This window comes from Bacillus cereus group sp. BceL220 (assembly GCF_051776965.1).
Lineage (GTDB): Bacteria > Bacillota > Bacilli > Bacillales > Bacillaceae_G > Bacillus_A > Bacillus_A cereus.
Genome location: NZ_JBPWBC010000002.1, coordinates 576,716 through 632,251 on the forward strand (window position 1 = coordinate 576,716; position 55,536 = coordinate 632,251).

Here is a 55,536-nt window from a genome sequence, read left to right on the forward strand (position 1 = left end):
GTATATTTTTGAATAACGCCTTCACTTTCAAGTTTACGAACACGTTCTGCAGTAGACGGAGCAGATAAGTTTACTCGTTTCGCCAATTCACGCATAGAAAGGCGACTATCATTATATAATTCATTTAAAATTTTTCGATCAACACGGTCTAGTTGCATTTGTAAATATACCTCCAGTAAAATAATGATTTTTGTAAAGGAAAAATATAAATTAAGATTCATATGAAATGTAAAGTGAACGTTATTTATTTTACAATAAAACAGAAGGAAATAGGAGGGAAAATGATGGAGAGAATTTCATTATCAAATGTAGGAGATACAAAGTTTCAAAAGTTATTAGGGCATAATTCGGATATATTACACTCGTGGAGTAAGTTAGAAGATACACTGTACAATAAAGGAACTCTTTCAGCAGAGTTGAAGGAGCAAGTGAGAAGAACATTAGCGTATGGGAATGAATGTCCGTACTGTATGGCAAAGGGAAGACCTGATGATGTGCAAAAGGCAGAGGAGATTGGTGTAGCCGTTACTTTTGCGCATACATTTGTTCATAACCGAAAAGCAATAGATGATACTATGTTTCACGTATTAAAACAATATTGGACAGAAAAAGAAATTGTAGAGCTTTGCGCCTATGTTTGCTTTATTACTGCGTCACAACAACTTGGTTTTCTATTTCAATTACAGCCAAATTAAGGGGGAAATGATGACAAATCAAATAGCACTTATCATAATCGATGTACAAAAGGCATTTCAATTACCAGATTGGGGCGAGAGAAATAATATTTTTGCTGAAGAAAACATGAGAATTTTGTTAGAAGAATGGAGAAAAAGGGAACGACCAGTTTTTCATATTCAACATGTAAATAAAGAAAATGCTCAGTCAATGTTTTATGAGAGAGCGGAAATGGTAAACTTTAAAGAAGAAGTGCAACCACTACTTGGTGAAGTGGTTATTCAGAAATTCGTTAACAGCGCGTTCATTGGGACAAATTTAGAAGAGCAATTAAGAAAGAACAAATGTAATGCAGTAGTGGTTGTAGGATTAACGACAAATCATTGCGTGGAAACTACGACACGAATGGCAGGGAATTTAGGATTTACAACATATTTAGTGAGTGATGCAACGGCTACTTTTAACCGTATAGGTTTAGATGGTAAAGAGTATAGTGCAGAAGATATTCACAATATGACACTTGTAAATTTACATGAAGAGTTTGCTACGATTGTGACGACAAAAGAAGTGTTAAAATTATTTTAAGAAAATAATTGCGAATTATGTAGAAAAAAATAAGAATATTTCGTATAATCTAAGTACAATCATTTTGAAAATAGGGGTGGCATCATATGGAGCAAATTTCAGTAAAGAAATTAGAAGAGGTACTTGTTGTAGCAGGGGATGATAAACAGAAGCAAAAGGAATTTTATGAATTGCTCTTATCTACTGAGTTTTATGTTGCTGGTTCACTAGAAGCAGAGGACGGGGCAACAGAAGGAATACTTCGTTTGCGTCATTTCCAAGGAGAAGGTAGATGGATCGTTCCGTTCTTTACACAAATGGAATTTGTAAAAGATGTGTTGCCAGAAGGAACGCCCCTTATTACGATACGTGGGAAAGAGTTATTTGGTAGCATTGAGAAAGATGCTACAGCTGTATTAAATGTTGGCACTGATATAGGTAAAACATTTATTCCAGAAGAAATTGCAGATATCGCATCTGGACGAATTTTTAATTATTATAAGTAAAAGTAAAAGGAAAAGCGTAATCGCTTTTCCTTTTACTTTTTAATTTGAATATGAAGTGGCTATACCAGAAGAAATAGAGACTGTTTTATTATTCGTGTTTATTGTCGCTGTAGCTCCAAGTGGAATACCGATGTTTGGACTTATATGTCCAATTGGTAAATCGAATAGGACAGGTATATGATATGGCGCGAAATATTCATATAATATTGTTTGCAATGATTGAGATGGCTTTGAAGGAGTGCAGTCGTGACAACTTGTGAAAATAACGCCCCTGCATTCATTAAACTTTCCAGATAAAAGTAGCTGATTTAACATACGGTCAATGCGGTACGGTTCTTCACCAATGTCTTCAAGTAATAAAAGTGTATTGTCCGTATTTATCTCGTAGGGCGAGCCAATTATACTTGCTAACACAGCTAAATTTCCTCCAACTAACGTACTTGTAACTGTACTGTGGGAGCTAGGTACGATACATTCTGATGCAGATAAAATGGTTGAATACGGATGGAATAGCTGATTAAAAGAGGATAAAGATAGGGAATCAATACCTTTTCCTAGTTCTTCAATCATCGGACCATGAAATGTTATAAGCTTTGCATAACGTGAAACAGCAGTATGTAAAGCTGTAATATCGCTATATCCCCAAAAGATTTTTGGATTCTGCCTAATAACTTCATATTGAATGTGAGGAAGAAGACGAGCACTTCCATAACCACCTCGTGCACAAAAAATTGCCTTCACTTCATTATTTGTAAATGCTTCATGTATATCGTCAAGCCGAACTTGATCACTTCCGGCTAAAAATCCATATTTCTCGTAAACACTCTTCCCGATTATTACGGATAACCCCATCTCTTGTAATACATTCACACCTTTTAATACATTTTCGATTGTAGGTGGACCAGATGGTGCAATAATCATTACTGTATCACCTTGTTTTAATACATTTGGATAAATCATTAAGCTCAGCCTCCTTCTCTTTCAATATATTCGCTTCATATGAAGTTCAACCCTTGCAAAAGCAGGGGAAAGCTTATCAAATAAAGAAGATATAAGGGAAATAGGAGGGAAAATGATGTTTACAAGTCGAGTAACAGACATATTAAAAATTGAGTATCCTGTTGTTCAAGCCGGTATGGCAGGCGCGATTACGACGCCAGAACTCGTTGCAGCAGTAAGTAATAGCGGAGGATTAGGGACGCTTGGGGCGGGCTATATGAGCCCAGAACAAATTGGTGAAGCGATTTATAGAATAAGAGAACTAACAGATAAGCCTTTCGGTGTTAATTTACTTGTAACGAAAGAGATACAAATAGAAGAAGAGAAGGTAAATGAGGCGAAAATATTACTAAGCGGAGTGAATAGAGAATTAGGTATAGAAGTAGAAGGAACGTTAAAGCTTCCAAAAAGCTATAAGGAACAATTACAAGTGTTATTAGAAGAAAAAGTACCGGTCGTTAGCTTTGCATTTCAAACGTTAGAAAAAGAAGAAATAGATGACTTAAAAAGAAGTGGAATAAAGGTTATCGGAACAGCTACCCATGTGACAGAAGCAAAAGTACTTGCAGAATTAGGGGTAGATATAATTGTCGGTCAAGGCAGCGAGGCAGGGGGGCATAGAGGAACATTTGTCGGGAAAGAACAAGATGCTATGATTGGTACTTTTGCGTTAATACCTCAGTTAGTAGGGGCTGTTCCGCATATCCCAATTGTCGCAGCAGGTGGTGTAATGAACGGACAAGGGCTTGTTGCGGCATTGGCACTAGGAGCAGAAGGTGTTCAAATGGGATCGGCCTTTTTAACAAGTGAAGAGAGTATTACGCACGATGTGTATAAAGAAGCGGTTTTACATAGTACAGATACGAGCACAACGGTAACTCGTGCGTTTTCCGGGAAATATGCACGGGGTATCCGGAATGAATTTATAGAGAGACATGAAGGAAAAGAAGAAGGGCTTCCGATGTATCCAGTGCAAAACGTATTAACTTCTAAAATACGCCAAGAGGCAGCGAAGCAAAATAAGGAAGAATATATGTCACTTTGGGCAGGACAGGCAGCATCGTTGGCACGAATCGAATCAGCTCAGCATGTAGTGGAGCGAGTTATGAAAGAAGCGGAGAATGCAATCGAGCAATTACAAAATATATACAAAAAGACCACTTGAGTAATTCAAGCGGTCTTTTCATTAGTTTGCTTTATAAAATTGTTGGATGGCTTCGTCGATGTAAACCCAGCCTTTCCAACCTAAGTGCATATGATCTTTTAAGAAGTATTTATCGTATTCATGATTTGAGAAGTCGGCAATTGGATAACCAGCTTTTTCGATTTGCTCATGAACTTTCTTATAGTATGCTTCGCGGCGTTCTTTCGGGAATCCAGCGTAGTCGTACCAAGGACCTTTGACAGGAACAGAAATGAAGAGTGGTTTTGCACCAGATTGTTTTAATAAATCAAGTACAATTTGTAAATCTTCATATTCTGGCGATTGGTCATAAGCATCATTTTTTAAGTAACCTTCACGTTGCTTTAATTTTTTCTTAATTTTGCTATTGAAATAATCATCTTCAATACCGTATTCATTAGATCCAGATTCTACTGCACCTGTTTGATCCGCATGTTTACGAGCCTCTTCCCAGTTCATTTGTTTTAATGAAGGATCAAGCTTTTCTTTGTGCGGTTTAATATTAAACATAGCTGTAAATAAATCTTTACGATCTAAAATGTTACGATAAATATAAGCGAAAGGTTTAGCAGCAAGTGCTTTTACTTTATACTTCGTATCATCATAAGCAATGCCTTCAAGCGAAATTTTTAATAAAGTTTCTTTTTTTACAATCTCAAAGTTTAATAAACGCTTTGCAATTTGTTTTTTCATTTCAGGTTTTAAATCATTGTTGAAAATGAAATGGTAACCTTGTTGCTTTGAAAAGTTAGGTGCAAAGTGCGTTTCATCAATACCTTGTGGTACAAACCATTGCGGAGAAAGAACGAATACCATTTTCTTATCTTTCAATTGATCCATTGTAGATGCGAAGTTTAACACATGTACAAGGTCTTGTGTTCCGCCGCGTCCAAGAAGGAATGGCGTAAATCCTTCAGGCTTTACTTTAAAATAATTAGATGGATGGAAAGCATCCATACGTGCGAATTCCGATGAACCGTACATCGGAAGATATTTTGGATCTGCTAACATCTTTTGCTGTAAAATCATACTTTGAATTTTTTCTTCTTTTAAAGAAGTAGCAGCTTGTTCTACTTTTTCATCACTTAAAAGTGGAAGTAGGAAGCGCGTTGGAATAAGTAAGAATACAGCAAAAAGGGCCAATGCTAAAAGCATCGGACCAAATTTTGCTTTGTTCATCGGATTTCTTCCAACTTTTTAATAACCATGTTTGGTGTAGCCCACTCGTCACGGTCAAAATCAGAAATAGAAACTTCAATATCTAAACGCTCTTGGAATTCAACTAATAAAGATACTACAGCGAAAGAATCAAGGATACCTTCTTCAAATAATTGAACATCTAAGTTTTCTTTCACAATATCGTTTTCACATACTTCTTCTAAAATATCTAATACTTGCTCTTTGAATTCTGCCATTTTTAAAATCTCCTTTATATCCGAAATATATTATATGTGCAACTTCTTAATGGAATAAGAAGGGTGCATTAAAAGTATCTGTTAAGGTGTCCAGAGAAAATTAGGAAACCGAAACATACAACGTGGAACGTAATTACAATCGCAAGGATGCGTGTAAATTTAGTGTTTGGCCAAAACTTATGCTTCTTGTTTTTTCGTTCGAAAATATCGAATAAAATAAACAGTGCGGCATGATATAGACCATAAATAATATACTGCGCAACAGCGCTTCCTTGGATATGCCAAATTCCCATAATGAAAAAGTTTAAAAATGCACCGATATACGAAATTGTGTAACGGTTCTTAATTAACTTTTTCTTCGTTGCAAAAAAGACGAAACGCATGTAAATAAAATCACGGAACCAGAATGATAAACTCATGTGCCAGCGGTTCCAGAAGTCTTTAATATTACGACTAAGGAATGGCTTATTAAAGTTTTCTGGCGTTTTAATTCCCATCATATAACTTACACCAATTACAAAAGAGCTATAACCAGCAAAATCAAAGAATAGATATAAGCTATAGCTATACATGTAAATCATATTTGAAAAGATTGTATCGTGTTGAGCGAATGCTGGATCCATACAATATTGCTTTATTAAGTAAGCAATAATAAATTTATACAAGAAACCTTGGAAAATACGATTTAGTCCTGTATATAGTAAATTTTGATATTCTTCAGCGCTAGGTGGCTTTTGAATATCTTTTTGGAATCTTCGGTAACGATCGATAGGTCCTGTTGAAATCGCAGGGAAGAATAAAACGAATTCCCAGAAGTTAAAGAAAGAAAGCTCTTTAATTAAACCATCGCGAACTTCAAATACCATTTGAACTGCTCTGAATGTTACGTAAGATATACCTAGAAAAACAACAAGTTTTAACTCAGGTAATAACGATGCAAATGGTGCGATTTTTGCCAAAATAAGAGGCAAAATCGATAAAATAACAGCTATGCAAAATGTGAATGTACTATTATTTTGTTTTCTTAAAATTAAATAGCCTTTAATAAGGACATATTGCCAAATAATAAATGCAGCTAACATAATCGCTTGCTTCGGTTTATCCGAGAAGATAATAGCAATCATGACTAATGTTAAAACGGCATTATATTTACGCAACATTTTACCTTTTAATCCAGCTATGATAGTAGGTATTAATAAAATGCCCACTATAGCGAAAAAATAAAATGATCCATATGCGGTCATGCTGTAACCTCACTCAATAATTTTTTGCGATCTACCTTTCCATTTGGTGTCATTGGAATAGAAGATTGATACATGAATTTACGTGGAATCATGTAGTTTGGTAATCGCTCATTGAGTTCTTTTTTGATTGCAGATGTTAATTTGAATTCTTTTTCAAACGAATGCTCCCCAGGAACAACAACCGCTAATAAATAATCGTATTTCTCACCTTTTTTAATTGGAACGATAACTGCTCCTTCTACGTAAGAACACGCACGAAGGTGATGCTCAATTTCTTCTAATTCCATTCGATAACCATGCAGCTTAATTTGGAAATCAAGACGACCATTATAGAATAGAAGACCATTTTCAACATAGCCAGCATCGCCTGTTTTATAGGCACGCTCACCGTCAATCATAGTAAATGCTTTTTCTGTTAATTCAGGGCTTCCTAAATATCCAACGCTTACGCTTGGACCGACAATTACGATTTCACCTTTTTCACCATCAGGTGCAATCGTGCCATCTTCTTTCATAATAAGAAGGCGACAGTCTGATTTACAATAGCCAACTGGAAGTGATTTGTATTGATCAAGCACTTCTTCTGTCACGTGAATACCTGTTACAGCGACAGTAGCTTCTGTTGGACCATACGTATTCATAATTGTTGCTTTCGGGAAACGCTCAATTAATTTTCTAGCTACTTCATTTGGTAACACTTCACCGCAGAATAAGAATGTTTTCATGTTCGGTAGCATATTCTCAGAGAAAGATGCTTCCATTAAACACATTTCAGCGAAAGAAGGTGTGGAAGTCCATACTTGAATATCCGATTGCTCTAAAGAAGCAAACAAGTCTTTTGGACGCGCAATCATATCTTTATCGATTGCCCAAAGTGTACCACCTGTTACTAATGATGGGTAAATATCCATTACAGATAAATCGAATGAGAAAGGTGCTTGGTTTAAGAATACTTGCCCTGTTTGTAAGTTGAAATCTTCTACAGCCCATTTTGTAAAGCTAACAAGGCAGTTATAAGTAATCTGAACCCCTTTCGGATTACCTGTGCTTCCTGATGTGTAAATAATGTAGAAGTTCTCATCACCTTTTACCGCATGTTCAGGATTTGGAGTGTTCCCTTTATGAGTAAAGAAAATATCTTTTAAGTTGTCTTCACTTACGATGCGAACTGGTAAATCAGTTACAGTTACTGCTGTTGCCGATAAAAGTAATTTCGCACCAGAATTTTCAGCAATACGTTGTACACGATCAGCTGGGATAGATAAATCTACAGGAATGTAAGCATGTCCAGCTTTTACACATCCTAAAAAGTTAATAATCATTTCAGGTTGCATATGGCCATACACCATAATTGGTGAACGATCGTCTGGATACTCAGAAGAAATCCAATGTGCTAACGCATCAGAATCTTCCTTTAATTGTTTGTACGTAATTTTCGCATCTCGCCAAACAAAAGCGGTTTGATCAGGCGTTTCTGCAGCCCACTTTTCAATTTGTTCTAATAACTTCATAACGTTCCCACCCTAGAATTCATTGTAAATAAATGTACTTGTGTTTGTATCATGGAATCCATACAACCAAAGTAATGCAAATAAAATTGCAAGATAATAAACCGTCTTTGCAACCCATTGTGTGAGTGGTCGAGACCATATCTCTTTTAATCTTTCCATGTCTTTCCCTCTCTTAATGAAATAATAGCTCTTTGTAGGTATCATGTCCTACATTATTGTGAAAAAAACAAAATCCCACATTTTAGGTAAAAATAAGTCAAAAGGCTCTTTTCTGATATTAGCACTAAATACTAAAAAAGAAAATCCCTAACTTAGCAATTATATTACATTCAGCATGAATTTGTAATGGGTTTGACATGTAAATAGAAAGTGGATTGTGTGAATACATAAAAGTGGACTATAAGAATACGTAAAAATGCAGTATTTGTTTTTATTAATCATTTAAGACGGAGTAAAATTTTAAATTTCTAGTTCTTTTGAAAAGGAGGAAATTATCATGAATAGAGTGTGGAAGAGTCTAATTTCGGAAGAAAATATCGTGAAATGGAGAAGGCATTTTCATAAGTATCCGGAATTATCATTTCATGAAAAAGAAACTTCGCAATTTATATATGATACATTATGCTCATTTTCTTCTTTTGAAGTAACGAGACCGACGAAGTATAGTGTACTAGCAATCAAAAGGGGTGTGAAGCAAGGGAAAGTAATTGCGATTCGAGCTGATATAGATGCTTTGCCAATTCAAGAGGAGACAAGTAAATCTTATACATCTGTGAATAAAGGAATGATGCATGCATGTGGGCACGATGCTCACGCAGCTATATTATTAAGTACTGCAGAGGTGCTTAATAATATGAAGGAAGAGTTTGTAGGAGAAATTCGTCTATTCTTTCAGCATGCAGAAGAAGTATACCCTGGTGGTGGACAAGAAATGGTCGAGGCGGGTGTTATGGACGGTGTTGATTATGTAATAGGTTTACATGTTATGTCTGGCTTGGAAAGTGGGAATGTAGGAATTGTATATGGACCGATGATGGCAGCACCAGACGTATTTACAGTTGAGATCCAAGGCAAAGGAGGGCATGCGGCGCGGCCAGAAGAAACGATTGATCCTATCGCTATCGGAGCGCAGATTATTACAAATCTACAACATATCGTATCTAGAAATACAAGTGCTTTCATGCAAAGAGTCGTTTCAGTTACGCAGTTTCATGGGGGAGTGGCTGACAATATTATTCCTAGTACAGCAACTTTAATGGGAACTGTTCGTTCATTTAATCAAGCATTGAGGGTGGAAGCAGAAGGGAAAATCGAAAAAATTGTGAAAGGAATTACAGAAGCACATGGAGGATCGTATACATATACGTATCGATATGGATATGATCCGGTTATTAATGATGAATATATTACGAAAATAGTAGAAGAAAGTGCACTACATTTGTTTGGGAATGAGCGTGTTGTGAAGCTTGAACCTTCTATGGGTGGGGAAGATTTTTCAGCATATTTAAGAAAAGCACCCGGTTGTTTCATTAAATTAGGAACAGGTAATGAAAATATATATACTTGTTATCCACATCACCATCCGAAATTTGACGTGGATGAATCAGCATTAATTTGTGGAGTGGAGCTATTTTTAGAGACGACTATAAGATTACTAAAATCATAGAAAAACAAAAAAAGGCAACTGCGCTCTATCGCAGTTGCTTTTATTTCTTTCCGTCAGAGAGGGCTGAGAAAGAACTATGCTCATTTATAGTATATGAATAGCTAACGGACAAGCTTGTACATTTTAATCATTTTTTTAAAAATAGTTGTTGACATTGATAATCAATGTCAATTAATCTAAATATAGTTGAAATTGATAATTATTATCAATAGAATGGATGCGACATGTTAATGAGAAAAAAATTTCACCTTCTACGGAGGGGATTAAAAGATAAAAATAAAGATGTTGATCAGCATATGGAATGGCAACGAAATGTAATTCGGTCTGAATATGTAGATGAGAAGAAGAGCATTCAAACAGAAAAAGAGATACAAAGTAAAGGGAGAGGTTCAGTTGAGTAAGTTAGTAATGATTTTTGCAAGTATGAGTGGAAATACAGAGGAAATGGCTGACCATATTGCCGGCGTAATTCGTGAAACAGAAAATGAAATTGAAGTTATTGATATTATGGATTCACCAGAAGCTTCTATATTGGAACAGTATGATGGAATTATTTTAGGTGCATACACATGGGGAGATGGTGATCTTCCTGATGATTTCTTAGATTTTTATGATGCAATGGATTCTATTGATTTAACTGGGAAAAAAGCGGCAGTATTCGGATCATGTGATTCGGCTTATCCGAAATACGGAGTGGCGGTTGACATTTTAATAGAAAAGCTACAAGAGCGCGGGGCAGCAGTTGTGTTAGAAGGACTAAAAGTAGAATTAACGCCAGAAGATGAAGATGTAGAAAAATGTTTACAGTTTGGAGCTGAATTTGTAAAACACCTTTCTTAATGGCAGAAGGGAGCTGAAGAACAAGTGCATGAGAAAATCTCAATCAAAACGATGACAGATTATCATTTGTATGATTTTATGCGGTGTCCGCATAAATTTTATTTTCGTCATATAAAAAGAAGAGAACCTTCTTCATTTGAATGGCAACAAATAGTGCAAATGATTGTGAATCAAATTATTAACGAGTATTACACGCTACCTGCGGGTCAACAAACGAAAATTGTACTTTTAATATTAATAGAAAAGTATTGGAAAAAAGTAAGGATTAATATGTTTGCTTCGAAGACGGAGTACTATATTGTATTAGCGAAGCTAACGGATCACTTATTACAGTTTGTTGAAAGGGATGATAGTCAGACACCACCATTGTTTTTATACGAGAAGTTTCAAACATATATGGAAGAGTTAGGTGTCCACATGTCATTGACATTTGAAGTTGGTGAGTGGAATGCTGAGTCGTTTGTAATTAAAAAGTATGTTGTCGATGCGGATGAGGAAATGCTTGCTCTTTGTCAGAAGCTAATGACAGTATTCAGTTATAAAGCTTTCGGCGTTCTTCCAGGAAAAATTGAAGTTATTAATTTAATAGAAGGAACTAAGTATGAGTACATTCCGAAACAGGAAGATATTATAACTGGAATGGCTGAGTTATCTAGAATGAAAGAAATGTTACAGCAACCTGAGCATTATACAGAGCGTCATTTTCGTTCTGAGTGTATAAGTTGTGCGTTTCGTAGTGAATGCCAAGGGGAAGAAGTAAAGAAAGAAGCGAAACAGAAGAAAAATATAGTTCATTAAAGGATGCAACTTTGCATCCTTTTTTGTTATTGACATGAAAAGCTTTTCATCATTTACGGTATATTTGTAGCAGATTTTAATAAAGTGAAACTTTAATCAGTGGGGGTCAATCGGGCTACCCGCAAATAGCGGGATAAAGGGAGGAATAATCAATGAAAGATGAAACGAAAGTATTTCAATGGTTAAAAGAACAAAATGCTCCTTTTGAAATTCAACTGCAAATTTTACAGGCATTTCAATTGTATAAAGTTATTGTTGAAATGGATAAAAAGTTAATGATGTATGAGGAGAGAGTATATAGGGAGAGAATGTAATCTCATCCCTGTAATATCGTTTTTAGTTGTTCTGTACTTGTAATGAATTCGAGTTCATTCTCTGATTCAAAGTTATAAATAATATTATGTAGTAAAGGACTATATTGATAAAAGGTAGTAATGCGGTGAATGAGTAATGGATCATGATGAGAAATAAGTGTACTGTACTGTTCATATACAGATGTAGTAAACTCATGTCCGAAATCATAATATAGTCCTGCAAAATCAAAAGCAGGATCGCCAATTTGCGCATCACCAAAATCGATAACACCTGAAATGCGTTTGTTCTGCTTGTTAAATAAAATGTGATGATGTGTAAAATCAGCGTGAATGATTGTATTTTGAAATTTAGATGTAGCTAGACAGGCAAAGAAATTCTCGAATAAACGATTTAAGGCTGATTTCTGGAACGAAGTAAGATTGTTAGTAACATACTGATTTAATTTAGTTTGTAGCTCTTTCCAGTAGGTAAGTGTTTTTTCAATAGGGAATCCTAACGCTGTAACACTTTTTAGAGGAATACTATGTAGAGCAGCAAGGAAAGTAGCTAATTGTGTAATAATTGCTTGCAGCTCTGTATCCTCCAGCGTGGCAACTATTTCTGTTTTTAATGGTTCACCATGAATGAGAGTATAGTAACTACAAAGAGGAACCTCATCAGATTCATTTTTATAAATTAGGTGATATTGTGGAACTTCGATTTCTTGTAGTGATTGAGTGAGAATTGTGCATAGTTCTTTTTCTAACGGAATTCGCATTGCAAATTCCTGTTTTCGCGGGAAACGAAACAGTAGCTCATCATTTACTATAATTGCTACATTATCCCAACCTTCTTCATTTTGTTTATATGAATGTATAGAAAGATTAGGCAAAGCTTCTTTTATATAATGTTTGTAAGAGTCCATAATTGTTCCTCGTTTCTGAGTTAAGTTATTCTACTTTATAATATCAGAATTTTCTTTCTATATGTTAAAATATAGCTATCATTATGAAGAAGGGCGGGAGTATTACGAAAAAAAGACTGTTAATCATTTCTCTATGTATCGCTTTTGTATTGTTTTGGTCATATAAAGAGGAGGTTTTTGCTACCTTTAAACCGATTGATCAGTACGGATTAAATAAGGAGTTAAAGAATAAAAGTATAGAAAATTTAACTCATAATGAAATGAAAAAGGTAGGAGAGCATTTTGTGACTGAACAACTATCAGTGTTTGAGTTTAATAATAAAGAAGATGTGAAACGAAAAGGTGAAGAAATATTTTTGAATAGAGGGTATGAACAATTAATGGGAAATTATTATCCAAATCGTTTTCAAGAGTTAGAGTATAAATTTACAAACGAGGAGATACGTGAAGAGAAAGATGAGAGTTTTCTCTATCAAGCTGTAGCGTACGTTGCGGGTACTGAAAATGGTAAGAGAAGCGAAATGAAATTGAATTATGAAGTGAAAATTGTAAAGGTTAATAATATATTTATGGTGCTAGAACAAAAGCAGCGCGTACAATAAAGGAAATTCATTGCTCAATAGATCATTTTGGGGTGTACTACTTAATGCGGAATAAAAAGGCCCTTAAGGAATCAAGGACCTTTAAAGATTTTCATTTTGTTGACCAAGTTCTTTTTGAGCAATATATAAATTTCCTTGCTCCACTTGTTTAAGTGTATGAACAGAATCGCCTGCATATCCTTTTTGTGTTTTAACAGTTCTTTTGGAACGATTGGAATTTTGTTTCTTCATATAATAGGCCACCTTTCATCAAAAATAAACGAAAATGATAAGTATGAGTAATACAGCAGCGAAAATGGTAATGCCCATTAAAAACGAAGTGTTTTTATATTTAGGTGGCTTATGTACATCTTGCCGATATCCAGGTGAAATTTCAGGGGCAAATTCTTCATCGAATGATTGCTTTTTTTCTTTGTCGTCCATATGTACCCACCTTTCTTTTTCATTATATTATACGTTACAAGAAAAAATATGCATAAAGAAAACAGCCGCTTTATTATTAGCGGCTGTTTTGTGTTGTATATTTTCGTTGTACTTGAAAGAGACGGATAAGGAGGAAGGCAGCGCCAAATGCTAGACCGATAATAAGACCGATCCAATAACCTTTTGCGGCCCATTCTGTATATGTTGCTAATATGTAACCTAGTGGTAGACCTATTATCCAATAAGCAATTAAAGTCATAATTAGAGCAACATTTACATCTTTATAACCACGCAGAGCTCCTTGTACAGGGGTTGCAATTGCATCTGAAATTTGAAATAAAATCGCAAAAATAAGAAATTCTTTTGCTAAATGATGAACTTTTGCATCTGTCGTATAAATAGAAGCAATTTGATTATCAAAGAAGTAGAGAAGAATTGAATATAATAAAGCAAAGGCAAGGGCTAATCCAATTCCAATCAGTCCGTATTGTTTTGCATTATCGTAACGTTTTGCTCCAACTTCGAATCCGACTGCAATAGTCATTGCCATTGCTAAACTGAGCGGAGTCATATATAACAAGGAAGCAAAGTTCATAGCTGCTTGGTGAGCTGCAATAGTTGTCGTACTAAAATTACTCATCATGAGCGTTACCGCAGCGAAAATACTCGTTTCAAAAAAGATAGCAAATCCGATAGGAACGCCAAGCTTTAAGAATGCTGTCCAACTAGAAAGAGAAGGGCGATATAATTGTTTGAAAATGTTGAAAGAGGCAAAAGGCTCTTTCGTCTGAATAATAATGACTGTAATAATTAAAATGCACCAATATGTTGCAGTGGAAGCAATTGCTGCTCCGACACCACCAAGCTTTGGGAAACCGAAGTTACCAAAAATTAATAGGTAATTTAATATTACGTTAATTGGTAATGATAGTAATGTAATAATCATCGTTGTTCGAGTTTTTCCTAATGCATCAATAAATCCACGTAAAACAGTGTAAGTGAATAAAGGTATAATTCCTATTGCGATAATACTTAAAAATTGAGCTGCAATTCGTTCCACAGGTTCTTCTAAGCGCATGCCGTTTAAAATAGGTGAAACGACGAAGAAACCGATGAGGATAACAACGAAGCTAGCACAAATTGCTAAATAAACTGCTTGTATGACAACGTGGGGAACGTCCTTTTTTTTCTTGGATCCGACGAGTTGTGCAACAATGGGAGTAGTAGCCATTAAAATTCCTGTTAATCCCGTACTAACTGGAAGCCATATACTTGTTCCAATTGCAACACCTGCTAAATCAGTTGGACTTGCATGTCCTGACATTGTTGTATCAAAAAAACTCATCGCAAATAATGACATTTGCGTTACGAAAATCGGAAAAAATAGTAATACAAATTGCTTTAACTTTTGTGAAAATGAAGTAGTTTCTTTCATAAAATCCCCTTTCCATATAAAAAAACAAACTCTTACTATCATACAATTTAATCAAAGATTAGAAAAGAAATACGCGCCTACAACATATGAAACCAATAAAAAAAGGATGCACTTTGAAAAGGGATAAGGTATTATGATAAGGTGTGAAAAAATTACATATTATTTGTTATTAAGGAGGCACTACTTGTGGCTGATTGGTTAATTGGTTTAATCATGGGTGCTGTTGAAGGGTTAACAGAGTTTCTACCAGTATCATCAACAGGACATATGATTTTAACAGGACATTTAATTGGATTTGACGATGAGAGAGCGAAAGTTTTTGAAGTTGTTATCCAATTGGGATCGATTTTAGCAGTTGTTGTTATATTTTGGAAGCGTCTATGGTCGTTAGTTGGAATAGGTAAAGTAACAGACGGACCATCGTTAAATTTATTACATATTATTATCGGGATGATTCCTGCCGGGATACTTGGCGTATTATTCCATAGCACTATTAAAGAGGTTTTATTTGGTCCAGGACCAGTTGTTATTAGCTTAGTAGCCGGTGGTATTTTAATGATTGTTGCTGAGAAGTTTTCAAAACCAAGTACAGCAAGAACGTTAGATGAAATCACATATAAACAGGCATTTACAATTGGAATGTTTCAATGTTTAGCTCTTTGGCCAGGATTTTCTCGTTCTGGTTCTACAATCAGTGGTGGTTTATTAGCTCGCGTGTCGCATACAGCGGCAGCTGAATATACGTTCATTTTAGCGGTACCGATGATGGTAGCTGCAAGTGGATTAGATTTAATTAAAAGCTGGGATGTATTAAGCTCAGCAGATATAACGCTATTTGTAACAGGATTTGTAACTGCATTCGTTGTTGCGATGCTTGCAATTGTTTCATTCTTGAAATTATTATCTCGTGTAAAACTAACACCGTTCGCTTATTATCGTTTCATTTTAGCTGCGGTATTCTATTTCTTCATTATGTAATAAAAAAACCTGCCGAGCTCGGCAGGTTTTTTATTTTACTATTTTTTCCACCATATTTTCCATTACATGCTCCCAAAGAGAAGTATCATCAGCTAATGTAGCACGGAAATTAGCATACATTTCTTTTTGTTTTTCTTCGAATGTTGGATCTTCTTTTTCAGGTAATGTAGCGCGCATTGAAGTTACTAATTCTTGTACTTTTGGAGCGCGTGGTCCAAAGACGGCTTGTTCATTTCCATCTTTATCAATGAAAATAAAGATTGGAATCGCACGTGCTGTTCCATTTGTTAAATATTGATCCATTAATTCTAAGTTTTCGTCGCGAATTAATAAACTCATTTCAATATTTGCAACTTCAGAAATTCGTTTCATAACAGGTACGCATAAAAGAGCATCGCCACACCAATCAGCAGTTAATACGATAACACGCCAGCCGTCATTTTGACGTTCTTCTAATACAGGAAGTAATTCATTTGGAATTAAAAAGTTATTGTAAATGTGTAGTAGCTCGTATTGGTTTACTTGCATTTCATTCACATATGTATCAAAGGACATACCTTTATCAGCCCATTGTTGTAAGTTCATAATTAACACCTCTTTAGTAAGATTTGCTTTCATTGTACCAATTTTTATATAGAAAAGCTTGTATTCTTACTCTTTCTCGTCACTTAATAATTTATTTAAGAGGAAAAAGAATAGTACGACACATAATTCAGCTATGTTGGACATTTGTACGCTTTCTATCCAATCATCAGCAGTATGAATGACGAACCAATCTAGTGTAATTTCAATGAATGAGAAAAGAGTAATAGAAATCCAATTTGGCATGTTTTGTGTCAGTGGATATAGCAGCGCTTTGAAGAAACTGAAGATGAAAAATGTAATACTGTCTAAGAAAGTGATTAATAAAAAAAAGAGAAGTAACGCAGTACGTGAACTATACTCGATACCTGTAATTTGAAAGATTCCTACATATACAAAAAATATAAATGCAAAAATTATAATGAGAAAAAGAGCAATAATACTAATGATAATCGTTTTATCTTTTAGGCTGAGATTTGAGAATTTCTCCTCCTCATGCATTAAAATACCCCCTTTTTCTGGAAGTTAACTTCATTTTATCATGAAATACATATTAAAAAACTACGAATTATGGGAAAATAAGGTGACAAAAAGTAAGATTTCATGTAAAATTATTAATAAGGTTTTTATTTAACTAAATGAAATAAAAGGAGCTGTCAAAGTTGTCTCAAAATCGAGAGCAATTAATGGAAGAACTATCGACAAATGTGTTTGCTATGTTTCGCACATTGCGTAATGATATCGGAAAAATATTCGGTGGTTACATACCGTGGAATGAATTCATCGTCCTGAGAATATTAAATCGTACGAATAAAGAAATGGTATCGCGTGTAGCAAATGAATTAAATGTGTCGAATAGTCATATTACAGCTGTTACAGAAAAATTAATTAATAAAGGTTTTGTAACTCGTTCACGTTCTACATCAGATCGCCGAGTTGTGTATTTAGAGATTACAGAACAAGGGAAAGATTTAGTTGCGAAAATGGAAGATGCGAAAAAACAATATTTACAAGAAAGATTCTCTACACTTTCAGAAGATGAAATGAATGTAATGATTTCGATTTCCAAAAAACTTATTTAAGTGATTATAAACAAGAAAACGCTTACGTGATGAAAGAGAAGATCTTCCTTATATATGGAAGGTCTTCTTTCATGTGTAATAGATGTTAAAAAATAAAATGTGTATGAAAAAAGATAGAGCGCCATACTACTAATACAAGGAAGGGAGGGAGAAATATGACGAATCGTAACGGTAGTAAAGGGAGCGGTAATCAAGGATCACCAAAGTCCGGCCAGTTTAATCAGGAATTTAGCACTGAATTTGAAACTGGTAATGATAATAAAGGGAAAGAATATCGTTCTAAAAAAGGGAGTAAATCAAAAAAGGAGTGAATATATTCACTCCTTTTTTGATTTACGATGCTGCCGATTGATCAGTATTATATTTTTCTTCTGATTTTGCGACAATCATTGCGCAAATTGCATCCCCAGAAATGTTTACAGCTGTTCTAGACATATCTAGAATACGGTCAATACCGATAATTAAAGCGATACCTTCTACTGGTAGATTTACTTGATTTAAAACCATTGTAAGCATTACAAGTCCAACACCTGGTACACCAGCAGTACCGATACTAGCTAGTACAGCGGTTAATACGACCATAGCTAATTGCGGTAATGTAAGTTCAACTCCGTATACTTGAGCGATAAATACAGTTGCTACTCCTTGCATAATGGCAGTACCATCCATATTAATAGTTGCCCCTAGTGGTTGTACAAATGAGCTTATCGCTTTTGGAACGCCAAGCTTATCTTGTGCTGTTTTCATTGCAAATGGAAGCGATGCATTAGAGCTAGATGTACTAAATCCAATTGCCATTACTGGTCCGAAATGTTTAAAGAAACGAACAATACTTTCTTTTGCTAATACCTTTAATAAGCCACCATATACAAAGACCCCGTGAATAATGAGTACTAACATAACGACAATCATATACTTGAACATCGCAGCGACGCCTGCAAGCCCCATTTTACCAACGGATGAAGCGAGCAAACCGAATGTTCCAATTGGGGCTAATTTCATAACGAGATTAACGAGATACATCATTAATTCGTTGCCCTGTTCAAGTAATGAATGGATACCTTGAACTCGTTTTCCTAAAATAGCTATACCGAGTCCAATCAATACGGCAAAGGCAATGATTTGTAACATGTTTCCGTCAGCCATCGCTTTTGCTGGGTTATCTGGTACGATATTTAGCAATGTGTCGACGAAAGATGTTTCAGTTTTTGCACCTTCATACTTAAGACCTTCTGTTTTAAAATTACCGCCAGCTCCTGGTTTTATAATAAGTGCAAATGTAACCGCTATAGAGATGGCAACCGCAGTTGTTACGAGAAAGAATGAAATTGATTTTAAACCGATTCTTCCAAGTTGTTTCGGATCTCCAAGGCCGGCAGCACCAAGTACGATAGAAATGAACACAACAGGAACAACTAGCATTTTAATAAGTCGAATAAACAATTGACCAATTGGGTTGAACACATATTGATTTAGTGGATCAAAGATAGATGGAGCGGCTAAATTTAGAGTGAGTCCAACAACTAGACCTAGAAATAATGCGATTAAGATTGCTTTTGTTTGTCTCAATAAAATCCCCCTTTTGTTTTTGCGAAATTCCTTCCTAAAGTAATTATACCGAAAAAATACCTAATTTGACAATATTTTCTGAATTTTTAGGTTTTTATTTAAGTACAGATAGATTGATTTTGTGTTTGGAAAATAAAATAGACCATCACATAGGATGGTCAAGGGAAGGGGACAATTTATGTCAATTTAATTAGGGATGGAAGTTGCTATAAGACACTGGGGAATGTCTTATAAATTAGGGAGGAACAACTTCGATACATATACTATAAAAGATAGGTGTGACTCTCATGTGAACATAGGGTGAAAGAGAGAGGGAGTTTTAAATAAAAGATAGAAAGACAAAAAAATAAGACCATCATTTATAAGATGGTCAAGGAAGGGGACAATTTATGTCAATTTAATTAGGGATGGAAGCTGTTCAAAGACACTGGGGAATGTCTTATAAATTAGGGAGGAACAACTTCGATACATATACTATAAAAGGTAGATGTGACCTCTGTGTGAACATAGAGTGAAAGAGAGAGGAAGTTTTAAATAAAAGATAGAAAGACAAAAAAATAAGACCATCACATAAGATGGTCAAGGGAAGGGGACAATTTATGTCAATTTAATTAGGGATGGAAGCTATTCAAAGACACTGGGGAATGTCTTATAAATTAGGGAGGAACAGCTTCGATATATATACTATAAAAGGTGGATGTGACCTCTGTGTGAACATAGAGTGAAAGAGAGAGGAAGTTTTAAATAAAAGATAGAAAGACAAAAAAATAAGACCATCACATATAAGATGGTCAAGGAAAGGGGACAATTTATGTCAATTTAATTAGGGATGGAAGCTATTCAAAGACACTGGGGAATGTCTTATAAATTAGGGAGGAACAGCTTCGATACATATACTATAAAAGGTGAATGTGACCTCTATGTGAACATAGAGTGAAAGATATGGGGATTTGAAAAATAGTACATATGAAATTGTTATTGCTAGCAATATTGAGTTAGGATATATAGTTTTCCAGCATAAAAGAAAAAAGAAGTCTGAATATAAATAAAAGTTGTAATCTATGAAAAAAAGGATTATGCTCAACTATATTATAAGAATATAAGGTTTGTCCCAATTCTTTAAGGGCTTTTAAAAAGCTTTTTATTTATGAGGGGAAAGCTTCACTTTAATAAGGGAGTTAGTGATATGGAAGTAACAAAAAAACAAGGGCTGTATAATCGTCTTATACGATTAAACCCACCACAAATATTAGCGTTAGGTTTTTTCTGCTTAATTGTGGTTGGCGGTTTGTTATTAAAGTTACCATTCGCAACGAAAGCACATATTAGTTGGGTAGATGCTTTCTTTACAGCGACGTCAGCAGCGACCGTAACTGGTTTGGGAGTAGTGGATACAGCAAGTACATTTACGATGTTTGGCGAAATTGTTATTATGTTTTTAATTCAAACAGGTGGTCTAGGTCTTATGACAATTGCCATTTTAATTGTTTGGGTATTAGGCAAAAAAATAGGATTACGCCATCGTTTATTAATTGGAGAAGCGTTTAATCAAACAAATATAGGTGGTCTTGTAAAATTAGTAAAGCGTGTCTTTATATTTTCGATTTGTATTGAGCTTATTGGGGTCATCTTTTTATCGTTTCGCTTTATTCCAGAGTTTGGTTTTGGAAAAGGTTTATACTATAGTATTTTTCATGTAATTGCATCTTATAATAATGCAGGCTTTGCTTTATGGCCAGATAATTTAACAAGATATGTAGGAGATCCCATTATTAATATTGGGATTTGCTCTTTAATTGTAATAGGTGGACTCGGTTTTACCGTATTAATTGATATATGGTATAGTCGCAGTTTTCGAAAATTATCACTTCACTCAAAAATAATGATTATTGGAACAGTAGTGCTAAATGTTATAGCAATGATTGTAATTTTTGTATTGGAATATAATAATGTGAAGACGTTAGGGAATTTATCTTTAAATGAAAAACTATGGGCTTCCTTCTTTCAAGGTATTACCCCGCGGACAGCTGGATTTAATACGGTTGACTATGGAGGTATGGAAGAATCATCTATATTATTTACGATGATTTTAATGTTTATTGGTGCAGGAAGTGTATCAACAGGTGGAGGAATTAAATTAACAACGTTTGTTATCTTAATTACATCTGTCCTTTCTTTCTTTAGAAAAAAGGAGGAAATTGTTTTATTTCAGCGTACAATTAAAATGTCGACAGTAACGAGGGCCTTAGCGATTGCTGTTGCCAGTCAAATACTTATTTTTGCAGCGGTATTTATATTAATGCTTACAGAAAACTTCAGCTTTATTCAATTATTATTTGAGACAATATCAGCGTTTGGTACAGTCGGATTAACGATGGGAATTACTGCAAAGCTATCGGCATTCGGAAAATGTATTATTATGTTTGTTATGTTCTGCGGATTAATTGGACCATTAACACTTGTGTTCTCTTTAGCGCGACCAGCAAAACAAAAAATAAAATATCCATCGGAAGATGTGTTTACAGGATAAGGTATCCCGCGTTAAGCGAGATACCTTTTTCTTTTTTAGAAAAGGGAGAACAGTAAACCAATAAGTGCTACTCGGAATAAAATTGCGATAAGTGCAGCAATCCCACCGACAACTGCAGCGATACCGCCAGTTACAGTAGCTCCGCGATTATAAGCGTAAATACCGAGTAAAACAGAAACAAGACCAAATAGTGTTGGGAATGTAAATAGCGATAAGATAGATAGCGCAAGAGCGATAAAACCAGCAGTTGATCCAGCAGCGGACGATTTTACAACATCTTTATCGTCTTTATCATCGTAATCATAATCAATGCGTTGTGGTGCAACCTCAGCGGCATACTCTTCTTTATAGTCACTATAATCACTATCTATTCTATCTCTTCTTTTATAATCATCAAATTTCTCAGTCAAAGTCATGGCTCCTTTCATAACAAGGTTCAATAGTAGTATGTATCTCTTTTTCTTTTTTATCCCGCATTAACGGGCAGTAATATCTATTAAAAGGAGGAAAATGTTTTCTTGAAATAGGAAAAGTTAGTATGACTTCCTCTATTTTGGAAAGTATAAAAAGGAATAATGAGGAAAGGGTGCAATACATAATGGAACATCCAATTGAAAATTTAATGAAAACGGCAATGACAAATTTAAAAGAGATGGTAGATGTAAATACAATTGTTGGGAGCCCGGTTTCAACAGCTGACGGAAATGTTGTATTAACAGTATCTCAAGTGGCTTTTGGTTTTGGAGCTGGTGGAAGTGATTTTAAAGGGGGTTTCATTACTGAAAAACATAACGGTGGGCAAAATCAGCATAAAGAGAACAAGCAAGGGCATCCATTTGGAGGAGGAAGCGGGGCTGGGGTTTCTATTAGTCCAGTAGCTTTTTTAGTAGTTGGTTCTAATGGGGTGCAAGTATTACATCTCAACAGCAGTACACATTTAATTGAAAAGGCTTTAAATACTGTACCAAGCACTGTAGATAAATTTGTGAATGGTCGTCAAAAGTGAACTTGCATTTTTTAGGAATTATGATATATTAGAAAAAGTGCGCTTTAGGATGATCGGAATAATTGAAATGTAAATATATATGATGTGTGGAATAAGGGAGAGGAATTTATGATTAATATCAAAAACTTAGTAGTTGGCTTATTTATGTTAGTAAGCGGCTTTGTTGTATATGTAATAAAAGAAAAAGCTCCATTCTAAAACAGACAAACCGTTAATGTCTGTTTTTAATTTGCGGAAAAATATTGACAAGCTATTGTATTGGTGTTAGAATTTTAATTCGTGTCTCGGTTACAGCTAGTGTAAAGTAAATATCTCTTATGAATGCAATACGAAAAGTTTGCGAAAGATCGGGTAATTTTATCAACAACTTTTGTGAACAAACCCTATAAATTGTATTTGTAAGCTATATATGTATACTAGTGAATCAAGGAGCGGTCAGTGGAACCGTAATGATGAGAGAGAGGTAGGGCTTTCATCCAGTATATGTTACTTTCCCGTTAGGTGAATATAAAAAAGAGGACTCCTTTTAAAAGGAGTCCTCTTTCATTTTTTAAGTGCGACTTTCAACTTGTTGACAAATTTCATCCGTTGTTAAACCGTGAGCTGTAATGACTGATCCTTTAATTGATGCATCTGCAATGCCCATCACATTAGAATCTTGCCCAGTTACAACGCAACAATCACACCCTTGTGCATCCTGTTCTGAGTTAAGTGTAACAACTTCATGACCTTGTTGCTGAAGAGCTTGTTGAACGTCTGTTAATGAGTTTTCAACGCCAATTCTAGCCATAATTCTCACCTCCTACCATCTAATTGCTAGTATGCTCAAGTTCACTGCATTTATGAAAAGACGGTAGGAAGTAAATCTTTGTTTAGTCGTTATATACGCCAGTAAGCATTTGACTAACGAATTGATCGTTTAATGTATCTTGGGCAGAAGAAGTATTTGAATGGATGTCGATTGAAGCAATAAAATGATTATGTTCTTGCGTATTTGGTTCTACCTCTACGTAATTATCGAATTTACAAAAACCTTTCGTATCCATTAGATCAAATAATTGCAGCATTTCTACTACCTCTTGTCTCGTTCCTTTAATTTGTACACACGCCATATTTATTTCCTCCTTCATTTTGACAAATTGTTTTTTAAAAATAGGATTATGATTACGAAATGAAAAATATGAATGTTATTTTTAGACAGCGCTATTTTTGTTATTTCCCCCCTTTTTCAGCAAAAGTCGTTATATATTCCCGGATTTATAAAATCGGACGTCCGTTTATTGAATACAATAGATTCGTATCAATTGATGAAAATCCTTCTTTTAAACAAATATTTTTTTAGTGGAAATTGGCGAAAAAAATTTTTTGACTTTTTGTAAACGTTAACAATGTTGTTAAATCAATATAAGTAAAGAAGTACGTACGATTAAAAATTATAAATTTTCTAAAAATTCACTTGATTTATTTAGAAAGGAGAGTAAACTAGGAAACAATAAAAAATTCATAGAACATAGGAGGCGCTTCTAGTGAATGAGCAATGGATTTTCTTAAATGGAGAATTTGTTCCAAAAGATGAGGCAAAAGTTTCAGTATATGATCATGGCTATTTATATGGCGATGGAGTGTTTGAAGGAATTAGAGTTTATAGCGGTAATGTTTTCCGTTTGAGAGAGCATCTTGTCCGGTTGTATGAATCAGCAAAATCAATCCTTTTAGAAATTCCATATTCATTAGATGAAGTAACAAATATTGTTGTTGAGACGATTCGACAAAATAAATTATCTAATGGATACATTCGCCTTGTTGTATCAAGAGGAGCAGGAAATCTTGGATTGGATCCCGATTCATGTAAGAAGCCGAATGTAGTAGTAATTGCAGAACAATTATCTTTATTCCCACAAGAATATTATGAGAAAGGGATTCCAGTTGTAACAGTTGCAACGCGTCGAAATCGTCCCGATGTTTTATCCCCTCAAGTAAAATCTTTAAATTACTTAAACAATATTTTAGTTCGTATTGAAGCGAAATTAGCTGGAGTACAAGAAGCACTTATGTTAAATGATCAAGGATATGTAGCTGAAGGCTCAGGAGATAACGTGTTTATTGTTAAAGGAAATAAATTAATTACACCACCAAGTTCTGCTGGAGCGTTAGAAGGTATTACACGAAACGCCATTTTAGAAATCGGCGAAAAACTTGGATATGACGTAAGAGAAGAGTTATTTACAAGACATGATGTATATGTAGCTGATGAAGTGTTTTTAACAGGAACAGCTGCTGAAGTTATTGCTGTTACGACAGTAGATGGTAGAACGATTGGCTTAGGGCAAACAGGTCCACATACGAACCGTTTATTAGAAGAGTTTCGTAAGTTAGTTGTAGAAGATGGAGAGAAAATTTACGAAGAAAATAAAGTTGGATAACAACTTTTTTAACATAAGAAAGCGTTGATAGGGAGGAGTAGTTGATTGTGAAGCCTCACAGAGAGTCGGTGGTTGCTGAAAACCGATGGTTCACGTCGACGAACATCGCCCTTGAGTGCTAAGCTAAAGCATTTGTCTAGGCTTAGACGGTAGCTCCGTTATTAGCTAGATCCATTTATGGATCACTGAGGCAAGAGTATTCTTGCAAAGAAGGGTGGTACCGCGAAATCTTTCGTCCCTTCAGCACATAGCTGGAGTGTGGACGTAGGATTTTTTTATTGTATAAAAGTTTGAAAAAGGGGGCTTATAAGAACAATGTCTTCAAAAACGGAAGAGAAACTGGCAACTGGTGCACAGCTATTGTTAGAAGCGCTAGAAAAGGAAGGCGTAAAAGTGATTTTCGGTTATCCGGGTGGTGCCGTTTTACCTCTCTATGATGCACTGTATGATTGTGAAATTCCGCATATTTTAACAAGGCATGAGCAAGGGGCAATTCACGCTGCTGAAGGGTATGCCAGAATTACAGGGAACCCAGGGGTTGTAATTGCAACGAGTGGACCAGGTGCTACAAATGTAATTACGGGTCTAGCGGATGCGATGATTGATTCATTGCCACTTGTTGTATTTACAGGCCAAGTAGCAACAACGTTAATTGGGAGCGATGCTTTTCAAGAGGCGGATATTATGGGACTTACGATGCCAGTGACAAAACATAACTATCAAGTGCGAAAGGCCTCAGATTTACCTCGAATTATTAAAGAAGCATTTCATATTGCTAAAACAGGAAGACCAGGACCAGTCGTTATTGACCTTCCGAAAGATATGGTAGTCGAGAAAGGTGAGCGATGTAGCAATGTACAAATGGATTTACCAGGATATAACCCTAATTATGAACCGAATCTACTTCAAATAAACAAATTACTACAAGCAATTGAAACCGCAAAAAAACCGTTAATTTTAGCTGGAGCAGGTATACTGCATGCGAAAGCTTCGAAAGAATTGACAAGTTTTGCCCGTAAATATGAAATCCCTGTTGTGCATACGTTACTTGGACTTGGTGGTTTTCCGCCAGATGATGGGCTATTTCTAGGGATGGGGGGAATGCACGGTTCTTACACAGCCAATATGGCGTTATATGAATGCGACTTACTCATTAATATAGGTGCGAGATTTGACGATCGTCTTACTGGGAATTTAGCTTTTTTTGCTAAAGGGGCGACTGTTGCACATATCGATATTGATCCAGCAGAAATCGGGAAAAATGTGCCAACAGAGATTCCTATTGTTGCAAGTGCTAAGCGGGCGTTAGAAGTATTGCTTCAATCAGAAGGAAAGAAAGAAAATCATCATGAATGGCTCTCTTTATTAAAGAGTAGAAAAGAAAAGTACCCATTCTCTTATAAACGAAATTCTGAAAGTATTAAACCTCAATACGCGATTGATATGCTATATGAAATCACGAAAGGAGAAGCGATTGTAACAACAGACGTTGGGCAACATCAAATGTGGGCAGCACAATACTATCCGTTGAAAAATCCAGATAAATGGGTAACTTCTGGCGGATTAGGAACGATGGGGTTCGGATTTCCAGCAGCAATCGGTGCGCAAATTGCAAAGCCTGAAGAATTAGTTATTGCAATTGTTGGTGATGCTGGGTTTCAAATGACTCTGCAAGAATTAAGTGTATTAAAAGAACACGCTTTACCCGTTAAAGTATTTATTTTAAATAATGAAGCTTTAGGAATGGTAAGACAATGGCAAGATGAATTTTACAATCAAAGATATTCACATTCTTTATTGCCATGCCAACCAGATTTCGTCGCTCTTGCGAATGCGTATGGTATAAAAGGTGTTCGTATTGACGATCCACTTCTTGCAAAGAAGCAAATCCAGCATGCGATCGAATTACAAGAGCCAGTCTTAATCGATTGTCGTGTACTTCAATCAGAGAAGGTTATGCCGATGGTTGCACCAGGAAAAGGTGTTCACCAAATGGAGGGAGTGGAAAAAGGGTGAAGAGAATTGTTACAGCGACAGTTCGAAATCAAAGTGGTGTGTTAAACAGAATTACAGGGGTTATGACACGAAGACATTTTAATATTGAAAGTATTTCAGTAGGTCATACAGAATCATCAGATATATCGCGAATGACGATTGTTGTACACGTTGAAAGTGAACAGCAAGTTGAGCAGTTAATTAAACAACTTCATAAGCAAATCGATGTTCTGAAAGTATCAGATATTACAGAAGAAGCAATGATTGCTAGAGAGCTTGCTCTTATTAAAGTAGCAACTTCTGTAGCGAGGGCAGAATTATATAGTTTAATTGAACCATTTCGAGCCGCTGTAATAGATGTTGGGAAGGATTCCATAGTTGTGCAAGTAACAGGTACGCAAGATAAAGTAGAAGCGTTAATTGAATTACTTCGTCCATACGGTTTAAAAGAAATTGCTAGAACAGGTGTAACAGCATTTACACGTAGTATGAAAAAACAAGATAAGCAAGTTATGTTAATTCAATAATCATTTAAATATAGGGGGAAATGAAAATGGCAAAAGTTTATTATGAGAAAGATGTAACAGTAAATGTATTAAAGGAAAAGAAAGTAGCAATCATCGGATATGGCTCGCAAGGTCATGCGCATGCGCAAAATTTACGTGATAACGGATTTGATGTAGTAGTAGGTTTAAGAAAAGGTAAGTCTTGGGATAAAGCGAATGAAGATGGGTTTTCTGTATATACAGTAGCAGAAGCAGCGGAAAAAGCTGATGTAGTAATGATTCTATTACCTGATGAATTACAACCAGAAGTATATGAAGCTGAAATTGCACCAAATTTACAGGCTGGAAACTCTCTCGTGTTCGCACATGGATTTAATGTTCACTTTGATCAAGTAAAACCACCAGCTAATGTAGATGTATTTCTAGTAGCGCCAAAAGGACCGGGGCATCTCGTACGCCGTACGTTCGCCGAGGGAGGGGCTGTTCCTGCATTATTTGCAGTATATCAAGATGCAACAGGAGTTGCGACTGAAAAAGCACTTTCTTATGCTGACGGAATTGGAGCAACGAGAGCTGGTGTATTAGAAACGACGTTTAAAGAAGAAACAGAAACAGATTTATTTGGAGAGCAAGCTGTACTCTGCGGTGGAGTGACTGCACTTGTAAAAGCAGGATTTGAAACGTTAGTTGATGCGGGATACCAGCCTGAACTTGCATATTTTGAATGTTTACATGAACTGAAGCTAATCGTTGACCTTATGTATGAAGGTGGACTTGAAAATATGAGATATTCAGTTTCAGATACAGCGCAGTGGGGAGACTTCGTATCAGGACCACGCGTTGTTACTGAAGATACGAAGAAAGCGATGGGGGCAGTATTAGCAGAAATTCAAGATGGTACATTTGCAAGAGGCTGGATTGCAGAGCATAAAGCAGGAAGACCAAATTTCCACGCGACAAATGAGAAAGAGAATGAACATGAAATCGAAGTAGTAGGACGTAAATTACGTGAAATGATGCCTTTCGTACAGCCGCGAGTAAAGGTAGGGATTAAATAATATGAAGCAGATTTTGTTCATGGATACAACGCTTCGTGATGGCGAACAATCACCAGGAGTAAATTTAAATGAACAAGAGAAGTTACAAATTGCTAGGCAATTAGAGAGGCTTGGTATTCATGTAATGGAAGCTGGATTCGCGGCAGCTTCCGAAGGTGACTTCCAATCGGTAAAACGCATCGCGAATACAATTCAAAATGCTACGGTTATGAGTTTAGCTAGAGCGAAAGAAAGTGACATTCGAAGAGCATATGAAGCTGTGAAAGGTGCTGTATCTCCTCGTCTACACGTATTTCTAGCTACGAGTGATATTCATATGAAATATAAACTTTGTATGTCAAAAGAAGATGTGTTAAATAGTATTCATCGTTCGGTTACGCTTGGAAAATCATTATTTCCGACAGTACAATTTTCTGCAGAAGATGCGACAAGAACATCGAGAGCATTTTTAGCTGAAGCAGTAGAAACTGCGATTCGCGCAGGAGCGAATGTAATTAATATTCCGGATACAGTTGGATATACGAATCCGGAAGAATATTATTCTCTTTTTAGATACTTACAAGAATCCGTTCCATCATATGAAAAAGCGATTTTTTCTTGTCATTGTCACGACGATCTTGGTATGGCAGTAGCAAATTCGTTAGCTGCGGTTGAAGGCGGAGTATTGCAAGTAGAAGGAACGATTAATGGCATTGGAGAAAGAGCAGGGAATGCAGCGTTAGAAGAAGTTGCGGTTGCTCTTCATATTAGAAAAGATTTTTATAAAGCAGAACCTTCGATGACTTTAAAAGAGATTAAGGCAACGAGTACATTAGTAAGCAGGTTAACGGGTATGGTTGTACCGAAAAATAAAGCAATCGTTGGAGCGAATGCATTTGCTCATGAATCAGGCATCCACCAAGATGGGGTTCTAAAAGAAGTAACAACTTATGAAATTATCGAACCAGCGCTTATAGGAGAATCTCAAAATCTCTTTGTACTTGGGAAACATTCTGGCCGTCATGCGTTTACGGAAAAAATGAAAGAGCTTGGTTATGAATTTACAAATGAAGAGCGAGATGCGGCATTCGAATCATTTAAAAAATTGGCGGATCGTAAAAAGGAAATTACTGAGGAAGATTTACGCGCAATTATGCTTGGTGAAGCAGCATTTGCAGCCCAGCAATATAACATTACGCAATTACAAGTGCATTTCGTATCAAATAGTACACAATGCGCAACAGTTGTGCTTAAGGATGAGGAAGGAAATGTATATGAAGATGCAGCCACTGGTTCTGGTAGTATTGAAGCGATATACAATGCGATTCAAAGAATTTTAGGATTAGAATGTGAATTGGCAGATTATCGCATACAATCTATTACACAAGGTCAAGATGCACTTGCTCACGTTCATGTTGAATTAAAAGAAGGTAGTCACCAAATATCAGGTTTTGGAGTTGCGCAAGACGTATTGGAAGCGTCGGCGAGAGCTTATGTCCATGCAGCAGGGAAATTAAAATCTCTTATAGCGCTTGTGAAATAAATATTTGATAGGTGAGAGAAGCTTTCCTCACCTATCAAATAAAAAGTTCTGAAAATTCAGTTAAAAGGAGTGTTAAAAATGGAAAAACGTATCGTTTGTTTAGCTGGTGATGGTGTTGGTCCAGAAGTTATGGAAAGTGCGAAGGAAGTATTGCATATGGTAGAAAGGCTATATGGACATCATTTTCATTTGCAAGATGAGTACTTTGGTGGTGTTGCTATTGATTTAACTGGGCAACCATTACCACAGCGAACACTTGCCGCCTGTTTAGCGAGTGATGCGGTTTTACTTGGAGCAGTAGGTGGACCAAGGTGGGATAGTGCGAAAGAAAGGCCTGAGAAAGGATTATTAGCATTAAGAAAAGGACTCGGTGTATTTGCGAATGTTCGCCCTGTAACGGTAGAAAGTGCAACTGCACATTTATCACCATTAAAAAATGCTGATGAAATTGATTTCGTTGTCGTTCGTGAATTAACAGGCGGAATTTATTTTTCTTATCCGAAAGAGCGAACGGAAGAAGTGGCGACAGATACACTTACGTATCATCGACATGAAATTGAACGTATCGTTTCGTATGCCTTTCAATTAGCAAATAAGCGGAAGAAAAAAGTAACATCTATTGATAAAGCGAATGTTTTAGAGTCTAGTAAACTATGGAGAAATGTGACAGAAGAAGTAGCACTTCGCTACCCAAATGTGGAAGTAGAACACATTTTAGTAGATGCAGCGGCTATGGAATTAATTCGGAATCCAGGAAGATTTGACGTTATTGTAACGGAAAATTTATTTGGTGATATTTTAAGTGATGAGGCTTCAGTATTAGCTGGATCATTAGGAATGCTTCCATCAGCAAGTCACGCTGAAAAAGGGCCTTCATTATACGAGCCTATTCACGGATCAGCACCGGATATTGCGGGGAAAAATAAGGCGAATCCAATTGCGATGATGCGTTCTGTTGCAATGATGCTTGGGCAATCGTTCGGATTAACGAGAGAAGGATATGCAATTGAAGAAGCAGTTTCTGCAGTCCTTAAATCTGGAAAATGTACAGCAGATATCGGGGGGACTGAAACGACAACTTCGTTTACAAAGGCAGTTATTCAAGAAATGGAAGAGCAAGCGTTAGTAGGGAGAGGAAGATAATGGGGAAAAGGTTACTAGATAAGCTTTGGGAAAGACATGTAGTTGCGACAAATGAAAATGGATTGGATTTATTATATATCGATCTACATCTTGTTCATGAAGTAACGTCACCGCAAGCCTTTGAAGGCTTGCGGCTTACAAATCGAACAGTCCGCAGACCAGATTTAACATTTGCAACGATGGATCATAATATTCCAACGAAAGATGTTTGGAATATTACCGACCGCATTGCGAAGCAGCAACTAGATACACTTCGGGAAAACTGTAAACAATTTCAGGTGCCATTAGCGGATATCGGAGATGAAGAGCAAGGGATCGTTCATGTTATAGGACCAGAACTTGGACTCACACAGCCAGGAAAAACGATTGTTTGTGGTGATAGTCATACAGCAACTCACGGTGCTTTTGGCGCACTAGCGTTTGGTATTGGTACGAGTGAAGTGGAACATGTATTGGCAACGCAAACGTTATGGCAACGAAAACCGAAAGCGATGGGCATTGAGTTAAAAGGAAAGTTACCGCAAGGTGTTTATGCGAAAGATATTATTTTACACCTTCTTTCAAAGTACGGAGTAGCAGTTGGAACAGGTTACGTAATGGAATTTTACGGAGAGGCCATTCATGCTATGGATATGGAAGAGAGGATGACGCTTTGCAATATGGCAATTGAAGGGGGAGCAAAGGCTGGCATTATTGCACCAGATGAAAAAACGGTTGCTTACGTAAAAGGGCGTAAATATGCGCCGAAAGACTATGAATCTATTAAGGAAAAATGGTCAGAACTTTATACAGATTTAGATGCAGCTTATGATTTACATATTCTAGTAGATGTTACGGGTTTAGCGCCGTACGTTACGTGGGGAACAAATCCTAGTATGGGTGTTCGGATTGATGAGAAATTGCCAGAAAAGCATGATGCAAATGACGAAAGAGCGTTTTCTTATATGGGGTTGAGTCCCGGACAAAGTACGTATGACATTCCAGTTCAACATGTTTTCATTGGATCTTGTACAAATTCCAGGCTTTCTGACTTAGAAATTGCTGCATCTGTCGTGAAAGGTAAAAAAGTAAAAGAAGGTGTGCGAGCACTTGTTGTACCTGGATCTCAAAGGGTAAGAGAAGCAGCGATGCATAAAGGATTACATCGCATATTTGAAGAAGCTGGATTTGAATGGAGAGAGCCCGGATGCTCAATGTGTCTAGGTATGAATCCAGATCAAGTGCCTGAAGGAGAACATTGTGCCTCTACGTCAAATCGCAATTTTGAAGGAAGACAAGGAAAGGGAGCACGAACGCATTTAGTTAGCCCGGCAATGGCGGCAGCGGCTGCGTTACATGGTCATTTTGTTGATATTAGAAAGGAGATTTATGATGGAGCCATTTCGTATTCATAAAGGTACTGCCGCAGTACTGATGAATGATAACATTGATACAGATCAAATTATTCCGAAGCAATATTTAAAGAGAATTGAAAGAACTGGGTTTGGGAAGTTTTTATTTGATGAGTGGCGATATGATAATAATCGCCAAGAAAACCCTAATTTCCCGCTTAATGCGCAAGAAAGAAAAGGAGCCAGCATATTAATCACAGGTGATAATTTTGGATGTGGCTCGTCTAGAGAACATGCTCCATGGGCGCTTGCTGATTATGGTTTCCGCGTTATTATCGCTGGAGGATTTGCCGATATCTTTTATATGAATTGTATGAAGAATGGCATGTTACCGATTGTAATGGACAAAGATATGCGTGAACAACTTGCAAAAACAGATGCGAGGGAACAAATCACAGTTGATTTAGAAAATGAAATAATTATAACGAATATGCACAGATTCCATTTTACAATCGAGAAAATGTGGAAAGAGAAGTTATTGAATGGTTTAGATGAAATTAGTATTACAATGCAATATGAACAAGAAATAAAAGAGTATGAAAGAAAAGTGGCTTTACATTAAAAAAAGTGACGGAATATTAAAAATGTATTTACATTCAAAATTAACTGTTATATACTATGTGAAAATCAGAGGAGAAAGGGAGTAAGTATTATGAATACAATAAAATCTATTACAATGCTTACACAACTACATCATCATACATGAAACCCTTGAACCTAGCGTGAAAACGTGTAGGTACAAGGGTTATTCCCGTTGTACCTACACTCTACTGAAGAGCCTTGTAGGTATTTTGTCTACAAGGCTCTTTTTATTTTCGGCTTAGGTGAATGGAATAGGCATACATTAGAAGGGGAAAGGTGTGAAAATTTAGATGACAAAATGGAAACGGGCGAACCCGAATGGAACGAGAGATTATTTATTCGAAGAATGTACGTTAATTGAAGAAGTGGAGCAAAAATTAAGGCTTACTTTTTTAGAGAGAGGTTATGAGGAAATAAGAACACCTACAATTGAATTTTATGATGTTTTTGCATTTCAAAATAGACCGATAGATGAAGAGAAGATGTATAAATTTTTTGATGAAAAGGGAAGGATTATCGTTTTACGTCCAGATATGACAATTCCTTTAGCAAGAGTGATTGGAACACAGAGATGGGATACGCCACTTAAAGTGACGTATAGCGGGAATGTATTTCGAGCCAATGAATCCCATTCTGGAAAATATAATGAAATCGTACAAAGTGGTATTGAAGTTATCGGGATTGATAATGTAAGAGCTGAAATTGAATGTGTAATAAGTGTCATTCAAGCACTTCAAAAGTTGAAGGTGCAATCTTTTACAATTGAGATTGGGCAAGTACAGTTATATAAATGTATTGTAAAAAAACTCTCCATCCATGATGAAGAAGAAAGGGTACTTAGAACGTATATAGAAAGTAAAAATTATGCTGCCCTCTCAAATTTTATCGGAGAAAAGAAATTAGATCGATGCGATGAGACAGTAAGATTACTTGAGAAATTACCAAGGCTATTTGGAAATTTAGAAGTTATTGAGGAGGCAGAAAAGCTTGCTTCAAGTAATGAAATGAAAATGGCAATTGCAAGAGTAAAAGAAATGTATGAAACAATTGAAACGTTAGGATATGGTTCTTACATATCAATTGATTTGGGCATGATTCAACACTTAGATTACTATACGGGTGTTATTTTCAAAGGATATATATATGAAATTGGAGAAGAAATCGTTAGTGGCGGAAGATACGATGAGCTAATTGGGAATTTTGGAGAAATGCTGCCAGCTGTTGGACTCGCGGTACAAGTAAATCAAATTGTGAAGGCGCTGCAAGAGCAGCAAGAACCATATGAACGAAATCAAATTGATATTGTGATTCATTATGAGTTAAATAGATTAGCGGAAGCAGAAAGGTTACGAAATTTACTTCGAAAGGATGGGAAAAATGCTTGGTTATCTCTATTCTCTAATTTAAGCGATACCTTTCAATTTGCAAGAAAAAATAAAATAGGAACGGTCGTTGAGGCAAAGAATGAATATTTAGTGGAATATGTATGGAATGAGAAATGGGTAGTCCAGAAAGAAGGAGAGGCTTCATGCGTAACATTCAAATTGCGTTAACGAAAGGAAGGTTAGAAAAACATGTCATTCCACTTTTTGAGCAGATTGGAATTGATTGTTCCGATCTCAAAAATAAAGGTCGGAAGCTTGTATTTCAAAGTAAAAATACAAATGTTTCATTTATTTTAGTAAAAGCGGTTGATGTTGCTACTTATGTAGAACATGGGGTAGCTGATATTGGGATCGTTGGAAAAGATATTTTAATGGAAAACGAGAAAGATATTTATGAAATGCTGGATTTAGGAGTGGGGATTTGTAAGTTTTGTGTTGCTTCTATTCCTACGTATAATCCGAAGAGTTACCGGAAGAAAAGAATTGCTACGAAATACCCGCATATTACTTCTACTTATTTTCATGATAAGGGAGAGGATGTAGAAATTATTAAAATAGAAGGTTCTGTAGAAATCGCTCCTCTTCTTGGATTGGCAGATGCGATTGTAGATATTGTTGAAACAGGAAAAACATTACAAGAGAATGGACTTATTGTATTTGAGGAAATGCACTCTATATCGGCTCGGATGATTGTAAATAAGGCAGCCTTAAAAACTAAAAAAGACGAAATATTCAGTATTATAAATATGATGGAGCAAGAAATCTTATCAGGGAAATAGGAGGACTTAAAATGAAAATCATTTATGAAGACTTTAAGGAGGCATTATCTAAAGTAAAAGTGCTAAGAGAAAACGCTAATATAATAGAAGAAACTGTTCAAAGAAGTGTAAGAGAAATCATTAGAAATGTAAGGGAAGGGAAAGATGAAGCTTTATCTTTCTATACAAAAAAGTTTGATGATGTAGAGATGAAAGATTTTCGTGTAAGTGAAGAAGAAATACAGCAAGCGAGTATGTTTGTAGAGAATTCATTTTTAGAAGCTTTAAAAGAGGCGAAGAAAAACATTGTTTCGTATCACGAAAAGCAAAAGAAGCACTCAATATTCGATTGTGAAAGTAAAGGCATAATTAGAGGGCAACTCATTCGGCCGTTAGAAAATGTAGGTGTATATGTACCGGGTGGGACAGCCTCATATCCTTCTTCAGTATTAATGAATGTATTGCCGGCGAAACTCGCAGGTGTGAAAAAGATTGTAATGGTAACACCGCCGAGGAAAGGAGGAATTGATCCGCATATATTAGCTGCTGCAAATCTTGCGGGAGTAGCTGAAATTTATACGATAGGTGGCGCGCAAGCAATTGCTGCTTTAGCATACGGGACGGAATCGATTCCGAAAGTGGATAAAATAGTTGGACCGGGAAATTTGTATGTCGCTCTAGCGAAGCGAGAAGTATACGGAATAGTAAATATCGATATGATTGCTGGTCCATCAGAAATTGTAGTTGTCGCGGATGAAACAGGTAATGCAAAATATATCGCAGCGGATTTATTATCGCAAGCAGAGCATGATGAGAGAGCAACGGCGATTTGTATTACAACGAATATGGAACTAGCTAAAGAAGTAGAAAAAGAGATAGAAAGACAGTTAGAAATGTTACCAAGAAGTGAAATTGCACGTGAATCAATAAATAGAAATGGAGCCATCTTTATCGTTCCTTCTTTAGAGGAGGCACTAAAGTTATCAAATGAAATTGCTCCAGAACATTTAGAGTTACATATAAAAGAACCGATGAATGCTCTAGATTATGTGAAACATGCAGGTTCTATTTTCCTTGGGTCATATGCACCTGAACCGCTCGGGGATTATTTAGCGGGACCGAATCATGTATTACCAACGAGCGGAACGGCAAGATTTTTTTCTCCGTTATCAGTCGATGATTTCGTGAAAAAATCAAGTTTTATTTCTTATACGGAGGAAGCATTAAAAAATGTACAGCATCACATTGTAGAGCTTGCAAATAAAGAAGGGTTACATGCACATGCGAGAGCAATCCAAATAAGGTTTGAGGAGGAAAAATAATGCGTCAGTCCAGTCAAGTACGTGAGACGACAGAAACAAAAATTAAATTAAATTTGCAGCTTGATGAAAGTACAAATGTATCTATTCAAACAGGGGTTGGTTTTTTCGATCATATGCTTACTTTATTTGCTAGACATGGAAGATTTGGATTGCAAGTTGAAGCAGAGGGGGATGCATTTGTCGATGCACATCACACCGTTGAAGATGTTGGAATTGTACTCGGAAATTGCTTGAAAGAAGCATTGCAAAACAAAGAGGGAATTAATCGTTACGGTTCTGCGTATGTACCGATGGATGAATCTTTAGGATTTGTCGCAATTGATATAAGTGGACGCTCATATTGTGTATTTCAAGGGGAATTAACAAATCCGAAGCTTGGGGATTTTGATACAGAATTGACGGAAGAATTTTTTAGAGCAGTTGCACATGCTGCCAATATTACATTACATGCGCGCGTTCTATACGGAAGTAATACGCATCACAAAATTGAAGCAGTATTTAAAGCTTTTGGTAGAGCGCTTAGAGAAGCGGTCGAAAAAAATGCCAACATTACTGGTGTAAATTCAACGAAAGGGATGTTGTAATTGATTGCCATTATAGATTATGGAATGGGGAATATTCGCAGTGTAGAGCAAGCATTAAAATATATTGGGGCAGAGTACATTGTAACGAGTGATAAAGAAGAGATATTGAGAAGCGATGGCGTGATTTTACCGGGAGTAGGTGCATTTCCGAAAGCGATGGACGTATTAGAAGAAAGAGATTTAGTGTGTGTACTAAAAGAGGTTTGTGATATAGGAAAACCTCTCCTCGGTATATGTTTGGGCATGCAGCTTTTATTTGAACGAAGTGAGGAACTAAAAGATTGTAGCGGGTTAGGTTTACTACCAGGGGAAATTCGTAAGTTAAAAGTTTCGTATAAAATTCCTCATATGGGATGGAATGAATTAAGGAAGGAAAGAGAATTTCCGCTTTGGAATGGATTAGTGGATGGTTCTTTCGTTTATTATGTTCACTCATATTACGCGGATTGTCCAGATGAAATTGTATGCGGAGTAAGTGATTATGGAATGCAAGTACCAGGGTTTGTAGCGAAAGGAAATGTATTTGGTGCACAGTTTCATCCAGAAAAAAGTGGTGAAATTGGCATGCAAATATTAAAAAATTTTCAAGGGGTGGTAGAAGCATGGAAATCTTCCCAGCTATCGATTTAAAAGAAGGACGATGCGTTAGACTTTATCAAGGAGAGTTTAGTAAAGAAACGGTGATGAATGAAGATCCGGTAGCGCAGGCAATCATATTTGAAAAGCTTGGAGCGGAAATACTACACATTGTTGATTTAGACGGTGCAATTGCTGGCGAGTCGTTAAATTTGCCCGTCATTGAAAAAATCTGCAAGGCGGTACGTATTCCTGTGCAAGTGGGAGGAGGAATTCGTTCACTTGTAGCGGTGGAGAAGTTATTGTCAGTAGGTGTAGAAAAAGTGATTTTAGGAACAGCAGCTCTTTATGATAAGTCATTTTTAGAGGAAGCAGTTCGTCTATATAAAGAGAAAATCATTGTTGGAATTGATGCGAAAAATGGTTTCGTAGCAACGAGAGGTTGGCTTGATCTGTCTGAAATTTCTTATATTAGTTTAGCGAAACAAATGGAAAGTTTAGATGTTCAAACGATTGTGTTTACAGACATTTCGAAAGACGGGACGCTTGCAGGGCCAAATTTTGAACAATTGGCGTTACTTCAAAAAAGTGTGGGCATTCGTCTCATTGCCTCTGGAGGAGTGGCATCTATTCAAGATGTGAAAAAGTTAAATGATATGAATATATATGGTGTCATAATTGGAAAGGCGCTTTACGAGAAAACGATTGATTTAGAAGAAGTGTTACAGGTAACGAAGTTATGTTAGCGAAACGAATTATTCCATGTCTAGATGTGAAAGAAGGGCGAGTCGTAAAGGGGGTAAATTTTATAGGATTACAAGATGTCGGTGATCCGGTTGAAATAGCTGAAGCATATAACGTGGCAGGGGCAGATGAAATCGTATTTTTAGATATTACAGCGACTCATGAAGGAAGAAAAACGATTATAGATGTTGTAGAAAAAACAGCAGCTAAAGTATTTATTCCTCTTACGGTTGGCGGGGGGATTTCAAGTGTGAAAGATATGTACAATTTACTAAGAGCTGGAGCAGACAAAGTTTCAATAAACTCAGCGGCAGTGCGAAATCCGAAGCTAATCGAAGAGGGCGCAGAACACTTTGGATCACAATGTATTGTCGTGGCAATTGACGCTAGAAAAGTAGCAGAAGATAAATGGAACGTATACGTCAACGGCGGAAGAGTTGACACAGGAATGGATGCCATAGAATGGGCGAATCGTGTTGTTAAGCTCGGGGCGGGTGAAATTTTGTTAACGAGTATGGATGCAGATGGAACGAAAAGTGGATATGATCTTCGTTTAACAGAAGAAATTTCAAAAAGTGTTTCCATTCCAGTCATCGCATCAGGAGGCTGTGGTCATACGGATCACATTATAGAAGTTTTTCAAAAGACAACAGTTGATGCAGCATTAGCGGCATCCATCTTTCATTATGGTGAGGCGACAGTGCAGAGTGTAAAGCGAAAATTAAGAGATGCAAATGTTGAGGTGCGGTTATGAAACCTAATTTTTCAAAAGGATTAATACCGGCAATTGTCATCGAAGAAGGTACGAAAGAAGTTTTAATGCTAGCTTATATGAATGAAGAAGCATATGAAAAAACGTTAGAGACGAAAAGAACATGGTTTTACTCTCGTTCGAGGCAGTCGTTATGGAATAAGGGAGAAACATCAGGGAATGTTCAATATGTGCAATCTCTATACTTAGATTGTGATCAAGATTCAATTGTTGTGAATGTGAAACAAGTAGGACCTGCTTGTCATACGGGGGAGAAGACATGTTTTCACTATCAAATTATATAGGGGGATACATATGGAAAATGCCTTTAAGTTGCTGTATAAAACAATTGAAGAACGAAAGGAAAGCCCACTTCCTGAATCGTATACAAATTATTTATTTTCAAAAGGAGAAGATAAAATTTTAAAGAAAATTGGTGAAGAGTGTGCTGAAGTAATTATCGCATGTAAAAACAATGATAAAGAAGAAGTAGTGAAAGAAATGGTTGATGTATTTTATCACTGTTTCGTTTTATTAGCTGAAAAAAATATCGCATTGGAAGATGTCATGCGAGAGGTGAAAGAACGAAATGGAAAGCTTTCGAGAATTGGGGATAGAAGGGAAATAGATACATTATAAGGGGGAATGTATATGAAAGTAGATTATCATCTTCACTTAGAAGAAGGACCGTATTCAATAGGGTGGCTTGCTAAAATAAATGAAGCGTTGGAATGTTATGAACCGCTTCAAGAAAGGCATTCTATGGATTGGCTTATGAAAACACAAGAGCGTTTGCAAAAACGTGTGAAGGAAGGGCCATTTACAACAGAATGGATAGATCTATATTTAGAAGAAGCTGTGCGAAAAGGAATAAAAGAAGTGGGAATTGTTGATCATCTATATCGTTTTCATGAAGCAAAAGGATATTATGAAAAATATGTAGATATTAGTGATTCTAAGCTCGGTCGTATACAAAAAGAATGGTTAGATCAAGTAAGGGTAGTTTCACTGTATGATTTTACAAAGGCAATTGAAGAGGCGAAAGAACGATGGAGTAAAAGAGGTGTCAAACTTAAACTTGGAATTGAAGCGGATTATTTTATTGGTTGTGAAGGAGAGTTAAAAGAATTATTAGCGCTAGGAGACTTTGATTATGTAATTGGTTCCGTTCATTTTCTAAATGGCTGGGGATTTGATAATCCAGATACGAAAGAATATTTTGAGGTGCATGACCTACGCGCATTATACGATACGTTTTTTAAAACAGTTGAGAGTGCGATTCGTACCGAGTTATTTGATATTATCGCTCATCTAGATAATATAAAGGTATTTAATTATCGATTGGATGAGAATGAACAGCTTTCTTATTATAAGGAAATTGCCTGTGCGTTAGTAGAAACGAATACGGCAACAGAAATAAATGCAGGATTGTACTATCGTTATCCTGTTCGTGAAATGTGCCCAAGTCCACTATATTTACAAGTATTAGCTAAGTATGGTGTTCCAATTACGATTTCTTCGGATGCCCATTATCCAAATGATTTAGGAAACTATGTACAAGAGAATGTACAAACATTACGAGCTCACGGTGTTACTCAGATTGCAACATTTACGAAGCGAGCAAGAGTAATGAGGTCGCTTGAAGAAGAAGTAAGAATTTCAAAATGAAACGCAATTTTTTGATGAAAACCACCCTTTTTGTTCAAAATAAGAAAGAATGAAAAGGAGGGTAAGAAATGGCGAAACAACAAAATAAACAAAATGTACAAGTTGCACAGCAACAAGCTTATACTTCTGAAACGAATGCTGCATCTCAATCGGTTATTGAGGAGCAAATTAGCGATACGGTTGCAGAAGGAACTATTGATGTGAAGCTCGGAAAAGAATCGCAGGAAAAAGCGTAAGAAGAGGGGAGAGTTGCATCTCCTCTTTTTTCATGGAAAAGTGTCGATTTTCAAAACTATAATCAAATTCCTTGGTTTTTATATGTGGATTTCTTACAATGAAATATAAGAGATATCTTATTTTCTATAGAAGAGGTGTTAGTAGTGGCAAAAATATTAGTAGCGGGAAAAATTCCGGAAATTGGATTAGAACTATTAAAAGATCATGATGTAGAAATGTACGATAAAGAGGAGTTAATTTCTATAGATGAATTAACAGAGCGTGTAAAAGATAAAGATGCATTATTGAGTTTACTTTCGACAAAGGTGCCAAAAGAAGTTATTGATGCAGCGCCTCATTTAAAGATTATTGCAAATTATGGTGCTGGTTACGACAATATTGATTACACGTATGCGGGTGAAAAAGGAATTGCAGTAACGAATACACCGAAAGTATCAACGGAAGCGACTGCAGAATTAACATTTGCACTTCTTTTAGCAGCGGCGCGTAGAATTCCTGAAGGGGATACGTTATGTCGTACGACTGGATTTAACGGATGGGCACCGTTATTTTTCTTAGGACGAGAAGTCCACGGTAAGACAATCGGAATTATTGGTCTTGGAGAAATCGGGAAGGCTGTTGCAAAACGTGCGAAAGCATTTGGAATGGATGTTTTATATACAGGGCCAAATCGTAAGTTTGAAGCTGAAAGTGAACTGGGAGCAACGTATGTGACGTTGGAAAAATTATTACAAACAGCAGATTTTATTACAATTAACTGTGCTTATAATCCGAAATTACATCATATGATTGATGAAGAGCAGTTTAAAATGATGAAGAAAACAGCGTATATTGTAAATGCTTCACGTGGACCAATTATGAATGAAGCAGCACTTGCTCATGCATTAAAAACGAATGAAATTGAAGGGGCAGCTCTTGATGTGTTTGAATTTGAACCGAAAATTACAGAAGAGCTAAAAGAGTTAAAGAATGTAGTACTTGCTCCACACGTAGGGAATGCAACGTTTGAAACTCGTGATGCGATGGCTGAAATGGCTGTCAGAAATATTTTAGCTGTATTAAACGGCGAAGAGCCAGTAACACCTGTAAATCAAAAGGTATTAGTCACAAAATAAAAAGAAACCTTCCGGACTCGGAAGGTTTTCTTATTTTTCTTTATTCGCTTTTTTAGACGGTCTTTGTCTAATGAATTGAGATAACATGTACAAAATATATAGTGGAATGGCAATGAATAAGAAAACAGAAAAATTGCCAAATCCTGTTTGATACATTGTAATAATGATTCCAACTAAAAATAGTGTAATAATGATGCTATATCGTGGAATTGGTACATCTTTTAAACTTGGGATACGAATGCGGCTCACCATTAAAAATGCGAACGTTACAAATACGGTAATAAGAACGATTTTTGGAATGGTATGTGAAAATAATGTTAAGAAAGCAACAAGCCCTCCCGCTGCTGTAATCGGTACTCCAGTGAAATATTTCATTGAAGTAGAAGATGGTGTTACATTAAATCGTGCTAAACGATATGCTCCGAAAAGAGGGAATAATCCCGCTATGTATAATCCGATGATTCCGTAGTTTGAGAAAGATGTGTAATACATTAAAACAGCAGGTGCTGCACCAAATGTTACGACATCTGCAAGCGAGTCGAGCTCTTTTCCCATTTGTGAATCAACACGTAATAAACGAGCAACACGACCATCAAGACTATCTAACATCATCCCGATAAGTACTAAAATAGCAGCTGATTTATAATATCCTAAAGATGCATAGCCGATTGATAAAAATCCGCTATATAAATTTCCGAGCGTAAATAAGTTTGGAATAGCTGCTCTATACAAAATCTGATCCCTTGCTTTCTGTAATAAATTCTTAATTAGTGTATGAAAGTTTACTTATTTTATCATACCATAAATTTATTCCTCATACGAAAGAAATTACCAATTTGTGAAAGATTTCATAGAAGGGTGATTTAAAAATTAAGTGAAAATAAAAAGAGGAAGCAACTTGTATAAAGTTGCTTCCTTTACTATTCAAATTTCGTTGTCATGGTTCCAGTTTTATATTGATTATTAGGATCGAAACGTAATAAATCTCCATAAATTAATTTATCGGAGAGTTTTAATTCTGTTTTTGCTTTTTCAATATACGGCTGACATAGCGTCATATCAGCTTCTTCACCCGTACTTCTTTTGTAGCACATATTTTTTGTATAAACATACTCTTCAGAAACAAAGCTACCATCACGCATTACCATAAGCGGGTCTTTTTCTTTAATAAATAAGTCAGTTCCAAATTCAACGGATTTATTTGTTTTAATACCAAGTAAATGAAGGAGCGTTGGTTTAATATCAATTTGACCAGATACTTTAGAAACAACTTTTCCTTCTTGACCAGGCACATGAATAATAAGAGGAACTCGTTGTAATTGCATAGAATCGAATGGTGTAATAGTATCTTTTCCTAGGAACTGTGCCATAGCTGCGTTATGGTTTTCGGAAATACCATAATGATCACCATAAATGACAATAACGGAATTATCATACAGTCCTTCTTCTTTTAATTGTTTAATAAATAATTTAAGAGCTTCATCTGTGTAACGAACAGTTGGGAAGTAGCGGTTTACAACACCACTTTCTGAGTTGAATTCATCAACATATTGGTCTTCCGGATTTAGAAGAAACGGAAAATGATTTGTTAATGTAATAAATTTTGTATAGAACGGTTGCGGTAAAGATTTTAACTTTGGAATAGATTGTTCAAAGAACTGTTTATCTTTTAATCCCCAACCGACAGACATTTGTTCCGTTCCTGCGTAATCATTTAAATTAAAGTAACGATCATATCCAAGCGCAGGATACATTACATCCCGATTCCAAAACGTTTTATCATTTGAATGGAAGACGGCAGAAGAATATCCGTATTTCTTTAATTGTTCTGGTGTCGCTGTGTATTCGTTTGTTGCATGAGTAAAGAATACAGAACCACGATCTAGCGGATAAAGTGAGTTTTCAACGATAAATTCAGCATCAGAAGTTTTGCCTTGTCCAGTTTGATGATAGAAGTTATCGAAATAGAAACTATCCTTAATAAATTCATTTAAAAATGGGGTAATTTCTTTTCCATTTATTTTTTTATTAATAACAAAGCTTTGTGTAGATTCCATTGAAATTAAAATTACATTTTTACCTTTTGCAGCTCCAAATAAGTTTTTATCAACTTGTTTGTCTTTTGAGTCTGTATAGTTTTTGATTTCAGAAAATCCATCCCCACTTGCAAATACACGCTCAGCTGAAGACTTGGATTGAAGTGTAATATCAAATAGATGATATGTGTATAAACCTAAATTCTTTACGACAGTTTGACGGTCAAATGAGCGCGAGAACATTTGTGGTTTATAAATAACTGATACAACAATTTGTAGTGCTAATAAAGCTGTTACACCGCTAAAGAAAGTTCGCTTCTCTGAGCGGGAAAGTGGTGTTTTGTCGCCAAATGATGGGAATTTACGCGAAATAAACATTAAAATAATTGCATCTGCAAATAAAAGTAATGTTTTGTACGTAAAGAGTTCTTTTATACTTGTCCCTAAATCAGCCATATTGTTTGTTTGGAATAAAACCGGGAAAGTAACGAAATCGTTATAGAACCCATAAAACATTGCGTTTCCAAATAAAATAAATGACAGTATAAAACTGATTCCAATTATAATTCGGTTTCGGTGCTTAGATGCAAGTAAAGCTAAGCCGAAAAATAAAAGTAACGCAGCTAGTGGATTAATAAAAAGCATGAATTCTTCAAAGAAATTATCAATTTTAATATCAAATGCTAGCTTGTACACAATATATGTTTTAATCCATAGTAAAACGACTGCAACGAGTGCAAATCGCAGTTTTGGAAACAGATGTTGTAGCATAATATACTCCTCTCCTAAAAAGCATGACAGTTCTTGTGAGTCAGTTTGCTTAACGACTCATTTTATATATACGAACAGTCCTTTGTTATTATGATTATTATACTATGAGTATCATTATACGAAAATAAAAGAGAGTTGTGGGCTTTTTTATAATAATCGAGTAGAAAAAGAGTGGTGGGAGACAATAAAACAGAATTTCTATGTATGATAATTATCGTACGCAGAAAGAATCGCGTGATAATACGGAGGTTATAATGCGAAAATTATTATATTTTATAGCATGCAGTAGTGTTATACTTTTTACCTCACCGAGTGTGTCAATAGCTCAATATGATGCACCTCTTATGGAAGATGCACTTTATTCTGTTTTATTTCCAAAAATAAATAAAGCAATTGAAAAACAATATGGAAGTTTGAAACCGTATCAATGTCCTAAAATTATTAGTTTAAAAAAAGTGTATAGCGGTACATATTTATTTCAAGCAAGTATTGAAGTGACAAAGTATGAACGTGTTGCTGGGAAAATTGCTCCCCCATTTGAGAAGGTAACGATTACATTTAATAACGAAGAAGGCGAATGGGAAGTGAGAAAGATTTCAGTAAAGCGCTTACCAAATGATACAAAATTAAACTGTAAAAAAACAATATAAAAAATTGTTTGACAAATAAAATGGTCCTTTGGTATTGTTAATAGCAACAATTAGATGTTTGAAAATTAAATAGACTTACCTCATCTACTCTCAAAGGTAGAGGCCGCGATAGGAAAGAGTAAGCTATGGGAGATTTCATGGAATCTGTGATCATAGGCTGAAAGGGACTATTGCCGAAATATAAGAATAACCATCTTATTCATATATTGGGACTACATTGAATAAATGTAGTACTGTCATAAGATTTATTTTATGGAGAGCTATTTGGAGATGTTGATGCGGTTTCTTATTTTGAGGAGATAACAACTCGTTTATTTTTTCAATATATATTTTTCCTAATAAGAAACGCGTGTGAACATTGTTCCGCGCGTTTTTTGTCTATCTAAAAGCGTGCTGCAATGAATAGAAGATTGGGGTTATGAGTTTTAGAGGAAATAAGGGAGGAATTTAAATGTATTTACACGGCACAAGCCGAATTAATGGGCAAGGACACTTAGAAATTGGAGGGTGCGATACGACGCAGCTAGCAAAGCAATACGGAACACCACTTTATGTATACGATGAAGAGTCTATTCGAGGAAAATGCCGAGCATTTCATCGTGCTTTTAAAGAAAGTGGTTTCTCTTATCAAGTAGCATATGCAAGCAAGGCGTTCTTGTGCATGGAGATGTGCCGAGTAGCTCGTGAAGAGAATATGTCATTAGACGTTGTTTCTGGAGGAGAATTATATACTGCGCTCCAAGCAGGATTTCCAGCATCACGTATTCATTTTCATGGAAATAATAAAACAGAAGAAGAGATAGTGATGGCTCTTCAGGCGAATATCGGTTGTTTTGTCGTAGATAATTTCTTTGAATTAGAAGTTTTACACGATTTAGCGATGCAACATGGAAAGTTTGTGAACATATTAATTCGTGTAACGCCTGGAGTAGAGGCGCACACACATGAATATATTACAACAGGCCAAGATGATTCGAAATTTGGATTTGGCGTTTCAAACGGTCAAGCGATGCAGGCAATTGGATTTGCTTTACAAAAATCCAATTATAATGTGCTAGGGATTCATTCACATATCGGATCGCAAATATTTGAAACAGCTGGCTTTGTTCGAGCGATTGAAGTTCTTCGCCAATTTTTAGAAGAAGTGAGAGAGCAAACAAACTATGTAGTAAAAGTGTTAAATGTAGGCGGGGGATTTGGAATACGCTACACAGAGTCGGATACACCGTTAACTCTTGAGACATATGTGCGAGCTGTAACAAGTGCAGTGAGAGAACAATTTACTGTATGTGAATATCCATTGCCAGAAATATGGATTGAACCAGGCCGTAGCATTGTAGGTGATGCTGGGACAACAATTTATACAGTTGGATCTGTGAAAGATATTCCTGGTATTCGGAAATATGTATCAGTCGATGGTGGAATGACAGATAATTTAAGACCTGCTTTATATAGTGCGCGTTATGAAGCAATGTTAGCGAATCGAGGGAATGATGAGAATGAGGAACTCGTTTCGATTGCGGGGAAATGTTGTGAGAGCGGAGATATGTTGATTTGGGATATTCATTTACCAAAAGTCGCTTCTGCTGATTTACTAGCAGTTTCCTGTACAGGAGCCTACGGGTACTCGATGGCGAATAATTACAATCGGATTCGAAGACCAGCCGTTGTCTTTGCAAAAGGCGGAACATCGCAAGTAGTTGTGGAACGCGAAACATATGAAAATATTATTGGGAACGATCGCATACGTATTAAAGAGCTTGTTTAAATAGAAAAAGGAGTTGTTCGGATGGGCAATTCCTTTTTTGTAAAATAAAATAATTAAAATATATCGGAAAACTAGGATTGAAAAAAATCAGAATTGTGATAAAATACAAATACAAAGCTTATCAAGAGAAGCGGAGGGAACTGGCCCGAAGAAGCTCGGCAACCTGCTTATAGAAAGCAAGGTGCTAAATCCAGCAAAATGGAATCCATTTTGAAAGATAAGGTAAAATATATTACCGAACAGTCTTTTCGAAATGGGAAAGATTTTTTTTATGAATAAAAAGGGGGGCTGTTCGCGTGGGTGTACGGGAACATTTTGATGAAGTATCCGAGAAGATTGAAGCGATGCTTGCTGATATGAAATATGGCTCAATTACAATTGTTGTGCAAGATGGAAAAGTAATTCAGTTAGAGAAAAGTGAAAAAGTACGCTTAAAGTGAAAAGCGCTGACTAGAAAAACTAGAGGCGGTTTTAACCTATTTTCATTAGGTTAAAACCGTCTTTTTGCTTTTACAGGGGGAAAAAACATGTTGACGTATGAAACGTGGGAAGAAAATGTTGTTTCGTTTTCGGAAGAAGATGAAACAAAAGGCGCGTTATCAGTATTAAATTGGGCTTATGAAGAGTATAAAGATGAAATCGTCTACGCATGTAGCTTTGGGGTGGAAGGTATGGTATTACTGCACCTTATAAACCAAGTAAATCCATCTGCTAAAGTTGTATTTTTGGATACAAATGTTCATTTTCAAGAAACATATGAATTAATTCAAAGAGTGAGGGAACGATTTCCTTCATTGAATATTATAGAAAAGCAGCCAGAACTTACACTTGATGAACAGGCGAAGTTGCATGGTGAAAAACTGTGGGAGAGCAATCCGAATCTTTGTTGTAAGATTAGAAAAATTTTACCTTTAGAAAAATCATTAGTCGTGGAAAAAGCATGGATATCGGGCTTAAGAAGGGAACAATCAGAAACACGTAAGCATACAAAGTTTATAAATCAAGATCATCGTTTTCAATCTATTAAAGTTTGTCCACTCATTCATTGGACGTGGAAAGAAGTTTGGCGATATGTATACAAACATAGCTTGCCGTATAACCCGTTGCATGATGTTGGCTATCCAAGTATTGGGTGTGAGAAATGTACTTTACCTGTAGGGGATGGTGGCGATTCAAGAGATGGTAGATGGGCTGGGAAAGTGAAAACCGAATGTGGTCTTCATTATCAATAAGATGAATCTTGAAATAAAGCTAAGAGGGGATATAGAAAATGAGCACAGTAAACGAATTAGTAAACCGTATAGATGAGACATATGATATATCACAAATTGAAAAAGAAATTAAATTAGACAACATTGCTTTAAGTGATTTAGAACTATTGGCGACAGGTGGATATAGCCCGCTTACTGGTTTTTTGGGGAAGGAAGATTATGATTCAGTCGTAGAAACGCTTCGTTTAGCAAATGGTAGTGTGTGGAGTATACCAATTACATTACCGGTAACAGAAGAAGTCGCAGAAAGCCTGAAGACCGGAGAGGAAGTAAAGCTTGTCAACAATGGAAATATATATGGTGCTATTCAAATAGAAGATATTTTCGTACCAGATAAAGAAAAAGAAGCGTTACTTGTATATAAAACAACGGATGAGGCTCATCCAGGAGTGAAAAAATTATATGAACGACCAAACGTTTACGTTGGAGGAACTATTATTCTAACAAAACGCTTTGAAAATAATCAATTTCCTTCTTATCATTTAGACCCAATTGAAACGAGAGAAGAATTTAAAAAACGTGGGTGGAAAACAGTAGTCGGATTTCAAACGAGAAACCCGGTACATCGTGCCCATGAGTATATTCAAAAATCTGCTCTTGAAATTGTAGATGGTCTCTTTTTAAATCCACTCGTTGGAGAAACGAAATCGGACGATATTCCTGCTGATGTAAGAATGGAAAGCTATGAAGTACTCCTTCAAAACTATTATCCGAAAAATCGTGTCTTTTTAAGTGTATTTCCTGCTGCAATGCGTTACGCAGGACCAAGGGAAGCGATATTTCATGCGTTAGTAAGAAAGAATTTTGGATGTACCCACTTTATTGTAGGACGTGATCATGCCGGAGTAGGAGATTATTACGGAACATACGAAGCGCAAGAAATCTTCACGAATTTTACGATAGAAGAGTTAGGCATTACACCACTATTCTTTGAACATAGTTTTTACTGCACGAAATGTGAAGCGATGGCTTCAACGAAAACATGCCCGCACGGAAAAGAAAATCATGTTATTTTATCAGGTACGAAAGTAAGAGAATTATTAAGAAACGGTGAGATTCCGCCAAGTACATTTAGTCGTAAAGAAGTAGTAGAAGTGCTAATTAAAGGTTTAAAAAAAGAAGTAGTAACAGAATAGGGAGAGAACGAGATGGATACGAATATTACTTGGCATACAGCTTCGGTTTCAAAAGATGAGAGAAGAGTGAAGAATGGACATCACAGTTTTGTAATTTGGTTTACTGGTTTATCAGCTTCGGGTAAATCTACAGTAGCGAATGCGGTCGCTCGTAAATTGTTTGAAAAGAATATTGGAAATTATGTGCTGGATGGGGATAACATTCGCCACGGTTTAAATAAAGACTTAGGATTTTCTGAAAGTGATCGCATGGAAAATATAAGACGTATTGGCGAAGTGGCAAAGTTATTTGTAGATCAAGGAACAGTTGTCCTTACAGCATTTATTTCACCATTTCGAGTAGACCGCAAACAAGTAAGAGATTTATTAGCGGCAGATGAATTTATTGAAATTTTTGTGAAGTGTCCGATTGAAGAGTGTGAGAAACGTGATCCGAAAGGGCTTTATAAAAAGGCAAGAAAAGGTGATATTAAGGATTTCACAGGTATTGATTCGCCTTATGAAGAGCCAGAGCAAGCAGAATTAATTGTAGAAACGCACAAATATTCTATTGAAGAATGTGCAGAACAAATCGTGCAGTACTTACAAGAGCGTAGTTTTATCCCGCTATTTGCCGGGAAGTAAAATTCCTACCTCAAAGTTCGGTTGGGGCAAGGAAGTTAGGTGGGGGTCGGGCTGCCCGTAAATACCCGATTGGTTAAGGCTAATAATCAGCGTGGGATGAACAAAACTCTACTGATTAAAGTTTCACTTTATATAGGGGGATTTAAAAATGAGTTATGAAAAAGTATGGGCTAACAATGAAAAACTAAATCAAACGGAGAAAAATAAATTAGAAAAAGATGGATTAGAAATTTTTAATGATATTCCTTACTATGCGGAAAATGGATTTGAATCTATTCCGAAAGAAGAGTGGGATGCCTTTAAATGGGCAGGATTGTATTTACAACGTCCAAAAGAAGCTGGTTATTTTATGATGCGGGTAAATATTCCGTCAGGGATTATTACAAATGCGCAGGCAGAAGTACTTGCTTCTATCGCTGAGGATTATGGACGTGATGTAATAGATATTACTACGAGACAGGCGATTCAGTTTCACTGGTTAGAAATTCAGCAAATTCCAGATATTTTTAAAAGATTAGCAAGAGTTGGATTATCTTCAGCGGGGGCTTGTGGTGATATAACGCGGAATATTACAGGTAATCCGCTTGCTGGAATTGATGCAAATGAACTATTTGATACGACACATATTGTGAAAGAGGTATATGACTATTTCCAACATAATGAAGAGTTTTCTAATTTGCCACGTAAATTTAAAATGTCTATTAGTTCTAATATTTATAACTCAGCAAACGCAGAGATTAACTGTGTTGCATTTACACCTGCTACGAAAGAAATAGATGGTGAGAAAAAAGTTGGTTTTCATATAAAAGTAGGCGGAGGATTATCAGCCCGTCCATATTTAGCTGATGAATTAGATGTGTTCGTTTTACCAGAAGAAGTGAAGGCAGTGGCAATTGCGATTGCTACTATATTCCGTGATTTTGGATATCGTGAGAAACGTCATTTAGCCCGTTTGAAATTTCTTGTTGCGGACTGGGGAGCAGAGAAATTTAAAGAGAAACTAATAGAGTATACAGGGCCTTTACAAAGTAAAGGGGAAAGTGCACTCAAAGGATGGAATGCAGGCTATTTTTATGGTGTTCAAGACCAAAAACAAGAGGGATTAAAATATGTAGGTTTTAATGTACCGGTAGGTCGTTTACATGCAGAAGAAATGTTTGAGATTGCAAGAATCGCAAAGCAATATGGAAATGGACAAATTCGTACATGTAATTCACAAAATTTCATTATTCCGAACGTTCCTCCGGAAAATGTAAAAGGATTACTTAGTGAACCGTTGTTTGAAGCGATATCTGCAAGCCCAAAATCATTTATTGGTCATGCGGTTTCATGTACCGGTATTGAATATTGTAATCTTGCACTAGTAGAAACGAAAGAAAGATTACGAAAAATTGCAGAATACTTAGATACACAAATTGCACTCGATGTTCCAGTTCGAATTCATATGGTAGGCTGCCCGAATTCATGTGGTCAACGTCAAATTGCTGACATTGGGTTACAAGGGGTGAAAATGAAAACGAAGGAAAAGGGAATTGTTGAAGCATTTGAGATATATGTAGGTGGAACGTTGTTAGATGGCGGTGCCTACAATCAAAAGTTAAAAGGAAAAATAGATGGCGAGGATTTACCTGATGTACTCGCATCATTTATAAGTTATTTCAAAGAGAATAAATTACCAGCCGAAACATTTTATGATTTTGTAGGGCGTGTTGGTGTAGACACATTACAAATAGCGTTAAATAACGTGTTAGAAGAAGTCATAGCGTCTTAGGGGGGACAATATGGATTTATATCGATTTGAAGCTGTATTAGTGAGTGATATTGTTCCGATTGTTGTTGTTGCTCAAAGTGAAGAACAGGCATTTAAGCTTGCGGAGATTGAGCTTGAAAAACATTTCTTACCGTTGCCAGAGGTAAAAGAGATTTCTTTGTTTGAAAAAAAGAAGATTCGAAAAGGTGCAGCATTTGTTATTCATGAGTAGAGATTAGTAATACGAAAAAATAAAAACTTCCATTCTTATATACGAATGGAAGTTTCATTTTAATAGTAGAAATGAGGAGAGATGATGGGGAAGGTTTATATTGTTGGAGCGGGTCCTGGCGATCCAGATTTAATTACTGTTAAAGGGTTGAAATGTATTGAGAAGGCAGATGTTATTTTATACGATCGCCTTGTGAATAAAGAGCTGCTTTCACACGCAAAGCCTGACGCGGATTTAATTTATTGCGGGAAACTCCCGAATTATCACACGATGAAGCAAGAAACAATTAATACATTTCTTATTAAGTATGCGAAAAAAGGGAAAGTTGTAACGAGGCTTAAGGGCGGCGATCCATTTGTATTTGGTAGAGGGGGAGAAGAAGCGGAAGCATTAGCAAAGCAAGGTGTACCATTTGAAATCGTCCCAGGTATTTCGTCTGGAATAGCTGCACCTGCTTATGCTGGTATTCCAGTGACGCACCGTGATGCAAGTGCAAGTTTTGCTATTGTGACTGGGCATAGGAAAGAAGGTGCTGAAGAAGAAGTGAAATGGGAAAGTTTAGCGAAAGGTGTAGAGACTTTAGCGATATATATGGGGGTTAGTAATTTGCCCTACATATGTGAGCAACTTATGAAGCATGGAAAAGATAAAAGTACGCCAGCTGCTATTATTGAGCAGGGGACGACGTCTATGCAACGTACAGTTGTTGGGACATTAGGAACAATTGTAGATGTTGCGAAAAAAGAGCAAATTCAAAATCCGAGCATGATTGTAATTGGAGAAGTTGTCCGTTTTAGAGAAAAAATCCATTGGTTTGAGAAGCAAACGGAAAATGCTTATCAAGTAAGTGGAGTGTTGTAAAATGAAAGCCGTCTTATATATATGTCATGGAAGTCGTTTGAAGACAGCGAAAGAAGAGGCGATTCAATTTATTACATCGTGTATGAGTCGTATAGAAGCGAATATTCAAGAAGTTTGTTTTTTAGAGTTAGCGAATCCTTCTATTGAAGATGGTTTTCGTACATGTGTGAAGCGTGGGGCCACGGAGATTATTGCCATCCCTGTTTTTTTATTAGCGGCAGGTCATGTGAAGAAAGATATTCCATTTGAATTGGTAAAGCTCAAGAATCAATATCCGAATGTTAAAGTGACTTATGGTAATCCGTTTGGTGTATCAGAAACACTTATCAAATCAGTATATAACGGAAGTGGTATTGAAAAGGAAGGGAAGGCTGAAGTGACCCTTCTGCTCGTTGCAAGAGGAAGTAGTGATCCTGAAGTATTACAAGATATAAAATGGATCGCCTCTTTATTTCAAGCTGAGGAGAAAATTAAAAAAGTTGAGGTTTGTTATTTAGCGGCTGCGGAGCCGAAATTTGAGAGGAAATTGAAGGAAGTTGTAGAACGGGAAGTGGAGAACATCGTTGTGCTACCTTATTTGTTATTTACAGGTTTACTTATGAAACATATTGAGAAAGAAGTGCGCCAATATGCATTGGAAGAGATAAAAATCAGTCCATATTTAGGGAAGAATGAAGCGTTACAAGATATGTTAATTCAGAAAACGACGGAGTTATTGAAAGGAGATCAGTATGTATCCACTTACAGTGCGAGTTAATGAGAAACGCGTTGTTGTTATTGGTGGGGGAAAAGTTGCAGGATTTAAAATTATTCCTTTACTCAAACAAGGTGCGGATATAGTTGTGATCAGTCCAGAATTAGATGCGAATTTAGTAAAACTTGTGGAAGAAAAGAAAATTCGTTGGTATCAAAGAGAATATGAAAAAAGTGATATTAAAAATGCTTTTTTAGTTGTTGCAGCGAGTAGTGATTCAATATTAAATGAACAAGTTGCTGAAGATGCCGCAGAGAATCAATTAGTAAATGTTATTACAAATCCGGAAAGTGGTAATGTTCACTTTCCAGCAGCGATTCATCGTGGTTTGCTTAATATAGCAGTTTCTACTGGGGGAGCGAGCCCAAAGCTCGCAAAAAAAATTCGAGATGAGATTGCAAATAAATATGATGAGACATATGAATCGTATTTAGATTTTTTATATGAAGTAAGGGTGAAGTTAAAAGATTTACAGTTAGAAAAGAGAGAACGAAATATATTACTCCAAGAAGTGTTGAAATCAGTATATGTGCAAAACGAGAGAGAAAGAGAAAGTTTTTTGCGAGAATTAGAGGGAAAGGTTTTAAAATAATAAAAGATAAAGTGCGCTTTACAAATATAAAAATATAATTTATAATCACAAGTAACTTCAATAGATGAAATCGATGAGCAAGAAGAGTACGTATATTTGATGCGTTCAGAGAGCTGGGGTTAGGTGGGAGCCCGGTACGATAAATTATACAGAATGGGCTTGCGAGAGGTATGTTGAACATTGTAGTAGGCAACCCGGGTTCCGCCGTTAAAAGGATAGAGTATCGGAATTATTCCTGTACTTGAACAAGTGGGATTTATCAATCCAATTGAGGTGGTACCACGGTATTTACATTACATATATCGTCCTCTACATGCATATTTGCGTGTAGGGGACTTTTTTATTTTCTAAAGGAGGTGTGCGAGTATGAAATGAAAGTGTATAATTAACAAAATTTTAAATATTCAGAAAAGGGGAATTTATGATGAAAGAAACACAGCAATGGACGTCGAAAATAGGCTTTGTACTCGCAGCAGCCGGAGCCGCAGTAGGTCTTGGTGCGAT

Annotated in this window: 67 protein-coding genes, 2 riboswitches and 2 other annotated features (2 of these 71 only partly in view); of the genes, 48 read left to right on the forward strand and 19 right to left on the reverse strand. The window is 36.2% G+C overall.

What is annotated here, in order from left to right; translation table 11 throughout:
- Positions 1-158 carry the beginning of an Lrp/AsnC family transcriptional regulator gene (locus ACS2FK_RS07850; protein ID WP_001175498.1) on the reverse strand. The gene continues 295 nt to the left of window position 1, outside the view, so the window shows 158 of its 453 coding nt (coding positions 1-158); the start codon lies at positions 156-158; the stop codon falls past the left edge of the window.
- 123 nt (positions 159-281) lie between these two features.
- Here ACS2FK_RS07850 and ACS2FK_RS07855 point away from each other — a divergent pair, with 123 nt between their 5' ends.
- The 3 genes from ACS2FK_RS07855 to ACS2FK_RS07865 all read left to right on the forward strand — a co-directional run bounded on the left by ACS2FK_RS07855 (position 282) and on the right by ACS2FK_RS07865 (position 1,745).
- A complete protein-coding gene (locus ACS2FK_RS07855; RefSeq protein WP_012593181.1) occupies positions 282-695 on the forward strand; it encodes a carboxymuconolactone decarboxylase family protein in 414 nt (137 codons plus the stop codon).
- A 10-nt stretch (positions 696-705) separates the two neighbouring features.
- Positions 706-1,260: a cysteine hydrolase family protein gene (locus ACS2FK_RS07860; protein WP_063546913.1), complete on the forward strand. Its 555-nt coding sequence runs from the start codon at positions 706-708 to the stop codon at positions 1,258-1,260.
- Positions 1,261-1,346: 86 nt separating this feature from the next.
- A complete protein-coding gene (locus tag ACS2FK_RS07865; RefSeq protein ID WP_063546914.1) occupies positions 1,347-1,745 on the forward strand; it encodes an SseB family protein in 399 nt (132 codons plus the stop codon).
- 39 nt (positions 1,746-1,784) lie between these two features.
- Here the strand turns inward: ACS2FK_RS07865 and ACS2FK_RS07870 are convergent, their stop codons facing one another.
- Positions 1,785-2,705: a S66 peptidase family protein gene (locus ACS2FK_RS07870; protein ID WP_063546915.1), complete on the reverse strand. Its 921-nt coding sequence runs from the start codon at positions 2,703-2,705 to the stop codon at positions 1,785-1,787.
- 115 nt (positions 2,706-2,820) lie between these two features.
- On the opposite strand from ACS2FK_RS07870, the gene ACS2FK_RS07875 reads away from it, so the two are divergent.
- Positions 2,821-3,909: an NAD(P)H-dependent flavin oxidoreductase gene (locus ACS2FK_RS07875; protein ID WP_000495274.1), complete on the forward strand. Its 1,089-nt coding sequence runs from the start codon at positions 2,821-2,823 to the stop codon at positions 3,907-3,909.
- A gap of 21 nt (positions 3,910-3,930) precedes the next feature.
- On the opposite strand, the gene dltD is transcribed toward ACS2FK_RS07875, so the two are convergent.
- The 5 genes from dltD to ACS2FK_RS07900 form a co-directional block, all read right to left on the reverse strand.
- Complete coding sequence (gene dltD, locus ACS2FK_RS07880) at positions 3,931-5,106, reverse strand: D-alanyl-lipoteichoic acid biosynthesis protein DltD (protein WP_001030272.1); 1,176 nt, start codon at positions 5,104-5,106, stop codon at positions 3,931-3,933.
- Positions 5,103-5,342, reverse strand: coding sequence for a D-alanine--poly(phosphoribitol) ligase subunit DltC (dltC, locus tag ACS2FK_RS07885; RefSeq protein WP_000807310.1), 240 nt, complete (start codon positions 5,340-5,342; stop codon positions 5,103-5,105). Before dltC ends, dltD begins: the two co-directional genes overlap by 4 nt.
- A gap of 68 nt (positions 5,343-5,410) precedes the next feature.
- The gene (dltB, locus tag ACS2FK_RS07890; RefSeq protein ID WP_063546916.1) at positions 5,411-6,586 is read right to left on the reverse strand and encodes a D-alanyl-lipoteichoic acid biosynthesis protein DltB; all 1,176 of its coding nucleotides are present in this window, start codon (positions 6,584-6,586) and stop codon (positions 5,411-5,413) included.
- Entirely contained in the window at positions 6,583-8,097 is a 1,515-nt protein-coding gene (gene dltA, locus ACS2FK_RS07895) for a D-alanine--poly(phosphoribitol) ligase subunit DltA (RefSeq protein ID WP_000770502.1), read from the reverse strand. The genes dltB and dltA overlap by 4 nt, the downstream gene beginning before the upstream one ends.
- Positions 8,098-8,109: 12 nt before the next feature.
- On the reverse strand, positions 8,110-8,256 hold the full coding sequence (locus ACS2FK_RS07900) for a teichoic acid D-Ala incorporation-associated protein DltX (RefSeq protein ID WP_000440293.1): 147 nt from the start codon (positions 8,254-8,256) through the stop codon (positions 8,110-8,112).
- A gap of 337 nt (positions 8,257-8,593) precedes the next feature.
- Between ACS2FK_RS07900 and ACS2FK_RS07905 the strand changes: the two genes are divergently transcribed.
- From ACS2FK_RS07905 to ACS2FK_RS07925, 5 genes are all read left to right on the forward strand, one after another.
- Positions 8,594-9,763, forward strand: coding sequence for an amidohydrolase (locus tag ACS2FK_RS07905; RefSeq protein ID WP_001082811.1), 1,170 nt, complete (start codon positions 8,594-8,596; stop codon positions 9,761-9,763).
- A 230-nt stretch (positions 9,764-9,993) separates the two neighbouring features.
- Positions 9,994-10,164: a hypothetical protein gene (locus ACS2FK_RS07910; RefSeq protein ID WP_176545730.1), complete on the forward strand. Its 171-nt coding sequence runs from the start codon at positions 9,994-9,996 to the stop codon at positions 10,162-10,164.
- Positions 10,157-10,603 carry a flavodoxin gene (locus ACS2FK_RS07915; protein ID WP_000041153.1) on the forward strand — a complete coding sequence of 149 codons (447 nt, stop codon included), beginning with the start codon at positions 10,157-10,159 and terminating at the stop codon, positions 10,601-10,603. Before ACS2FK_RS07910 ends, ACS2FK_RS07915 begins: the two co-directional genes overlap by 8 nt.
- A 24-nt stretch (positions 10,604-10,627) precedes the next feature.
- Entirely contained in the window at positions 10,628-11,401 is a 774-nt protein-coding gene (locus ACS2FK_RS07920; RefSeq protein WP_000544586.1) for a hypothetical protein, read from the forward strand.
- 152 nt (positions 11,402-11,553) lie between these two features.
- On the forward strand, positions 11,554-11,715 hold the full coding sequence (locus tag ACS2FK_RS07925; RefSeq protein WP_000651086.1) for a hypothetical protein: 162 nt from the start codon (positions 11,554-11,556) through the stop codon (positions 11,713-11,715).
- Between the two features lie 2 nt (positions 11,716-11,717).
- Here the strand turns inward: ACS2FK_RS07925 and ACS2FK_RS07930 are convergent, their stop codons facing one another.
- Positions 11,718-12,620 carry an aminoglycoside phosphotransferase family protein gene (locus ACS2FK_RS07930; protein WP_063546917.1) on the reverse strand — a complete coding sequence of 301 codons (903 nt, stop codon included), beginning with the start codon at positions 12,618-12,620 and terminating at the stop codon, positions 11,718-11,720.
- An 83-nt stretch (positions 12,621-12,703) separates the two neighbouring features.
- On the opposite strand from ACS2FK_RS07930, the gene ACS2FK_RS07935 reads away from it, so the two are divergent.
- A complete protein-coding gene (locus tag ACS2FK_RS07935; RefSeq protein WP_000715258.1) occupies positions 12,704-13,222 on the forward strand; it encodes a hypothetical protein in 519 nt (172 codons plus the stop codon).
- An 81-nt stretch (positions 13,223-13,303) separates the two neighbouring features.
- Here the strand turns inward: ACS2FK_RS07935 and ACS2FK_RS07940 are convergent, their stop codons facing one another.
- The 3 genes from ACS2FK_RS07940 to ACS2FK_RS07950 form a co-directional block, all read right to left on the reverse strand.
- Entirely contained in the window at positions 13,304-13,453 is a 150-nt protein-coding gene (locus ACS2FK_RS07940) for a hypothetical protein (protein WP_000744623.1), read from the reverse strand.
- An 18-nt stretch (positions 13,454-13,471) separates the two neighbouring features.
- Complete coding sequence (locus ACS2FK_RS07945; RefSeq protein ID WP_000341062.1) at positions 13,472-13,645, reverse strand: hypothetical protein; 174 nt, start codon at positions 13,643-13,645, stop codon at positions 13,472-13,474.
- Between the two features lie 76 nt (positions 13,646-13,721).
- Entirely contained in the window at positions 13,722-15,080 is a 1,359-nt protein-coding gene (locus tag ACS2FK_RS07950) for an MATE family efflux transporter (RefSeq protein WP_000665559.1), read from the reverse strand.
- A gap of 186 nt (positions 15,081-15,266) precedes the next feature.
- On the opposite strand from ACS2FK_RS07950, the gene uppP reads away from it, so the two are divergent.
- On the forward strand, positions 15,267-16,058 hold the full coding sequence (uppP, locus tag ACS2FK_RS07955) for a bacitracin resistance undecaprenyl-diphosphatase (protein WP_000796253.1): 792 nt from the start codon (positions 15,267-15,269) through the stop codon (positions 16,056-16,058).
- Positions 16,059-16,088: 30 nt separating this feature from the next.
- Here the strand turns inward: uppP and ACS2FK_RS07960 are convergent, their stop codons facing one another.
- A complete protein-coding gene (locus ACS2FK_RS07960) occupies positions 16,089-16,676 on the reverse strand; it encodes a thioredoxin family protein (protein WP_002040836.1) in 588 nt (195 codons plus the stop codon).
- A gap of 33 nt (positions 16,677-16,709) precedes the next feature.
- Positions 16,710-17,141 (reverse strand): YrvL family regulatory protein, encoded by a 432-nt coding sequence (locus ACS2FK_RS07965; RefSeq protein ID WP_000544072.1) that lies wholly within the window; start codon positions 17,139-17,141, stop codon positions 16,710-16,712.
- 161 nt (positions 17,142-17,302) lie between these two features.
- On the opposite strand from ACS2FK_RS07965, the gene ACS2FK_RS07970 reads away from it, so the two are divergent.
- Both ACS2FK_RS07970 and ACS2FK_RS07975 read left to right on the forward strand, forming a co-directional pair.
- On the forward strand, positions 17,303-17,722 hold the full coding sequence (locus ACS2FK_RS07970) for a MarR family winged helix-turn-helix transcriptional regulator (RefSeq protein WP_000081434.1): 420 nt from the start codon (positions 17,303-17,305) through the stop codon (positions 17,720-17,722).
- Positions 17,723-17,877: 155 nt separating this feature from the next.
- Positions 17,878-18,033, forward strand: coding sequence for a hypothetical protein (locus ACS2FK_RS07975; protein WP_000184928.1), 156 nt, complete (start codon positions 17,878-17,880; stop codon positions 18,031-18,033).
- A gap of 22 nt (positions 18,034-18,055) precedes the next feature.
- Here the strand turns inward: ACS2FK_RS07975 and ACS2FK_RS07980 are convergent, their stop codons facing one another.
- Positions 18,056-19,291 (reverse strand): dicarboxylate/amino acid:cation symporter, encoded by a 1,236-nt coding sequence (locus ACS2FK_RS07980; RefSeq protein WP_063546918.1) that lies wholly within the window; start codon positions 19,289-19,291, stop codon positions 18,056-18,058.
- 1,186 nt (positions 19,292-20,477) lie between these two features.
- Here ACS2FK_RS07980 and ACS2FK_RS07985 point away from each other — a divergent pair.
- The gene (locus ACS2FK_RS07985; RefSeq protein ID WP_000454115.1) at positions 20,478-21,821 is read left to right on the forward strand and encodes a TrkH family potassium uptake protein; all 1,344 of its coding nucleotides are present in this window, start codon (positions 20,478-20,480) and stop codon (positions 21,819-21,821) included.
- A gap of 35 nt (positions 21,822-21,856) precedes the next feature.
- On the opposite strand, the gene ACS2FK_RS07990 is transcribed toward ACS2FK_RS07985, so the two are convergent.
- Positions 21,857-22,231 (reverse strand): hypothetical protein, encoded by a 375-nt coding sequence (locus tag ACS2FK_RS07990; protein WP_000136546.1) that lies wholly within the window; start codon positions 22,229-22,231, stop codon positions 21,857-21,859.
- Between the two features lie 128 nt (positions 22,232-22,359).
- Between ACS2FK_RS07990 and ytfJ the strand changes: the two genes are divergently transcribed.
- Both ytfJ and ACS2FK_RS08000 read left to right on the forward strand, forming a co-directional pair.
- Positions 22,360-22,827 (forward strand): GerW family sporulation protein, encoded by a 468-nt coding sequence (ytfJ, locus tag ACS2FK_RS07995; RefSeq protein ID WP_002093915.1) that lies wholly within the window; start codon positions 22,360-22,362, stop codon positions 22,825-22,827.
- 108 nt (positions 22,828-22,935) lie between these two features.
- Positions 22,936-23,025 (forward strand): hypothetical protein, encoded by a 90-nt coding sequence (locus ACS2FK_RS08000; RefSeq protein ID WP_000608227.1) that lies wholly within the window; start codon positions 22,936-22,938, stop codon positions 23,023-23,025.
- Positions 23,026-23,377: 352 nt separating this feature from the next.
- Here the strand turns inward: ACS2FK_RS08000 and ACS2FK_RS08005 are convergent, their stop codons facing one another.
- Together ACS2FK_RS08005 and ACS2FK_RS08010 are read right to left on the reverse strand one after the other, a co-directional pair.
- Positions 23,378-23,617: a YkuS family protein gene (locus tag ACS2FK_RS08005; RefSeq protein WP_000101021.1), complete on the reverse strand. Its 240-nt coding sequence runs from the start codon at positions 23,615-23,617 to the stop codon at positions 23,378-23,380.
- Positions 23,618-23,699: 82 nt separating this feature from the next.
- The gene (locus ACS2FK_RS08010; protein ID WP_000752514.1) at positions 23,700-23,939 is read right to left on the reverse strand and encodes a DUF3911 family protein; all 240 of its coding nucleotides are present in this window, start codon (positions 23,937-23,939) and stop codon (positions 23,700-23,702) included.
- A gap of 414 nt (positions 23,940-24,353) precedes the next feature.
- Here ACS2FK_RS08010 and ilvE point away from each other — a divergent pair, with 414 nt between their 5' ends.
- The 20 genes from ilvE (at position 24,354) to ACS2FK_RS08110 (ending at position 42,587) form a co-directional block, all read left to right on the forward strand.
- Entirely contained in the window at positions 24,354-25,250 is an 897-nt protein-coding gene (gene ilvE / locus ACS2FK_RS08015) for a branched-chain-amino-acid transaminase (protein WP_001005486.1), read from the forward strand.
- A gap of 15 nt (positions 25,251-25,265) precedes the next feature.
- Positions 25,266-25,493: a binding site (T-box leader), on the forward strand.
- 72 nt (positions 25,494-25,565) lie between these two features.
- The gene (ilvB, locus tag ACS2FK_RS08020; protein WP_063546919.1) at positions 25,566-27,266 is read left to right on the forward strand and encodes an acetolactate synthase large subunit; all 1,701 of its coding nucleotides are present in this window, start codon (positions 25,566-25,568) and stop codon (positions 27,264-27,266) included.
- Positions 27,263-27,772 carry an acetolactate synthase small subunit gene (gene ilvN / locus ACS2FK_RS08025; RefSeq protein WP_000822952.1) on the forward strand — a complete coding sequence of 170 codons (510 nt, stop codon included), beginning with the start codon at positions 27,263-27,265 and terminating at the stop codon, positions 27,770-27,772. The genes ilvB and ilvN overlap by 4 nt, the downstream gene beginning before the upstream one ends.
- A 26-nt stretch (positions 27,773-27,798) precedes the next feature.
- The gene (ilvC, locus tag ACS2FK_RS08030) at positions 27,799-28,809 is read left to right on the forward strand and encodes a ketol-acid reductoisomerase (RefSeq protein WP_001151740.1); all 1,011 of its coding nucleotides are present in this window, start codon (positions 27,799-27,801) and stop codon (positions 28,807-28,809) included.
- Between the two features lies 1 nt (position 28,810).
- On the forward strand, positions 28,811-30,331 hold the full coding sequence (leuA, locus tag ACS2FK_RS08035) for a 2-isopropylmalate synthase (RefSeq protein WP_063546920.1): 1,521 nt from the start codon (positions 28,811-28,813) through the stop codon (positions 30,329-30,331).
- A gap of 78 nt (positions 30,332-30,409) precedes the next feature.
- Positions 30,410-31,474 carry a 3-isopropylmalate dehydrogenase gene (leuB, locus tag ACS2FK_RS08040; RefSeq protein WP_000415378.1) on the forward strand — a complete coding sequence of 355 codons (1,065 nt, stop codon included), beginning with the start codon at positions 30,410-30,412 and terminating at the stop codon, positions 31,472-31,474.
- Positions 31,474-32,868, forward strand: a complete 1,395-nt coding sequence (leuC, locus tag ACS2FK_RS08045; protein ID WP_063546921.1) for a 3-isopropylmalate dehydratase large subunit — start codon at positions 31,474-31,476, stop codon at positions 32,866-32,868. The genes leuB and leuC overlap by 1 nt, the downstream gene beginning before the upstream one ends.
- Entirely contained in the window at positions 32,846-33,427 is a 582-nt protein-coding gene (leuD, locus tag ACS2FK_RS08050; protein WP_000433187.1) for a 3-isopropylmalate dehydratase small subunit, read from the forward strand. The genes leuC and leuD overlap by 23 nt, the downstream gene beginning before the upstream one ends.
- 310 nt (positions 33,428-33,737) lie before the next feature.
- On the forward strand, positions 33,738-35,000 hold the full coding sequence (locus tag ACS2FK_RS08055) for an ATP phosphoribosyltransferase regulatory subunit (RefSeq protein WP_000170292.1): 1,263 nt from the start codon (positions 33,738-33,740) through the stop codon (positions 34,998-35,000).
- On the forward strand, positions 34,976-35,611 hold the full coding sequence (gene hisG / locus ACS2FK_RS08060; protein ID WP_029441809.1) for an ATP phosphoribosyltransferase: 636 nt from the start codon (positions 34,976-34,978) through the stop codon (positions 35,609-35,611). The genes ACS2FK_RS08055 and hisG overlap by 25 nt, the downstream gene beginning before the upstream one ends.
- Before the next feature lie 11 nt (positions 35,612-35,622).
- Positions 35,623-36,912 (forward strand): histidinol dehydrogenase, encoded by a 1,290-nt coding sequence (gene hisD, locus ACS2FK_RS08065; RefSeq protein ID WP_063546922.1) that lies wholly within the window; start codon positions 35,623-35,625, stop codon positions 36,910-36,912.
- Complete coding sequence (hisB, locus tag ACS2FK_RS08070) at positions 36,912-37,496, forward strand: imidazoleglycerol-phosphate dehydratase HisB (protein WP_053564914.1); 585 nt, start codon at positions 36,912-36,914, stop codon at positions 37,494-37,496. Before hisD ends, hisB begins: the two co-directional genes overlap by 1 nt.
- A complete protein-coding gene (gene hisH, locus ACS2FK_RS08075; RefSeq protein WP_053564913.1) occupies positions 37,497-38,126 on the forward strand; it encodes an imidazole glycerol phosphate synthase subunit HisH in 630 nt (209 codons plus the stop codon).
- The gene (hisA, locus tag ACS2FK_RS08080) at positions 38,099-38,818 is read left to right on the forward strand and encodes a 1-(5-phosphoribosyl)-5-[(5-phosphoribosylamino)methylideneamino]imidazole-4-carboxamide isomerase (RefSeq protein WP_000402295.1); all 720 of its coding nucleotides are present in this window, start codon (positions 38,099-38,101) and stop codon (positions 38,816-38,818) included. The genes hisH and hisA overlap by 28 nt, the downstream gene beginning before the upstream one ends.
- Positions 38,812-39,570, forward strand: coding sequence for an imidazoleglycerol phosphate synthase cyclase subunit (gene hisF, locus ACS2FK_RS08085; protein ID WP_000880113.1), 759 nt, complete (start codon positions 38,812-38,814; stop codon positions 39,568-39,570). Before hisA ends, hisF begins: the two co-directional genes overlap by 7 nt.
- Complete coding sequence (gene hisI / locus ACS2FK_RS08090; RefSeq protein ID WP_000803964.1) at positions 39,567-39,872, forward strand: phosphoribosyl-AMP cyclohydrolase; 306 nt, start codon at positions 39,567-39,569, stop codon at positions 39,870-39,872. Before hisF ends, hisI begins: the two co-directional genes overlap by 4 nt.
- A gap of 10 nt (positions 39,873-39,882) precedes the next feature.
- Complete coding sequence (hisE, locus tag ACS2FK_RS08095; protein WP_000426354.1) at positions 39,883-40,206, forward strand: phosphoribosyl-ATP diphosphatase; 324 nt, start codon at positions 39,883-39,885, stop codon at positions 40,204-40,206.
- A gap of 12 nt (positions 40,207-40,218) precedes the next feature.
- Positions 40,219-41,235, forward strand: a complete 1,017-nt coding sequence (locus ACS2FK_RS08100) for a histidinol phosphate phosphatase domain-containing protein (protein ID WP_063546923.1) — start codon at positions 40,219-40,221, stop codon at positions 41,233-41,235.
- Positions 41,236-41,303: 68 nt separating this feature from the next.
- Entirely contained in the window at positions 41,304-41,471 is a 168-nt protein-coding gene (locus ACS2FK_RS08105; protein WP_001118893.1) for a DUF4025 domain-containing protein, read from the forward strand.
- 144 nt (positions 41,472-41,615) lie between these two features.
- Positions 41,616-42,587 carry an NAD(P)-dependent oxidoreductase gene (locus ACS2FK_RS08110; protein WP_063546924.1) on the forward strand — a complete coding sequence of 324 codons (972 nt, stop codon included), beginning with the start codon at positions 41,616-41,618 and terminating at the stop codon, positions 42,585-42,587.
- A 30-nt stretch (positions 42,588-42,617) separates the two neighbouring features.
- Here the strand turns inward: ACS2FK_RS08110 and pssA are convergent, their stop codons facing one another.
- Together pssA and ACS2FK_RS08120 are read right to left on the reverse strand one after the other, a co-directional pair.
- Positions 42,618-43,319 carry a CDP-diacylglycerol--serine O-phosphatidyltransferase gene (gene pssA / locus ACS2FK_RS08115; protein WP_000285417.1) on the reverse strand — a complete coding sequence of 234 codons (702 nt, stop codon included), beginning with the start codon at positions 43,317-43,319 and terminating at the stop codon, positions 42,618-42,620.
- Positions 43,320-43,507: 188 nt separating this feature from the next.
- Complete coding sequence (locus tag ACS2FK_RS08120; protein ID WP_000939084.1) at positions 43,508-45,394, reverse strand: LTA synthase family protein; 1,887 nt, start codon at positions 45,392-45,394, stop codon at positions 43,508-43,510.
- 254 nt (positions 45,395-45,648) lie between these two features.
- Here ACS2FK_RS08120 and ACS2FK_RS08125 point away from each other — a divergent pair, with 254 nt between their 5' ends.
- The 12 genes from ACS2FK_RS08125 to ACS2FK_RS08180 form a co-directional block, all read left to right on the forward strand.
- Positions 45,649-46,044 carry a DUF3888 domain-containing protein gene (locus tag ACS2FK_RS08125; protein WP_001228819.1) on the forward strand — a complete coding sequence of 132 codons (396 nt, stop codon included), beginning with the start codon at positions 45,649-45,651 and terminating at the stop codon, positions 46,042-46,044.
- An 89-nt stretch (positions 46,045-46,133) separates the two neighbouring features.
- Positions 46,134-46,315, forward strand: a riboswitch (Lysine riboswitch).
- Positions 46,316-46,495: 180 nt separating this feature from the next.
- Positions 46,496-47,812, forward strand: a complete 1,317-nt coding sequence (gene lysA / locus ACS2FK_RS08130; RefSeq protein ID WP_000280643.1) for a diaminopimelate decarboxylase — start codon at positions 46,496-46,498, stop codon at positions 47,810-47,812.
- A 115-nt stretch (positions 47,813-47,927) separates the two neighbouring features.
- A riboswitch (SAM riboswitch) is annotated at positions 47,928-48,036 on the forward strand.
- Between the two features lie 72 nt (positions 48,037-48,108).
- Positions 48,109-48,252 carry a YezD family protein gene (locus ACS2FK_RS08135; RefSeq protein ID WP_000538896.1) on the forward strand — a complete coding sequence of 48 codons (144 nt, stop codon included), beginning with the start codon at positions 48,109-48,111 and terminating at the stop codon, positions 48,250-48,252.
- Positions 48,253-48,339: 87 nt separating this feature from the next.
- Positions 48,340-49,044, forward strand: a complete 705-nt coding sequence (locus ACS2FK_RS08140; protein WP_000959018.1) for a phosphoadenylyl-sulfate reductase — start codon at positions 48,340-48,342, stop codon at positions 49,042-49,044.
- Between the two features lie 38 nt (positions 49,045-49,082).
- A complete protein-coding gene (gene sat / locus ACS2FK_RS08145; protein ID WP_000108780.1) occupies positions 49,083-50,219 on the forward strand; it encodes a sulfate adenylyltransferase in 1,137 nt (378 codons plus the stop codon).
- Positions 50,220-50,231: 12 nt separating this feature from the next.
- The gene (gene cysC / locus ACS2FK_RS08150; RefSeq protein ID WP_000380507.1) at positions 50,232-50,843 is read left to right on the forward strand and encodes an adenylyl-sulfate kinase; all 612 of its coding nucleotides are present in this window, start codon (positions 50,232-50,234) and stop codon (positions 50,841-50,843) included.
- Between the two features lie 148 nt (positions 50,844-50,991).
- On the forward strand, positions 50,992-52,614 hold the full coding sequence (locus ACS2FK_RS08155; protein ID WP_000119611.1) for a nitrite/sulfite reductase: 1,623 nt from the start codon (positions 50,992-50,994) through the stop codon (positions 52,612-52,614).
- 10 nt (positions 52,615-52,624) lie between these two features.
- The gene (locus ACS2FK_RS08160; protein ID WP_000366918.1) at positions 52,625-52,825 is read left to right on the forward strand and encodes a DUF3906 family protein; all 201 of its coding nucleotides are present in this window, start codon (positions 52,625-52,627) and stop codon (positions 52,823-52,825) included.
- Positions 52,826-52,909: 84 nt separating this feature from the next.
- Positions 52,910-53,686: a uroporphyrinogen-III C-methyltransferase gene (cobA, locus tag ACS2FK_RS08165; protein ID WP_000521256.1), complete on the forward strand. Its 777-nt coding sequence runs from the start codon at positions 52,910-52,912 to the stop codon at positions 53,684-53,686.
- A gap of 1 nt (position 53,687) precedes the next feature.
- Positions 53,688-54,443: a sirohydrochlorin chelatase gene (locus ACS2FK_RS08170; protein WP_000648881.1), complete on the forward strand. Its 756-nt coding sequence runs from the start codon at positions 53,688-53,690 to the stop codon at positions 54,441-54,443.
- Positions 54,418-55,032 carry an NAD(P)-binding protein gene (locus ACS2FK_RS08175; RefSeq protein WP_000283352.1) on the forward strand — a complete coding sequence of 205 codons (615 nt, stop codon included), beginning with the start codon at positions 54,418-54,420 and terminating at the stop codon, positions 55,030-55,032. Before ACS2FK_RS08170 ends, ACS2FK_RS08175 begins: the two co-directional genes overlap by 26 nt.
- Positions 55,033-55,096: 64 nt before the next feature.
- Positions 55,097-55,345, forward strand: a binding site (T-box leader).
- Between the two features lie 111 nt (positions 55,346-55,456).
- Positions 55,457-55,536, forward strand: partial view of a sodium-dependent transporter gene (locus ACS2FK_RS08180; protein ID WP_043924636.1) — the 5' portion only. It continues 1,276 nt past the right edge of the window; only the first 80 of its 1,356 coding nucleotides appear in the window; the start codon lies at positions 55,457-55,459; its stop codon lies beyond the right edge, outside the window.

What these genes read in the sequence shown, in the direction of transcription:
- ACS2FK_RS08000 (WP_000608227.1), top strand. Translation starts at nt 22,936, where the DNA reads ATGATTAATATCAAAAACTTAGTAGTTGGCTTATTTATGTTAGTAAGC.
- ytfJ (WP_002093915.1), top strand. Translation starts at nt 22,360, where the DNA reads ATGACTTCCTCTATTTTGGAAAGTATAAAAAGGAATAATGAGGAAAGG.
- ACS2FK_RS07925 (WP_000651086.1), top strand. Translation starts at nt 11,554, where the DNA reads ATGAAAGATGAAACGAAAGTATTTCAATGGTTAAAAGAACAAAATGCT.
- ACS2FK_RS07875 (WP_000495274.1), top strand. Translation starts at nt 2,821, where the DNA reads ATGTTTACAAGTCGAGTAACAGACATATTAAAAATTGAGTATCCTGTT.
- cobA (WP_000521256.1), top strand. Translation starts at nt 52,910, where the DNA reads ATGGGGAAGGTTTATATTGTTGGAGCGGGTCCTGGCGATCCAGATTTA.
- ACS2FK_RS07985 (WP_000454115.1), top strand. Translation starts at nt 20,478, where the DNA reads ATGGAAGTAACAAAAAAACAAGGGCTGTATAATCGTCTTATACGATTA.
- ACS2FK_RS07945 (WP_000341062.1), bottom strand. Translation starts at nt 13,645, where the DNA reads ATGGACGACAAAGAAAAAAAGCAATCATTCGATGAAGAATTTGCCCCT.
- dltA (WP_000770502.1), bottom strand. Translation starts at nt 8,097, where the DNA reads ATGAAGTTATTAGAACAAATTGAAAAGTGGGCTGCAGAAACGCCTGAT.
- ACS2FK_RS08170 (WP_000648881.1), top strand. Translation starts at nt 53,688, where the DNA reads ATGAAAGCCGTCTTATATATATGTCATGGAAGTCGTTTGAAGACAGCG.
- ilvB (WP_063546919.1), top strand. Translation starts at nt 25,566, where the DNA reads ATGTCTTCAAAAACGGAAGAGAAACTGGCAACTGGTGCACAGCTATTG.
- ACS2FK_RS07905 (WP_001082811.1), top strand. Translation starts at nt 8,594, where the DNA reads ATGAATAGAGTGTGGAAGAGTCTAATTTCGGAAGAAAATATCGTGAAA.
- hisG (WP_029441809.1), top strand. Translation starts at nt 34,976, where the DNA reads ATGCGTAACATTCAAATTGCGTTAACGAAAGGAAGGTTAGAAAAACAT.
- ACS2FK_RS07930 (WP_063546917.1), bottom strand. Translation starts at nt 12,620, where the DNA reads ATGGACTCTTACAAACATTATATAAAAGAAGCTTTGCCTAATCTTTCT.
- ACS2FK_RS08010 (WP_000752514.1), bottom strand. Translation starts at nt 23,939, where the DNA reads ATGGCGTGTGTACAAATTAAAGGAACGAGACAAGAGGTAGTAGAAATG.
- dltD (WP_001030272.1), bottom strand. Translation starts at nt 5,106, where the DNA reads ATGAACAAAGCAAAATTTGGTCCGATGCTTTTAGCATTGGCCCTTTTT.
- hisD (WP_063546922.1), top strand. Translation starts at nt 35,623, where the DNA reads ATGAAAATCATTTATGAAGACTTTAAGGAGGCATTATCTAAAGTAAAA.
- ACS2FK_RS07860 (WP_063546913.1), top strand. Translation starts at nt 706, where the DNA reads ATGACAAATCAAATAGCACTTATCATAATCGATGTACAAAAGGCATTT.
- ACS2FK_RS08120 (WP_000939084.1), bottom strand. Translation starts at nt 45,394, where the DNA reads ATGCTACAACATCTGTTTCCAAAACTGCGATTTGCACTCGTTGCAGTC.
- ACS2FK_RS07940 (WP_000744623.1), bottom strand. Translation starts at nt 13,453, where the DNA reads ATGAAGAAACAAAATTCCAATCGTTCCAAAAGAACTGTTAAAACACAA.
- ACS2FK_RS07935 (WP_000715258.1), top strand. Translation starts at nt 12,704, where the DNA reads ATGAAGAAGGGCGGGAGTATTACGAAAAAAAGACTGTTAATCATTTCT.
- ACS2FK_RS08140 (WP_000959018.1), top strand. Translation starts at nt 48,340, where the DNA reads ATGTTGACGTATGAAACGTGGGAAGAAAATGTTGTTTCGTTTTCGGAA.
- dltB (WP_063546916.1), bottom strand. Translation starts at nt 6,586, where the DNA reads ATGACCGCATATGGATCATTTTATTTTTTCGCTATAGTGGGCATTTTA.
- sat (WP_000108780.1), top strand. Translation starts at nt 49,083, where the DNA reads ATGAGCACAGTAAACGAATTAGTAAACCGTATAGATGAGACATATGAT.
- ACS2FK_RS08160 (WP_000366918.1), top strand. Translation starts at nt 52,625, where the DNA reads ATGGATTTATATCGATTTGAAGCTGTATTAGTGAGTGATATTGTTCCG.
- ACS2FK_RS07855 (WP_012593181.1), top strand. Translation starts at nt 282, where the DNA reads ATGATGGAGAGAATTTCATTATCAAATGTAGGAGATACAAAGTTTCAA.
- hisI (WP_000803964.1), top strand. Translation starts at nt 39,567, where the DNA reads ATGAAACCTAATTTTTCAAAAGGATTAATACCGGCAATTGTCATCGAA.
- dltC (WP_000807310.1), bottom strand. Translation starts at nt 5,342, where the DNA reads ATGGCAGAATTCAAAGAGCAAGTATTAGATATTTTAGAAGAAGTATGT.
- cysC (WP_000380507.1), top strand. Translation starts at nt 50,232, where the DNA reads ATGGATACGAATATTACTTGGCATACAGCTTCGGTTTCAAAAGATGAG.
- ACS2FK_RS07975 (WP_000184928.1), top strand. Translation starts at nt 17,878, where the DNA reads ATGACGAATCGTAACGGTAGTAAAGGGAGCGGTAATCAAGGATCACCA.
- leuD (WP_000433187.1), top strand. Translation starts at nt 32,846, where the DNA reads ATGGAGCCATTTCGTATTCATAAAGGTACTGCCGCAGTACTGATGAAT.
- ACS2FK_RS08155 (WP_000119611.1), top strand. Translation starts at nt 50,992, where the DNA reads ATGAGTTATGAAAAAGTATGGGCTAACAATGAAAAACTAAATCAAACG.
- leuC (WP_063546921.1), top strand. Translation starts at nt 31,474, where the DNA reads ATGGGGAAAAGGTTACTAGATAAGCTTTGGGAAAGACATGTAGTTGCG.
- ACS2FK_RS07960 (WP_002040836.1), bottom strand. Translation starts at nt 16,676, where the DNA reads ATGAAAGCAAATCTTACTAAAGAGGTGTTAATTATGAACTTACAACAA.
- ACS2FK_RS08100 (WP_063546923.1), top strand. Translation starts at nt 40,219, where the DNA reads ATGAAAGTAGATTATCATCTTCACTTAGAAGAAGGACCGTATTCAATA.
- ACS2FK_RS08125 (WP_001228819.1), top strand. Translation starts at nt 45,649, where the DNA reads ATGCGAAAATTATTATATTTTATAGCATGCAGTAGTGTTATACTTTTT.
- hisF (WP_000880113.1), top strand. Translation starts at nt 38,812, where the DNA reads ATGTTAGCGAAACGAATTATTCCATGTCTAGATGTGAAAGAAGGGCGA.
- hisE (WP_000426354.1), top strand. Translation starts at nt 39,883, where the DNA reads ATGGAAAATGCCTTTAAGTTGCTGTATAAAACAATTGAAGAACGAAAG.
- ACS2FK_RS07950 (WP_000665559.1), bottom strand. Translation starts at nt 15,080, where the DNA reads ATGAAAGAAACTACTTCATTTTCACAAAAGTTAAAGCAATTTGTATTA.
- ACS2FK_RS08175 (WP_000283352.1), top strand. Translation starts at nt 54,418, where the DNA reads ATGTATCCACTTACAGTGCGAGTTAATGAGAAACGCGTTGTTGTTATT.
- ilvC (WP_001151740.1), top strand. Translation starts at nt 27,799, where the DNA reads ATGGCAAAAGTTTATTATGAGAAAGATGTAACAGTAAATGTATTAAAG.
- ACS2FK_RS07910 (WP_176545730.1), top strand. Translation starts at nt 9,994, where the DNA reads ATGAGAAAAAAATTTCACCTTCTACGGAGGGGATTAAAAGATAAAAAT.
- leuB (WP_000415378.1), top strand. Translation starts at nt 30,410, where the DNA reads ATGGAAAAACGTATCGTTTGTTTAGCTGGTGATGGTGTTGGTCCAGAA.
- ACS2FK_RS07965 (WP_000544072.1), bottom strand. Translation starts at nt 17,141, where the DNA reads ATGCATGAGGAGGAGAAATTCTCAAATCTCAGCCTAAAAGATAAAACG.
- ACS2FK_RS08105 (WP_001118893.1), top strand. Translation starts at nt 41,304, where the DNA reads ATGGCGAAACAACAAAATAAACAAAATGTACAAGTTGCACAGCAACAA.
- ACS2FK_RS07900 (WP_000440293.1), bottom strand. Translation starts at nt 8,256, where the DNA reads ATGGAAAGATTAAAAGAGATATGGTCTCGACCACTCACACAATGGGTT.
- hisB (WP_053564914.1), top strand. Translation starts at nt 36,912, where the DNA reads ATGCGTCAGTCCAGTCAAGTACGTGAGACGACAGAAACAAAAATTAAA.
- ACS2FK_RS07865 (WP_063546914.1), top strand. Translation starts at nt 1,347, where the DNA reads ATGGAGCAAATTTCAGTAAAGAAATTAGAAGAGGTACTTGTTGTAGCA.
- leuA (WP_063546920.1), top strand. Translation starts at nt 28,811, where the DNA reads ATGAAGCAGATTTTGTTCATGGATACAACGCTTCGTGATGGCGAACAA.
- hisA (WP_000402295.1), top strand. Translation starts at nt 38,099, where the DNA reads ATGGAAATCTTCCCAGCTATCGATTTAAAAGAAGGACGATGCGTTAGA.
- ACS2FK_RS07870 (WP_063546915.1), bottom strand. Translation starts at nt 2,705, where the DNA reads ATGATTTATCCAAATGTATTAAAACAAGGTGATACAGTAATGATTATT.
- ACS2FK_RS08055 (WP_000170292.1), top strand. Translation starts at nt 33,738, where the DNA reads ATGACAAAATGGAAACGGGCGAACCCGAATGGAACGAGAGATTATTTA.
- ACS2FK_RS08005 (WP_000101021.1), bottom strand. Translation starts at nt 23,617, where the DNA reads ATGGCTAGAATTGGCGTTGAAAACTCATTAACAGACGTTCAACAAGCT.
- lysA (WP_000280643.1), top strand. Translation starts at nt 46,496, where the DNA reads ATGTATTTACACGGCACAAGCCGAATTAATGGGCAAGGACACTTAGAA.